We start from the raw sequence: 55306 nt of genomic DNA on the forward strand, positions 1-55306 counted from the left end.
TCGCGCCTTCGCCCACCACCTGCGCGCGCACCTGCTCGGCATTGATGCGGATGCGGTCGTTGGCGGGGTCGCCCACCTCGCCGTTGCTCTCGCTCGCCGCCTTCAGATAGGTGCCGATGCCGCCGAACCACAGCAGCCCGACGCGCGCCTTGAGGATCGCGATCATCAGGCCGTTGGGATCGATGCTGTCGACATCAAGGTCGAGCAGCGCCTTTACCTGCGGGCTGAGCGGGATCGACTTTTCGGTGCGCGGGAACACGCCGCCGCCCTCGGAGATGAGGTCGGGGTTGTAATCCGCCCAGCTCGAGCGCGGCAGCGCGAACATGCGCGCCCGCTCCTCCCAGCTCTTCGCCGCATCCGGATTGGGATCGAGGAAGATGTGGCGATGGTCGAACGCGGCAACCAGCTTGATCGCCTTGGACAGCAGCATGCCGTTGCCGAACACGTCGCCCGACATGTCGCCCACGCCCGCCACGGTCACTGGTTCGGACTGGATGTCGGTGCCCATCTCCAGGAAGTGGCGGCGAACCGAGACCCACGCGCCCTTGGCGGTGATGCCCATCGCCTTGTGGTCGTAACCGACGCTACCGCCGGAGGCGAACGCGTCGCCCAGCCAGAAATTGCGCTCGATCGCCAGCGAGTTGGCGACGTCCGAGAAGGTCGCCGTGCCCTTGTCCGCCGCGACGACGAAATAGGGGTCGTTGCCGTCGAGGACGGTCACGCCTTCAGGATGGACGACATCGCCGGCGACGATGTTGTCGGTGATCGACAGCAGCGCGCGGATGAAGATGCGGTAGCTCTCGGTCCCTTCCGCCAGCCAGGCGTCGCGGTCGATGGCAGGCGAGGGGAGATGCTTCGGATAGAAGCCGCCCTTGGCGCCGGTCGGCACGATGACGGCATTCTTCACGCGCTGCGCCTTCATCAGGCCCAGGATCTCGGTGCGGAAGTCGTCGCGGCGATCGGACCAGCGCAGGCCGCCACGGGCGACCGGGCCGGCGCGCAGGTGGATGCCCTCGACGCGCGGGCTGTACACCCAGATTTCGCGCCAGGGGAGCGGAGCGGGGAGGCCCGGCACCTTGGCCGAATCGAGCTTGAAGGCCAGCGCCTCGGTTCCGGCGGGCGCGAACGCGTTGGTACGCAGCGTGGCCAGCACCACGCCCTTGAACAGGCGCAGGATGCGATCATCGTCGATCGCGCTGACCTGGGCGAGGCCGAGGTCGATCGCGCGCTCGGCATCTGCGATCGCTTCAGCATCGCCGCCGCGGGCGGGGTCGTGCGCGGCTTCGAACCGCTCGACTAGCGCGGTGGCGACCAGCGGCGCGCGGCGCAGCGCGTCGACCACGGTGCCCAGCCCGTAGAGCATGCCGGTCTGGCGCAGATAGCGGAACCAGGCGCGCAGCAGCACCACCGCCGCCGGGCTGAGGCCCGCCTCGACGATGAGCCGGTTGAACAGGTCGTTCTCCGCCTGCCCCTGCAGCACTGCAGCCACCGCGGCCTCGACGATCGCCGGGTCCTGGTCCAGCATGTCGCTGTGCGTCGCCGGCTCGACCTTGAAGTCGTGGATGAAAGCGCCGTTGGTCAGCTCGGTCGGCACTTCCTCGAGCACGCGGAAGCCGAAATTCTCGAACGCGGGGACCGCGTCGGACAGCGCCAGTGCCCCGCCCAGGCGGTACAGCTTGATCCGGTATTTGCCGGGCTCTCCCTGCAGCGGCACGATCCGCACCGAACGGGCATGCTCGTCCTCGAGCCCCCCGATCCGCACCATGTCCTGTGCGGCTTCCTCGGGCGTGTGGGTGAGGCGGTAGACATCGGGGAAGGCGTTGGCGAGGCGCAGCGACAGGCGCGCGGCGCCGCTGCCGGCGATCTCGCTCAAGCAGGCTTCCACCGCCGGTGCCCAACCGCGCACCATGCGGGCGATGCGCGCGTCGAGCTCGTCCTCGTCCGGCATCGTCGTGTCGCCGCGCAGATCGAGCGTGTAGCGCAGCTGCGCCAGCACGCCGTCCTCCAGCGCGATCGACCAGTTGATCATCTTGGCATGTGCGGCCTCGACCAGCATGTTGCCGATCGTCTCGCGGTGGCCGGCGGCAACCTGCTCGCGCGGCAGCCAGACAAAGGCGAACAGGTGACGGCCCAGCGTGCTGCGCACCAGCACCAGCTTCGAGCGCGGCCGATCCGCGACCGACATCGCGGTGAGCACCAGGCTCTCCAGCGCTTCCAGATCGAAGGCGGTGGTCAGATCGTGCGGCAGGCCGGTGAGGGCATGCGTCATCGCCTTGCCGGTATGGCCCGAGGGATCGAAGCCGAACTTCGATTCGAGCATCTCCAGCCGGCCGCGCAGCATCGGCACCATTGCGGGAGGCGTATTGAGCGCCTGGCTGGTCCACAGCCCGTAATGGATCGACAGGCCGGTGACTTCCTGCCCGGTCATCAGCGGCGTGACGACGATGTCGAGCGGCACGCGGCGATGGACGGAGGAGGTGGCGTTGGACTTGAGGAGCAGCGGGATCTCGCCGCCCATTTCGAAATAGTCGACGGCGAGCTTGCGCGAGGTGTCGGCGAGCAGCGGCACTTCATGGGTGTAGCGGGCAAGGCCGATCTGGTCGCTGCTCTCGCCGCCGACCGACCATTTCTCATGCCCGAGCAGCGTCATCGCGTCGTCGGCGAACCAGCGGAGCAGCGCCTCGCCCTCGCGCGAAGGAACCCGCGCGCCGTCGATCGACAGCGCCTGCTGGAGCGGTCGCCAGTCCGAGACGACGTCGCGGACATGCTCGAGCACGCGCTCGATCTCGCTGGTCAGCGCGCGGCGGGTACGGGCGTCGGCGCGCTCCATCTCGATGTAGATCATCGATTCGGGCTGCGAATCCTTCGCCTTCTCGCCGATATCGGTCACCACGCCCTTGGCGTCGCGCTCGACCGGCAGAATCGGGTGAATGATGCGGAAGATGCTCAGGTCGAACGAAGCGATCGCCGCCGCGATCGAGTCGACCAGGAACGGCATGTCGTCGTTGATCACGGCGAGCCGCATCTTGCGGCTGGCATCGTCCTGATAGGTTTCGAGATTGAGCCTTACGGTCTGCGGCGGGCGTTCCGCTGCCGTTTCCGCGACGAACCGCGCTACTTCCGTGCGCTCGGTATCGTCCAGTCCTTCCAGCTCTCCGGGTAGCGCGCCTTCGAAGATACGTTCCTCAAAGGCCTGCATGATCTTTTTTTCGAGGTTCTTCATGGATCCGGCTATGCTCCCGGTAAAAGGTCACCTCAAGTCTGGAAAATCCGGTAGGAAAGGCGCAGAAGCGCCCTCCGCCGCGCTGTGACTCCCGCATGACTCGGGCGGCGCGGCCTCAGGCGGCCGCGCGCCGAACGGCCCGGTCGGTCAACTGGGCGTCGTCTTCCAGCTTGGCGATGATGTCGAGGCCCTGGTCGCTTGCGCGGGCCAGGAGCAGCACGAATTCCGCATCGCCGGCCTGCATCGCCACACGTGCCAGCGGCGCGCGCGTACGCAGCGTCTCCGTGGCTCTGGCGAGCGCGGCTGGGCGACGATCGCCTGCCTGCGCGGCGCGCAGTTCGCGCTCGGCATTCACCACGCCCTTGATGCCGCCCGGGGTGATTTCAAGAAACGCGTCGAGCCCGCCGCTCGGCACCGCAAGGCGTTTGGCATGGGTGAGCACTGTCGCGAACTCGGCGAGCCGCGTCTTGTCGTAATCGGCGCCGAAGACCAGCTTGACCACCGGCGTCATCGGCGCGCGCGCCTGGGCGGCGATCCCTGCCTCGGCCAGCAGGGCGGCATAGCTTTCGCCGTCGCGCTCCGCCGCCAGCGCGAAGCCATAAGCGCGATCCAGCGCGCGGTAGAGTGCGGCGCGGCCCCGAAGGTCGGAGGCGCGCGCGGCTGCCGCCGATTCGCGGGCGAGCATCAGCTGGTCGGCGAGCGGCGACGCCATTTCGGTGTGCGGCAGGTCGCCGGTGGCGGGCGCTTCCAGCCCCGCGCTCGGGCCATCGGCCCAGATCGACTGAGTCGGCGCAGCAGGCGGCGCGGCCCGGCGCGATGCTTCGACCTCGGCATCCAGTCGGGCCTGCATCTCGGCGTCGACGACTTCCTTCCAGTTGATCACGCCGTAGATGAAGTCGATCTTCTCGGGGTCTGATGCGAACGGCATCAGGATGCCGCGGTAGAACATCTGGTGCCCGCGCTGGCCGACGAACTCGGCCTCGAAGCCGATCGGGGCGCGATTGGCGATGATCTGGAGATAATGGTCGGTAAGCCGCGACAGCAGCGAACGGCTCGGCACTTCGCCCACATGGGCGATCGGCCCTTCGATGCCGCATTCTTCCCGGAGCGCGGTGCCCAGATAGCGGATCGCCGGATTCTCGATGCCGGCCGTGAAATCGAGCAGCACGCTGTTGGGGCCGAAATCGGCGATGTTTTCGGGGTCGAGATCCTGGATGGCGGGATAGGGGCGCCCGCGCAGCAGCGCGACCCAGTGATTATAGGCGCGCACATGCATGCGACGCTCGTCGCCGCCGATCGCAACGGGGCGCTCGTCGATCGCCTCGTCCTGCGCGGGCTCGGGGTCGGTCGGACGATTGATGCCGCGAGCCATGTTCATGCGGATGCTCCACTGCGGGCGAGGCCCGAAAACGCTGATCCGGCGCCTTGTGCAGGGTCCATGGTAAATGCTGCGTAAAAGGGCGCTACGGAAAAGCCGCGGGATGCTGGAGGCCGGAAGAAAGTTCGCGGTCGCGCAAGGAGGTGCTTGCCAGCGCCGATAACGACTGGTAAGCGCGCCCTCCTCCGGGCAGACCAGCGCCCGGCAGCACCGTGTGCCGCTTTAGCTCAGCTGGTAGAGCATCGCATTCGTAATGCGGGGGTCACAGGTTCGAGTCCTGTAAGCGGCACCAGTACATCTAGAGAACATCGCTAGAAAACCCCAGAAAACTGCGATAAAATGGGCCTGACGCGGTCCCATATTTTCTCATTATGTTCCGCTGTGGCCCACTCAAAAGGGGCCACGAATCATGGGGCCACGAACGCTTCAGGAGCCGTGGCCCCATGCTTACCGTGGTCCAGATTCGAGCGCTTCAGCCGGCACCCCGGCCCTTCAAGGTTTTCGACTCCGACGGGCTCTATCTGCTCGTTCAACCCAGCGGCGCCCTGCTCTGGCGGTTCCGCTATCGCTGCTGCGGGATCGAGCGGAAGCTGTCGCTCGGCAGCTTCCCCGACGTATCGCTCCAGCAGGCGCGGCGGGCGCGGGACTTGGCGAAGGCCGAGCTCGACGACGGGATCGATCCGGTTGAGGAGAAGCGGCAGAAGCGCCTCCAAGCGGAATTGGCGGCGAAGACCACCTTCGAGGTCGTCGCGAAGGAGTATATCGAAAAGATGGAGCGGGAGGGGAAGTCGGCGGCCACCCTCAAGAAGGCGCACTGGTTTCTGGAACTGCTAGCGGGCATCGCCCGGCGGCCTATCGCGGCGATAACCCCGCACGAAATGCTCGACGTGCTGAAGCGGGTCGAGCGCCGAGGGCATCATGAAACGGCGGTGCGGCTGCGCTCCTTCGCAGGCCGCGTGTTCCGCTATGGCTTCGCAACGCTACGCACCGAAAAGAACCCGGCGGACATTCTCCGGGGGGCGCTGACCGTACCTCGTGTGAAGCACCACGCCGCGATCGTTGAACCGAAGAAGGTCGGGGAACTGCTTCGCGCGATCGAAGACTATCAGGGGCGCCCCGAAACGCTCTACGCGCTGCGGATCGCACCGCACGTGTTCCTCCGGCCGGGTGAGCTCCGGCAGGCGAAATGGAGCGAGATCGACTTCGCCGAGAAGGTGTGGCGCGTGCCCGCAGAGCGCATGAAGATGAAGCAGCCGCACGCTGTGCCGCTATCCCGGCAGGTGCTGTATCTGCTTCAGGATCTGCGGTCGCTTGCCCGCTCAAGCGAATTCCTGTTTCCCGCGCTGCACACGACGTTGCGTCCGATCTCCGACAACACGTTGAATGTCGCACTTCGGCGCCTGGGCTTTGAGCATGACGAAATGACCAGCCACGGCTTCCGGGCCATGGCGAGCACGCTGCTCAATGAATCCGGCCTTTGGCACCCCGATGCGATCGAGCGTGCGTTGGCCCATGGCGAACGGGATCGCGTCCGAGCAGCCTATCATCGTGGCGCGCATTGGGAGGAACGCGTTCGCATGGCGCAGTGGTGGTCGGACTATCTCGACCAACTGCGGGTAGGGGGCACGGTAATCAAGGCTAAATTCAAGAAGCGCGGTTGAAGTCGGCCTAATCGGTTGCAGGAATCGAACGGATCACAATGCGCTCATCAACACAAGTACTTACCGCGCTGCAGCAAAAACGGGGCCCCAGGGGTCAGGCCCCACTCCCCTTTTCGTAAATCGGGTTCGAAGCACAAACGTGATCGGGTTGGGCAACTACGAACGTCGGAGATGTGCCATGATCGCTCGGCAGCCTCGACCAGAATGCGTCGTTTGGCGATAGGCCTGGCAACGGCAGCGTCTCTATCGCGGCCTGAGTCAACAGGAACACGCCACTCTCCGCCGTCGCGAGTGCGCCAGTCATGACGGATAGGCAAGCGACGAAGCCCGACGCGCTTCGGTCAACGTGCGCGCGTGCATCGAGGCAGCGCGCGTGCATTTTGGTGGGCTGGATCTGACCGATGATACGGCGAAGTTTAGGTTTTTATCCATCGCGTCAGCGGATCTTAAGTATTTTTTTGCTTTGTGCCTGGGAAGTATTTTTCCTATATGCATGGTAAATTATTTGCGGGACACTGCTTCTGTATTAGACTGGGAAGCGAATTTTATAACGCAGAGGCGATGACGTAGCCGCCAACACTGATCACGACGGCAGCGAATCCACGTTCTAACAGTCCCTTCCTGGCGCCGAGCATTTTGCCCAGCGATATTCCTGCCAGCGTCCCGCCAACCCCGCCCATGATCAGCACCGCCGTTACGCTCCAGTCGACCAGACCGGACAGGGCGTAGGAGGTCGCCGTCGTGAGACCGAGCGCGCTCACCACGACCAGCGATGTGCCGATCGCGAAGGGGAGGGGCATGGCCGTCGCGAGGATCAGCCCGGGCACGATCAGAAATCCGCCGCCGATCCCGAAGAAGCCAGCCGCCAGCCCGACGGCGAGGCCAATCGGTACAAGCCGGGGCAGCAGCGTCGCGGCGCTGCTGCGGGTGAGGCGGACGTCGGGAGCCTCGGTTGCGCGGCGCTTGCGTAGCATGGACAGGCCGACGCCGATCATCAGCAGCCCGAACAGGACAAGCAGCCGCTTGCCGTCGAACGCCTTGCCGAGTTCTGCGCCCAATGCCGCGCCGATCATGCCCGAGACTGCGAAGACGCCGGCGCATCGCCATTTCACGCGTCCGGCCCGGGCATGGCCGAGAAGGCTAGCGAGCGCGTTGACCGTGACGGCAACCGCAGCGGTGCCGATCGCGGCGTGCGGCGATCCGACGCCGACGACGTAGACCAGCAGGGGTACGGCGAGGATCGATCCTCCCCCGCCGACCAGGCCGAGGACCAGACCGATCACGCCTCCGGAGGCGAGCGTGGCGAGAAGCGTGGCGGTGTCCATTCTCGCCTCAAGCGCCTGCGCGCCGATTCCAAGGCATCAACCGCAACAGGTTTGCCATCCCGCACCAGCCGGTACTGCCGGCGAACATCAGCCCTGCGCCGATAAAGGCCGACAGGCCGATAAATCCCGGGGCGACGAAGAGGCTGAGCAGCACTCCGGCCAGCACCAGCGCGCCTGCCGTGATTTGCACCTGGCGCATGATCTCGATCGGTTGCGAAGGGTCGGCGATCACGGGATGGCCTGCCGTCCGCCATGCATCGATGCCGCCTGCGAGGACATAGGACGGGGCGTCTCCTGCCGCCGCGCGGAGCTGTGCCACATTCGTTGCGGTGCGCATGCCGGACCGGCAGTGGAAGATGACCTGGCGCCCGTCGCGGGGCAGCTCGCCGATCCGCTCGAGCGGAAGGTGCAACGCACCGGGGATGCGCGCGCGGGCATGCTCGTCGGCGCCGCGAATGTCGACCAGTCGCGCGCCGGCCTCGATCGCGGCGCGGGTGTCGGCGGGGGAAAGGGGTGCAAGCGTCATCGCATCAATCCTTGCAGTAGAGCTGGTACAGGGTGGCGAGCAGCGTTTCGACGCGCGGGTCGGCGATGGCGTACCAGAGCGTCTGGCTTTCGCGCCGATAGGCAACGAGGCCCTCGTCGCGCATCTTGGCAAGGTGCTGCGAACAGGCAGATTGCGACAGCCCCACCTCGCGGGCGAGATCGCCGACCGTCCTCTCGCCCTGCTCGACGAGCTTGCACAGCAGCATCAGTCGCCGTGCGTTGCCGATCGCCTTCAGCGTGTCGGCAACCAGGCCGGCCTTTGTCTCGAAGGTTGCCAGGTCCATCGGCGGTTTGAGCATCATGTGAACTCCATTAGCGCTTGCTTATGTAGCATCCTCTAATATATTAGCAAGTGCTAACGGAGGAAATCATGGCGCAGCCCTGCATCGAAGCGTTCTTCGACGATGCCACCAACACGATCAGCTACCTCGCCGGCGATCCCGCCACGCGCGTTGCCGCGGTGATCGATCCCGTGCTCGACTTCGATCCGGCGAGCGGCATCGCCGATACGCGTTCGGCCGAGGCGATCCTTGCCTTCGCACGTGATCATGGCTGGCGGATCGCCATGGTGCTGGAGACGCATGCCCATGCCGATCATCTGTCGGCCGCGCCATTTCTCGCAGCGCAGACCGGGGCCTGGGTCGGGATCGGCGTGCATATTCGCGACGTGCAGAAGATCTTCCGTCCGGTTTTTGCGATGGACGATCTGAAGACCGACGGGTCGGATTTCGACCGGCTGTTCGAGGACGGTGATCGTTTCGCAATCGGCACGCTGGCGGTGGAGGTGCTACACGTGCCCGGCCATACGCCCGCCGATCTGGCCTACCGGATCGGCGATGCCGTCTTCGTCGGCGACACGCTGTTCATGCCGGATTATGGCACCGCGCGCGCCGACTTCCCTGGCGGCGATGCGCGCACGCTGTACCGCTCGATCCGTCGCCTGCTCGCGCTTCCCGACGCCACGCGGCTGTTTCTGTGCCACGACTACAAGGCGCCCGGGCGCGACGACTATCGCTGGGAGACGACGGTTGGCGAACAGCGCCAATCGAGCGTCCATATCCATGACGGTGTAAGCGAAGACGCGTTCGTGGCGATGCGCGAGCAGCGCGATGCCGGGCTGCCGGTGCCCAAGCTGTTGCTGCCCTCGATCCAGGTCAACATCCGCGCCGGGCATTTCCACCAGGCCGAGGCAAATGGCGTCACCTATCTGCGCATCCCGGTGAAGTGGAGGACGAAGGAAGGCCCGCCTGCTTAAGTATCGTCTGAGGGGACGACCTCGATGATCGTGTCACCGGGCTGGAGCGACCGTGCCTCGGCTTGCCAGAAGCCGTAACGCTGGCCGCCGCGATACAGGCGCAGGCCTGCGCCGGTGGTGATGGCGGACAGCGGCGACCCGATCTCGCTCGCGGCCACCGCGCGTTCACGGAGCGAGACGGCGCCGTGGAGCCCGGCCAGGTCCATCATATACTCGGCTAGGTGCGGGCCGGTGGTCGATCCCGCCAGCAAGAGGCCGGCGAAGCTCGCCGGATTGATTACGGTGGTGGCGCCGGCCTGCACGGCCAAAGCTTCATTGTCTTCCGATCGGATGACGACGCTGATCGGAAGCGCGGGGGCCAGGCGTCGCGCGGTCAGCACGATCAGGATGGACGTGTCGTCGCGCCCCGCCGCGACGATCATGGCGCTGGCCTTGGCAACCTTCACGGCGTCCAGCGTGGCGTTGCGGCTGGCATCGCCTTCCAACACCATCACGCCTTCGGCCTCGGCGCGGGCCACCGCGTCGGCATGCGGATCGATCACCACGATGGCATCGTGCGGCTTGCCCCGGCGGAGCAGTTCGGCCACCGCCTCCGTGCCGCTCGTTCCATGGCCCGCGACGATGACGTGGCCATTCAGATCGCGCTGCAGGTTTCGCATTCGCCACTTCTCCCAGACCCCGCGCAGCACGAAATCATAGGCCGTGCCGAGAAAAATCAGCCAGACGAACAGCCGCACCGGGGTGACGACGAACGTATCGAACATCCGCGCGCGGTCCGTTACCGGCACGATGTCGCCATAGCCCACCGTCGTCACGGTGATCATCGTGAAATAGACGACGTCGACGAAACTGACCTTGCCGTCGGTGTTGTCGCGCAGCCCGTCCCGATCCAACCAGTGGCCGGCAAGTGCGACCCCGATCAGCGCAAGTGCCAGTGCCATCCGCCAGCCCAGCGACACCCAGGCGGGCGTACGCCCACGATGGCGCAGGACGGGCGCTTCTCCGATCCATCGACGAGGATTGCGCCGGGCCATCGGTCGGGGGTTTAGCGTGATGCCGGACGCGGAAGCAACCGCAGCGCTGCGGTGCTTTTTCGACTGTTACGGAACATTGCTGCCGAGGAATCGCTTGGGGTCTGAACCTGTTGCCTTCGCAGGCCGAACGGTTGTGCCGCTGCCGTTCCGCGCTCTCGGGAGAGCCCTTGATGTCCGACGCCCGCACCATCACTCGCGCCATTTTCAGCGATCCGTCGCATCTGAGTTGGACCGGACGGGTAGTGGGTGCGGTGGTGGCGTTGATCGGGCTGGTGCTAGCGATCGGCGGCGCCTGGCTGGCGGTGCTCGGCGGCTCGCTCTATTACCTCGTCACCGGCGTCGCGATGGTGGGAGCGGGGGTGCTGCTGGTGCGCGGGCGGACGCTTGGCGGCTGGCTCTATCTCGCGATCGTCGTCCTCACTTTCCTCTGGGCCTGGTGGGAAGTCGGCGCCAATGCCTGGGCGCAGGTGCCGCGGATCATCGCGCCGGTCGTGCTGCTGGTGGCGGTGCTCGCGGCGATGGCGACGATGAGCGTCCGACGTGAGCGGTGGCGGTTCGCGTTGGCCGGCGTGCTGGCCGCGGTGGCGATCACCGGCGTGGACCTTGCTGTGGCCGCGGCCGGTCAGCCCGACTGGGTGCAGGGTGCGCTGCCCGCGCCGGGTACCCAGGGCATGGCCGATCCGTCGGCCCAGCAGACCGGCGCCGACTGGCCGAGCTATGGCGGTACGGGTAGCGCCCGGCGCTATTCCCCGCTCGCGCAAATCAACGCGTCCAACGTCGGCAGCCTCAAGCGCGCTTGGCTGATCCACACCGGCGACATGCCGAGCTCGCCCAGGATCGCCAAGACCTATGGTGCCGAGAACACGCCGCTGAAGATCGGCGACAGCCTGTACCTCTGCACGCCGAAGAACATCCTGATTGCGCTCAATGCCGCCACGGGTGAGCAGCGCTGGCACTACGACCCCAACGTGCCCGACAAGGCCATCCCATACACGGCCGCGTGCCGGGGCGTGGTCTATTATGCCGTGCCCGGCATGGCGGCGGACCAGCCCTGCGCGACGCGCGTGATCGAAGGCACGCTCGATGCGCGGCTGGTCGCGGTGGATGCGCGCAGCGGCCGGCCCTGTGCCGATTTCGGCAGCAACGGCCAGGCGGATATCAAGCAGGGCATGGGGCAGGTACCGGCGGGCTATGTCTCGATCAATTCGCCGCCGACGCTGGTGCGCGGCGTGCTCGTCGTTGGCCATCAGGTGCTCGACGGGCAGGACCGCTGGGCGCCCTCGGGCGTGATCCAGGGCTTCGACGCGCGCACCGGCAAGCTGCGCTGGGCGTGGGACATGATGCACCCGGAGTGGAACGGCTATCCGCCCGCGGGGCAGGAATGGGCACGCGGCACGCCGAACATGTGGACCATGGCCAGCGGTGACGAGCAGCTCGGCCTCGTCTATCTGCCCATGGGTAACGCGGCGGCCGATTATTATTCCAGCCTGCGCCGCCCTCAGGAGAACCAGTTTGCCACTTCGCTGGTCGCGCTCGACGTGACCACCGGCAAGCCGCGCTGGCGCTTCCAGGCGGTGCGCAAGGATGTTTGGGATTACGACTTTGGCGCCCAGGCGACGCTGATCGATTACAAGGGTGTCCCGGCGATGGTGCTGCCGTCAAAACAGGGCGACATCTACATCTTGGATCGCCGTACGGGCCGCCCGCTGACCCCGGTCGGCGAGATCAAAGCACCGCAGATCGGCGTCGAGCCGCAACAGCGCGCCGCAACCCAGCCGGTGTCGCTCTGGCATACGCTGCGCAAGCCCGACCTGACCGAGCGCGACATGTGGGGCATGTCGCCGATCGACCAGATGGTGTGCCGCATCCAGTTCCGCCGGGCGAGCTACAAGGGCTTCTTTACGCCCCCCGAGGCGGACCGACACTCGATCGAATATCCTGGGTACAATGGCGGCACCGACTGGGGCGGCATCGCGGTCGACCCGCAGCGCGGCGTGATCGTAGCCAACTACAACGACATGCCCAATTATGTCCGGCTGGTGCCGCGCGCCGAGGCGAACAAGCGTGGGTGGCAACCGCGCGACCAGGCCCGCGGCAAGATCGGCGGGGCGGAAGGCGCGGGGGATCCCCAGGCGCACACCCCCTATGCCATCGACGTCAATGCGGGGTGGCAGCTGCCCTTCACCGGTATGCTCTGCAAGCAGCCCCCCTATGGCGGCATTCGTGCGATCGACATGGCGACGGGCAAGACGATCTGGGACCGCCCGCTAGGCGAGGCGCGCACCAACGGGCCGTTTGGCATCCCCTCGATGCTGCCAATCACCATCGGTACGCCCAACAATGGGGGATCGGTAGTGACCGCGGGCGGGCTCATCTTCGTCGCGGCCGCCACCGACAACCTGATCCGCGCGATCGATCTGCGCACCGGCAAGACGCTGTGGAAGGACGTGCTGCCGGCCGGCGGCCAGGCGACGCCGATCACCTACGAGATCGGCGGCAGGCAGTATCTGGTGATCTATGCGGGCGGCCATCATTTCATGAAGACGCCGATCGGCGATGAAGTGGTGGCCTATGCGCTGCCGTCCTAGGGCGTTGATGGAGACCTGTACCGCCTTCCGGGAAGCGCACCCGCGATTGTTCTTACTGCAATGGTACCAAGGGGTTGCTGGGCGTATCCTTTGTTTAGCCCGACTAGAGAAGAGCGTGCCTTTCGCGGGCGACGGGCTACACGATCATTCACGGCTTAGAACCGGGAAGACTTATGGCAGAGGAATCAAGGACCGAATTACACCATTCGCTCAATCTGGCGGGCTTCCGCGCGCTGGCGACCGCCGCCGGCCTGTTGCAGCTTTGCCGGGAGCTCGAAGCGGCGAAGCTTCTATCTCCCGATGCGATCGATCGCGTGCGCGACTCCATGTTCAACGAGTTGATGGAGCAGGCCGCCCCTGCGCGCCGGTACGACGCGGCCTTCGCAGCGCATCTCCGGCGCAGGCTCGAAGGCCTGTTTTCGGGCGCGGAGCGGCTCGGCGACACGCCCATTTTGCCGTCCTGACGCTGCGCGCCCCAAGCGGAGGATCGCTACGCTACCCCATTGGCGGCAGGCCGTATGGGAAGGCTGCGGCATGACAACGGGTCCCTCCGCCTCCGGCGCCGGTTCCCATCATCCGGAGGGGATGGGGATGCTCACCGTCGCCGTCAGCGGCTCGCCGCATTCCGAATGGCTTGTACAGCAGGCACGATCGCTTGCGGCGCGGCTCGGCGTTCCCTGGGAAGCGCTGCATGTCGAGACGCCTGCCGCCGACCGCGATTCGCCTCGCGGGCTTCGGGCCGCGGCGGCGCTTGCCACGGCGGCAAAGCTGGGAGCCACCATCGCGCGGGTGCCCGCCGCATCGGCCGCAGACGGAATCCAGGCGCATCTTCGAACCACGCCGATCCGGCATCTCGTATTGGGCCACACCGCGGAAGGTCGCCGCAGCTGGTTTCGCAGCCCCGGCATCGCCGACCGCCTTCTCGCGGACGAACAGCGCCTGGCGGTCCATCGCTTCCCCCATGCCCGCGAGGAGGATCGCGGCCGGTGGAACAGCGCCGGCCGGCCGGCCGCTTCGATACCCTTCCACCATTATCTGCTTTCGGCTGGCGCTGTAGCGCTAACCCTGGTGGTAGCGGGTCTGTTGCAGGCCCTTGTCGGGCTTCGCACGCTCGATCTGCTGTTCCTTTTCCCGGTGATCGCTGTCGCTGCGCGACTGGGGCTTGGCCCGGCCCTGCTCGCCGTGGCGCTCGCGGTGCTAGGCTATAACTATTTCCTCATGCGCCCGCTCAACGCGTTCAACCTGCACGCCCCGCTCAACCTGGTGATGGGCGGCGTCCTCGGGGCAGTGGCGGTCTATACGAGCACGATTACCGCACGGCTGCGCGGCCGGCTGGTGCTCAGCGACCGCAGCGCGCAGGAGAATGCGAGCATCGCCGCGCTCGCGCAGAAGCTGACGCGGGACGCCGATTGGGAGACGACTGCGCGGACGGTTTGCGAGCACGTCCATCGCCTGTTCGACGTGCAGGCGACGATGTACCGCGAAGTCGACGGTGCGATTTGCCACGTGGCGTCGATCCCCAGCCAGATCCGGCTCGGCCCGGTCAACCAGGCCGCGCTCGACTGGGCCTGGGCGAATGGGGAGGCGGCCGGTGTCGGAACCGCCGTGTTGGGCGCAGCGGACTGGCAGTTCCATCCATTGAAAACCTCACTTGGCATGCTCGCCGTGCTCGGCATCGCGCGCGACGACGGACGGGATCCGGTGAATGCGGTGCAGAAACTGCTGTTGCACACGCTGATCGCGCAGGCGGCCCTGGCGCATGAGCGGCTGCGGCTCGAAGACAGGATGCGCGAAGCGTCACGGGCATAAGCGAGTAGCCACGGCGCCTTCCAGGTGGTCGATGCGTTGGAATGCGGAAGGAGAAACAGGCATGGTGTTCGCCACGACGGCGCTTGCTCGAGAGCTGGCATGAAAGCTGTGATGGTCCGCCTCGCCGATCAGCTCCGCCAGAGCTACTGGTTCATCCCGACGGTGATGACGCTGGCGGCGGTACTGCTGGCCGGCGGCATGGTGTGGCTGGACGGGCAGGACGGATCGGGCTGGATGGACCGCTTCGCCTGGCTGCATGCTTCACGACCCAGCGGCGCGCGGCAACTGCTCTCCGCGATCGGCGGATCGATGATCACCGTGGCCGGCACCGTTTTCTCGGTGACGATCGCCGCGGTCGTCTATGCCTCGGGCGAATATGGGCCGCGACTGCTCAGCAATTTCATGCGCGATCGGGGCAACCAGATCACGCTTGGCACCTTTATCGCCACCTTCCTCTATTGCATCATCGTGCTGCGGACGGTGCGGTCCCCGGAGGAGTCCGGTGCCGCCGCGTTCGTGCCGAATCTCGCGGTGCTGGTGGCGTTGCTGCTTGCGGTCTGTTCCGTGGGCGTGCTGATCTTTTTCATCCACCACGTGCCGCAGCGCATCCACATCAACAGCGTGATCGAAGATATCGGCCGCCGCTTGCTGCACGAAGTGGACCGCCGCTTCCCGAGCGTGATCGGTACCGCCGACCCCAATACCGCCGAGACGGAAGCGAAAGATCGCCTGGAGCCGGACGGCAGCCCGCGCGCGGTCGGGGCGCGGGGCACCGGCTATATCCAGCTGATCGACGAGGATCTGCTGATGCGGACCGCTACGGATTCCGATCTGGTGTGCCGCATCCGCTACCGGCCGGGAGATTTCGTGCATGAAGGTCGAACGCTGCTGGAAATGTGGCCGGCCGAGCGGTGCGACGATGCGTGCATAGGCCAACTGCAAGGCGCCTTCGCGCTCGGCGCCCAGCGTACCGCGTTACAGGACCTGCGCTTTCTGATCGACGAACTTGTCGAGATTGCCGACCGGGCGCTCTCTCCCGGCATCAATGATCCCTTCACTGCGGTCACTTGCATGGACTGGCTCGGGGCGGCGCTCTCGGATCTCGGTCGCAGAAAGCTGCCGGAGCCGCTGCGTCGGGACGAGGCGGGCATGGTTCGGGTGATCGCGCATCCGCTCGATTTCCCGGCGCTGCTGGAACGTTCGTTCGGCGCACTGCTGCAGCATGCGGGGACCAGCACGATCGCAGCGCTCCATTACCTGCACATGCTGGGGGAGATTGCCGCGGACTGCGACAATGCCGATCGCCGCGCGCTTCTCGCGCGGTGGGTGGACCGGATCGAGTTCAAGGCGAACGAGGCTCTCCTGGACCATGATGCGCGACGTGTCGTCGCGGCAGCGCGCGCGGTGCGGGCAACGATCCTCGTTGGCGACGAATGACCACTGTTGGGCGACGAACCGAGGCAGCGCGCCCTGCATTCCTGAGCTTCCGACGGTAAGCCGTTTGGAAAGGAGGGCTATTTGCCACGTATCGATACTGTCGTCCGCTTCGGCGCGCACGTTGCGCCGGCTATCCTGCTCGCCGCCTGTGTACCCGCTGCTCCCCCTGTCGCTGTAAAGGCACCACCGCCGCCGCCCGTTGCACGGCCGACGCTGGTCGCGCCGCCGATCGACGCGACCTCCGCGAAGCCAAGGCCCAGGCGGTCCGACGAGCCGCCGGCAGCCTTGCTCAACGCGGTGCAGGCACTCGGCGCCGGGTTCCAGGGGCAGGTTGCGATCTCGGTGCGGGATGTCGATCGTGGCTGGATGGTCGCATGGAACGGTGACCGACCGCATCCGCAGCAGAGCGTCAGCAAGCTGTGGGTGGCGATCGCCGTGTTCGATGCGATCGATCACCAGCGCCTCTCGCTTGCCACCCCGGTGACGGTTACCCGTGCCGATCTCACGGTCTTCCACCAGCCAATCCGCCCGCTGGTTGGTTCGAGCGGCTATCGCACCACGGTAGGCGCACTGCTCGAATGCGCGCTGACCCGCAGCGACAATACCTGCAACGACGTACTGCTGTGGAAGGTCGGCGGTCCTGCCGCAATCCGCCGCATGCTGAAGGAGAAGGGCATCGATGGCGTCGGCTTCGGCCCCGGCGAGCGTGAGCTTCAGGCGAAGACCGCCGGTCTGGTCTGGCGCAAGGAATGGGCAGGCGGCTGGGGCTTTCTCCAGGCGCGCGCGGCCATGCCTGCGGCAGAGCGCCGCAAGGCGCTCGATCGCTATCTGGCTGCGCCCTATGACGGCGCGACCGCCAACGGCGTGACGCTGGGCCTGTCGCTGCTAGCGCAGGGCAAGCTGCTCAGCCATGGCTCTACCGATCGACTTTTCCGGATCATGCTCGCGAGCAAGACCGGCCCTTTGCGCCTGAAGTCCGGCCTGCAGCCCGGCTGGAAGATGGCGCACAAGACCGGCACCGGCCAGGAACTCGGCAATCTCGCCACCGGCTATAACGATGTCGGCCTGCTCACGGCACCCGACGGGCACCGCTATGCGGTGGCGGTGATGATCGCAAGCACGCGCCAGTCGATCCCGGTGCGGATGCGGCTGATGGGTGACGTCACCCGCGCGGTGATCCGCACGGCGGAATGAGGCGCGTCTTCGCTTTCCGGGTGGAAATCGCCTAACCTGCGTTCAACGAAAAGAAAAAGGGACGAGGATCGCCTTGGACGACGCCATCGAAGCAACGGATCGTCGTGCCCGCATTCGCGAGCGCCTGTTGCATCTGGCCCTGTACCGCTGGTGGCGCCAGTCGGTGGTAGCGCCGATCGACCACGAGGCGGTGGTCGCCCGGATCGTGGAGGACAGCGGCTGGTCCGGCCGCTTCGCCTTCATGACGATGATGTCCGCCGGGATCGCGGTGCTAGGGCTGCTGCTGTCCTCGCCGGCGGTGGTGATCGGCGCGATGCTGATCTCGCCGTTGATGAACCCCATTCTCGGCTTCGGCTTCAGCCTCGCGCTGTTCGACTTCGTCGAGCTGCGAAGGTCGCTCAAGGCGCTGGCGATCGGCGCCTTTGCAGCCGTCGCCTTCACGGCGTTGATCGTTACCATCTCCCCGCTCCAAGCGCCGACCTCGGAGATCGTTGCGCGCACCCGGCCCAATCTGTTCGACCTAGCCGTTGCGCTGTTCGCGGCGCTGGCGGGTACCTATGCGATCATTCGCGGGCGGGGCGAAACCATCGTCGGCGTTGCCATCGCCACCGCATTGATGCCGCCGCTGGCGGTGGTCGGCTATGGCATCGCCACCTGGAACGCGCCGGTGGGGATGGGTGCGCTGGCGTTGTTTGTCACCAACTTCATCACCATTGCGCTCTCCGCCACCGCGATGGCGCGCTTCTACGGCTTCGGCCATCATCTCTCGAGCCGCCAGACCTGGACCCAGACGGCGATCCTGATCCTCGTCTTCGTCGCGATGTCGTTCCCGCTCGGCATCGCGCTCAACCGCATCGGTCGCGAGGCGGTGGCGGTCACCCAGGCGCGATCGCTGCTGGCGGAGCGGTTCGGCGCCAAGGCGCGGGTCACCCAGCTCGACCTCGACTTCACCCGCGAGCCGCTCGTCGTCCGCGCCGTGGTGATCACACCGCAGGACGCGATGCAGAAGACCGCGACCATCCAGAAGGCGATGGCGGCGCAGCTCGGCCGTCCGGTCCGCCTCAATCTCGACCAGGTGCTGCTCGGCGCAGGCGCCGACGCGCTGGCGGCACAGCGCGAGGAACTGCGGCGGGCAGGGGATGCGTCGAACCAGGAGACGCAGCGCGCGACCGAAATCGCGCAGATGGTGGCGCTGATCGCCGGCCTGAAGCCCGACGACGTGACCGTCGACCGCGACCATCACCGCGCCACCGCTGCCGCGACGCCGCTGCCGGGGGCGGGGATCGAAGCCTATCGCATGCTCGAGACGCGGGCGGCGCAGCGCGCAGGCGACTGGACGGTGGCGATCGTCCCGCCCCAGGGTCCGCTGCCGGAGATCAGCTTCGCGGACAATGTCGATAGCCTCGACGCGCGGGCGGCCGAGGCTGTCGCTGCGTCGATCTGGGCGGCGAGGCGCTGGAACATCGGTGCGCTCGGCGTGCCGGGTCTGCCCAAGGGCACCGCGCCAGCGAAACCCAACCTCACGCAGCGACGTGCGCTCGCCATTGCCGAGCAATTGCGCCGTGCCGGTCTCGCCCCAAGCGCAGCCCCGCCTGCCGGGCAGCGCTTTGCGCTCGTCCCGGCGCCGGTTCTGCCCTAGGGATTTTCACCCGCCCAGTCGCTTCAGGAGTGCCCGCGTTGAACGAAATCGGCCTTCCCGAACTCGGCACGTTGCTGATTGTCGCGTCGCTGGTGGCGATGATCTCGCGGCGGATCGGGCTGCCCTATACGGCCGGGCTGGTGCTGGCCGGGATCGCGCTCGCGTTCCTGCCGGTGGGCGCCAACCTGCCGCTGTCGCGCGAGCTGATCTTCAATGTCTTCCTGCCGCCGCTGATCTTCGAGGCGGCGTTGCAGCTGCGCTGGCAGCGGTTCCGCGAGGAATTGCCGCTCACCGTCGTGCTGGCGTTCCTCGGCGTCGCCATCTCCGCGCTGCTGGTTACCGCCGGCATGCATTGGCTGCTGGGCTGGAGCTGGCTGGGCGCGGCCTTCTTCGGCGTGCTGATCGCCGCGACTGACCCCGTCTCGGTCATTGCCGCCTTCAAGGAGATGAAGGCCGAAGCGCGACTGAGCATGGTGGTGGAGTCGGAAAGCCTGCTGAACGACGGCGTTGCCGCGGTGGGCTTCGCGATCCTCATTGCGGTCGCCGAGGGCGGCGGGCTCAGCGTCGGTAGCGTCGCGACATCGCTGCTCTGGACGGTGCTCGGCGGCGTGGCGATCGGCGGCGCGATCGCCTTCGTGGTGCTGACCGTCGCGGGGCGGACCGAGGACCATCTTGTCGAGGTGACGCTGACCACCGTGATCGCCTGGGCAAGCTTCCTGCTGGCGGAGCATGTCCATGCCTCAGGCGTGTTCGCCGCGCTCGCTGCCGGGATCATCGTCGGCGCGATCGGCCCGCGCGGCTCGATCTCGGTTGCCGGGCGCCAGCATGTCCAGGATTTCTGGGCCTATGCTGCCTTCCTCGCCAATTCCTGCCTGTTCCTGCTGATCGGCAGCCATGAGGCGCATCAGCCGATCGCACTGGTCAGCGGCGCGCTGGTCGCGGGCATCCTGCTGACGCTGCTCGGTCGGGCGGCGGCGGTCTATCCGCTGGCGGCGCTGTTCGCGCATACGAGGCTGCGGCTGCCGGCAACCTATCAGCACGTGCTCGTCTGGGGCGGGCTGCGCGGGGCGGTGGGGCTCGCACTAGCGCTGGCGGTGCCGGCGAACGTGGTAGAGCGCGGCGCCATCGTCGTGGTCACCTTCGGCGTCGTCGCCTTCTCGATCTTCGCCCAGGGCCTTACGATGCCGCCGCTGCTCCGTCGTTGGAAGCTGACCGGCGCGGCGGACGCCGAGCATTAAGTCAGGGGCCGATGTCGATGGCGTCGGCCTGCGTTCTGGTGTGCGCACCGTTTACGAAGCCGAGCGCCCGCGCCACCGGGCCGTTCCAGTCATAGGGATCGGTGCGGACCGTTACCCGGCCGATCTCGTCGACAAAGGCATTCTGGTAGAGCAGCCGAACCGGGATGCGTACCGGGAGGGCCACGAAGGTCTGCGCGCCGCTGGCGCTCGCCACCTGCCAGCGATCGGCCACGCCTTCGTCCTCGGCGATGCGTTGCGCGAAGCCCAGCGCATCCTCCACCCGCACGCAGCCATGGCTGAGATGCCGCTGGCTGCGCTCGAACAGGCCCGGCGCGCTGGTATCGTGAAGGTAGATCGCCTGGTCGTTGATCATGTCAAACTTGACCATTCCCAGCGCATTGTCCGGTCCCGGCTGCTGGACGATATAGCCGCCCCGGCGCACCATGTTGTGGCTGGCGAGATAGTCGGGGCCGACATGCGCCAGTTCGGTATTCTCGATCGACTTGGGGATTGTCCAGGTCGGGTTGGCGACCAGGCGATAGATGGGGGACGACAGGAGCGGCGTTTCCCGGCCCGGCTTTCCGACGATGACCTTGCGGGTGTCGACCGGCACGCCGTCGCGATAGTAAGTGAGGCGCGCGGCGGCGATGTTGACGTCGATGCGCGTCGCCAGTGGATTGCGGGCCAGCCACCGCAGCCGCTCGAGCGCTACGGCGAGCGCCCGGGCGCGGTCGGCGGGGCTCAGGGTGAGCACTTCGATCGTGCGCGGACCGACGACCCCGTCCTCGGCAAGGCCATAGTCGCGCTGCAGCGCCCGCACCGCATCGGCGATGTCGCTGGTATATAGGTGCGACGGGGCGGGGGCAGGGGCCGAAGTCGTACCGAAGTCCAGCAGATAGCCTTCCGCCGCGAGCTGCTTGGCGATCGCCGGAACGCGATCGTCGCGGTCGCCGGGGCGGATCAGGCCGTTCGCTGCGATTGGGGGGGCGGAGCCGTTGCCGAGGCGCTGCTCGGCCACCGCGGCGCGATAGGCCTCGGAAAGGCGGCGATAGTCTGCGTCCTGCGGGGCGAGGCCGGCAAGCCAGGCGGGCAGGTCGCCGCGGTCGAGTGCGGTACCGAGCCCTGCGACGATGTCGACGTCGGGGCGGGGCAGCGTATAGACGGCGTGCAGCGTTGCCGGATCCACCACGCCCATGGCCAGCGCGCGGGCATAGCGGAGCGCGGCGCGCGTGCGCGCGACATCTAGCGCCTCGGGACTTGCGGCAGGCTCGACGGAGAACGGAAAGGACAGCCGATCCAGCCCATGATCGACACGGTGCGCGATCGCATCTTCGAGGGCGCGCGCGGCCGCGTCGGTCCAGACGAGGCGCCACTGTGCCCGATCATAGAAGCGCTGAAGCTCGGGCTCGGTTGCGAGCGACCGGAGCGCAGCCTGCGCCTGCCCCGCGGACTTGAGAACAGCGGCACCCTGGCGAACGGCAGCTGCGGCGGCGGGAGGTGCAACGGACAGGAGAAGCGGGGCTGCAACCATGCAGCGAAACCGAAGGTTTGAAACAGTCATGTCCTTGCAAACGCCCCCGCGCCGCAGATCGGTCGATCGTGCCTGTGCCCCGCTTGGGCAGGCGGGTCGCGAGTGACCCCGGCGATCCTCAGCGCTGCCGTCTTGCTGGGCGCGCTCGTATTGTTCGTATCCGAGCGCGTCCGGCACGATCTGGTGGCGCTGCTGGCGTTGCTGGCCTGCGTGCTGCTCGGCCTTACACCACCGGCAGAGGCCTTTGCCGGCTTCGCCGATCCGGCCGTGATCGCGGTCGCGGCGGTGCTGGTGATCGGTCGCGCGATCGAGCTGTCCGGCGTCGCTGCCAGCGTATCGCGTGTGCTGATGCCGGCGCGCGCAGGCTTTACCGTCCGGCTCGCGGTGTTGCTGGTGTTGGGCGCGTTCCTTTCCGCCTTCATGAACAACATCGCCGCGCTGGTCGTCACCATGCCGATCGCCGCGCAGGTGGCGAGGGAGGCGAAGCGGCCGCCTGCCGCGACGCTGATGCCGCTTGCCTTCGCCACCATCCTGGGCGGCATGACGACGCTGATCGGGACGCCCGCCAACCTCATCCTGTCCTCGGTGCGCGCCAAGGAGCTGGGCACGGGCTTCGGCTTCTTCCAGATGGCGCCGGTAGGGGTGGCGGTGTCGGCGGTGGGGCTGCTGTACCTCGTGCTGGTCGGTTGGCGGCTGCTGCCGGTGCGGCAGGGGATGGACCGACCGGTGCGGCCGCCCTGGCGGGTCTATGAGCTGACCGTACCGGCTGCCGTGTCGCTCGCCGGTCTGCTTCCGCGCCTACGGACGGCAGCGGTACGGCTGCTTGCCGCCTTCCGGGAGGGGCATCGGATCCGGCTGGAAACCGGTCTGGAGGCCGGAGACCGCCTGCTGGTGGTGTCGCGCCGCCAGCAATGGATCGCTGCGGAGGCCACCGGGCTACGGTCCGACATCGAGGAAGCGGAGGGCGACAGCGTTACAGCGCGTGTCGTCGTCGCCCATGGTTCGTTCCTCATCGGCCTCAGTCACGAGGCGATCCGGATCCGCAGCAACGACACGCTTACCGTTGTCGCCGTGGGGCCGCGCGCTGCGCGGCGGCGCGCGCCGCTCGCTTCGCTCCGTATAGAGGCGGGCGATCAACTGTTCGTGCGCGGCCGCCCGGCGGATCTCGCGCGCTTCGTCGGCACTGCGCGACTGCTCGAGGTCGACCGGGTCGATCGCCTGCCCGTCGCCCGTAGGCAGGCGGCGCCGATCCTGATGATTTTCATCGCCGCGATCGTCTCGATTGTTGGGTTCGGAGCGCCACCGGCGCTCGCCTTCCTGGCTGCTGCCGTTGCATTGGTCGCGACACGGCTGATGGGAGCGGACGAAGTGTACCAGGCGATCGACTGGAGCGTGATCGTACTGCTCGCGGCAATGATACCCGTCGGCCACAGCTTCGAGACGAGCGGCGCCGCCGCCATCGCCGCCGAATGGCTGGGTGCTACGCTCGCCGGCCTACCACCCGTAGTGGTAATCGCCGCGCTCTGCAGCATGACGCTCTTGTTGTCGATCTTCCTCAACAACGTTGCGACCGCGATCATCATGGGTCCGCTCGCGATCGATGCCGCGCGGGTGCTGGGCATCGGACCGGACGCGGCGCTACTGGCGGTGCTGATTGGCACCTCAGCCGATTTCCTCACACCCATCGGCCACCAGAATAACCTGCTCGTGATGGGGCCCGGCGGTTACCGCTTCACCGATTATGCGCGCATGGGTGCCGTCCTCGTCGTGCTCGTCGTCGGGACGGCGGCGATGGTCCTTGCCCTCCCATAGCGTGGCGAAACCCGGCGGGGAGGGGCAATCCGTTTCCTATGGCCATGAATTTCCGTTCCCTCGACGGCGCACGCTATCATGTCCTGGGTTTCATTCCGGTCGAGCATGTCGTTGTCTGCCAGGGAATGATCTCCGGTGTCGACGATCCTTGTGCGATCAGCGAGCCTTCCATCGTTCCAGCGCGCTGAGCACCTCCCCGGTAATCTGCCGCCTGGAGAATCCGGTGAGGTCGCGCGACTTGGCGGGGGGAAGCCTTTCGACGGCAAGTGACCAGCCGATGCTGCGGCGCGCTTCGGACGCCTCCAGCGCCGTATAGGCGGCCAGGGGCCGAGCGCGCGGCAACAAGCGGTAGGTGAATGGTCGTTCGCTCTGGCTGCCGACGATAAGCGCCACCTGCCCTTCTTCGATCTCGAGCAGCAGATCGGTCCAACCCTCAGCCTGCATCGCTGTGTAGACGGCGCGCAGCGCCGGCTCGCCGTTGCGATGGATCTGTTCGAGAATGTCGGACCTTCGCGCAGGGAGTACCAGCCGCTTCAATCGTTCGCTGATCGCAGGTGCCTCGTCGGGGATCGCCACGCCGGCCAAGTCGGCGTTGGTTTGTCTCACCAGTCCATAGGCGAGCAGCAGCATGATGAAGCAGAAGGGCAGGGCGGCCAGCAGGGTCGCCGCTTGCAGCGCGCCGAGCCCGCCCGCCACCAGCAGCAGCGTCGCCGTCGCGCCCAGCAGCACGCACCAGTACATCCGCTGCCAGCGCGGCGTGTCTTCCTTGCCGCCGGAGGCGAGCGTGTCGATCACCAACGCGCCGGAGTCGGCGGAGGTGACGAAGAACACGGCCACGAGCAGAATGGCCAGGGTGGAGGTGACGCTCGCGGCGGGCAGATACTCCAGGAACTTGAACAGCGCGGTGGAGAGATTGGCCTGCACCGCCTGCGCGATTCCGCCCGATGCCGCGCCCAGGTCGAGCGAGATCGCGGTGTTGCCGAACACCGTCATCCACAGGAAGGTGAATGCGGTGGGCACGAACAGCACGCCGATGACGAACTCGCGGATCGTCCGCCCGCGCGAGATGCGGGCGATGAACATGCCGACAAAGGGCGACCAGGCGATCCACCACGCCCAGTAGAACAGCGTCCAATCCGCCATCCAGGCGCGCGGCTCATAGGCGTAGAGCGTGAACGTGCGCATCACGAAGTGATCGAGATACAGGCCGAAATTCTGCACCAGCGCGCGGAGCAGGAACAGGGTCGGGCCAAGCACCAGTACGAACAGCATCAGCAGCACGGCCATGATCAGGTTCAGCTCAGACAGACGCCGGACGCCGCGGTCCGCGCCGCTCAGCACCGACAGCGTCGCCGCCCCCATCACCAGCACGATCACGACGATCTTGGCGGTCAGCGTGTCGGGGAGCGCGTAGATATAGGCCAGGCCCGCCGTCATCTGCGAGACGCCGAAGCCCAGCGACGTGGCGACGCCGAACACCGTGCCGCACACCGCGAAGATATCGATGGCGTCGCCGAGCGGTCCGTTGATGCGCTTGCCGAGGATCGGTGCCAGCCCCGAGCGCAGGGTGAGCGGCAGATCCTTGCGATAGGTGAAATAGGCGAGGCTCAGCCCGACCAGCGCGTAAATCGCCCAGGCATGGACGCCGTAATGGTGGAAGGTGATCGCCATCGACTCCCGCGCCGCGTCGATCGTGCCGCTCTTGGCCTCGGGGGGCGAGATATAGTGCTGGATCGGCTCCGCGACGGCAAAATACATCAGCCCGATGCCCATGCCGGCGGCAAACAGCATCGCCAGCCAGGAAAGATAGGGGAAGTCAGGTTCGGCATCGTCCGGCCCGAGCTTGAGCTTGCCCGCCGGCCCGAAGGCGAGCGTGAGGACGACGACCAGGAACACCGCGACGGCGGCGATGTAGAACCAGCCGAACGTGTCGATGGTCCAGGCCTGCGCCGCCTTGAAGACCAGGTCGGCGCTGCCGGGCATCGCGATGGTGACGCCGAGCAACGCCAGGATGAGCGCCGAGGCGCCCCAGAACACACGGGGGGTGATTGCACTTTTCAGCATATGTGCACGCTGAACGCTGGTCGGGCGAAAAGGTGGCGGCAACTGCCGTCGCGCGCCACCGGAGTGTTCAGTGCGGCGCCAGGCCCAGTTCGACACCGGTCTTGTCGTGGAGCGCGAAACGATCGACAATGTCCGCGCTCGCACGGTTATAGCCGATTACCTCGACGTCCCGGTCGTCGCGACGTAGCCGGGCGACGATCTTGTCGAGCGCGCCGACGCCGGAGATGTCCCAGAAATGGGCCGCCGTCACATCGATCACCACCCGCTCCGCGCGATCCTCCGCCTGGAAGGCGCGCGTGAAGCGGTTGACCGAGGCGAAGAAGATTTCGCCCGACACCCGGTAGACGGCGCCCGTGCCGTCTGCGGAAAGCTCCCGCTCCACCGAGAACATGCGCTGCACCTTGCCCGCGAAGAAGATCCCGGAAAGCAGGACGCCCGCAAGGACGCCCAGCGACAGATCGTGCGTCGCGACCACCACCGCGACCGTGGTCAGCATCACGATGGAGGAGGTCGGCGGGTGACGGCGAAGGTTCGCAATCGAGTTCCAGCTGAAGGTGCCGATCGAGACCATGATCATCACCGCCACCAGCGCCGGCATCGGCACCCGCCCGACATAGGGACCCAGCACGGCGAGGAGGAAGAGCAGGAAGGCGCCTGCGACGAAGGTGGAGAGGCGGCCTCGGCCACCGGAGGTGACGTTGATGACGGACTGGCCAATCATCGCGCAGCCGCCCATGCCGCCGAACAGGGCCGCAACGATGTTCGCGCCGCCTTGTCCGCCACATTCCCGGCGCTTGTTGCTGTCGGTGTCGGTCATGTCGTCCACGATCTGCGCGGTGAGCAGCGATTCGAGCAGCCCCACCGCTGCCATGGTGAGTGCATAGGGCAGGATGATCTGCAGCGTCTCCAGGGTGAGCGGGACGCGCGGCAGGGCGAAGCTCGGCAAACCCTGCGGCAGCTTGCCCATGTCGCCCACCGTGTGAACCGGCAGCGACCACGCGATGCTGACCGCACTCAGCACGAGGATGGCGACCAGCGGCGAGGGCACCGCCTTGGTGATGCGGGGAAAGCCGTAGAGGATCGCCAGGCCGGCGGCGACCATCGCGTAGGTCTGCCAGCCGACATTCGTCAGCTGCGGCAGCTGCGCCAGGAAGATCAGGATGGCGAGGGCGTTGACGAAGCCGGTGATGACCGAACGCGAGACGAACTGCATGACCAGATCGAGCCGCAGCATGCCGGCCGCGATCTGGATCAGGCCCATCAGGATCGTTGCCGCGAAGAGGTATTCGACGCCGTGTTCGCGCACGAGCGGCCCGACGAGGACGGCGACTGCCGCCGTCGCGGCCGAGATCATCCCGGGGCGCCCCCCGACCAGGGATATGGTCATCGCGATCGCGACGGAAGCGTAGAGCCCCACGCGCGGGTCGACCCCGGCGATGATCGAAAAGCCGATCGCCTCGGGGATCAGCGCCAGAGCGACGACGATGCCGGCCAGCAGGTCCTGGCGAGCGGCGATGCCGCCCGTGAACCACTGGCGGCGGTACGCAGTAAAATCGAAGGTCATTGAAAATCCACAACAGGGCACAGGGCGCCAAGCAGCGCCGACAGAATTGGTGCGTGTTGTTGTCCGGCGGATCGGCGGCCGGAATAGCCACCCGGAATTTCACCGGGTCCTTGCGAATGTGCGGCGCATAGATGCTTAGCGGGATCGACGCAACATCTCTGCGCCACGAAGACTTCTGCGAAGGTGGCGCGGGGCATTTGTAGGGCTCGGGCGAGCAGGTCTCGGCAGCCACATCAAGCGGTCGAAGAAGCCCGCGATCAAGCACGCGCTGCTAATCGGGCGCAGCCACGCGGATCGTGTCGATCACCGCGCGCAGCGCCGGCGCCATCTGCCGCTGCTGGGGGTAGCACAGATAATAGCCGGGGAAGGGGATCGACCATTCGGTCAGGAGCGGAACGAGTTCGCCCCGGGCGAAGGCTGCGACCACGGACTCCTCCTTGAGGAAGGCGATGCCGACGCCGGCCAGCGCCGCGTCGACCATCACCGCGCGGCTGCTGGTAATCAGCGGGCCTTCCACGGCGACCGAGAACCAGTGCCCCTTCTCGAAGAACTCCCACGCATAGGGGCCCGGCTGCCCCGGCCAGCGCCAGCGGATGCAGCGATGCTGCAGCAGGTCCTTCGGCGTTTGCGGAACCCCGTGCTCGGCAAGATAGGCAGGCGCAGCGACCGCCAGCTGCCGAATATCGCCGCCAAGCCGGAGTGCGACCATATCGCGCTCGATCAGTTCGCCGATGCGGATCCCGGCGTCATAGCCGCTGCCGACGAGATCGACGACCGTGTCGTCGATGGTGAGATCCAGCGTGATGTCGGGGAAGGCGCACGCCAGTTTCGGCAGGATCGGCACGACGAACCGGTCGGCGGCGGCATGGAAGCAGTGCAGGCGCACGGTACCGGTCGGCTGCCGCGCGGCGCTGCGGGCCTGTTCCAGCGCGCCGGCCAGGCTGTCGATCGCCGGCGCGACCTCGGCAAGCAGGGCGGCGCCAGCTTCGGTGAGCGAGACGCTGCGGGTGGTGCGATGGAGCAGCCGGATTCCCAGCCGCTCCTCCAGCCCGCGGATCAGCTGGCTTAGCGCTGAGGAGGATACTCCCAGCTGCTCGGCCGCCCTGCTGAAACTCCGCTGCTCGGCCACGGCCGCAAAGGCGCGCAGGGCACCGAACTCGCTGGGATGGATCATGCGGCGCATCTCAGCATTGTGAAGCTGGTCTTACAAGCCCGGGTAGCAGCCGGCTGATTATCCCGCTCGAATTAAAGGCTATCTCCGGGATCGAAGGAGAACAGCTATGAAGACTTGGTTCATCACCGGCATTTCCCGCGGGCTTGGCAAGGCCCTTGCGCAGGCCGCGCTGGCGCGGGGCGACACCGTTGTTGGCACGGTGCGCGAGGGGGCACCGGACCTCGATGCGGGCAGCGGGACGCTGCATGTCATCCCCGTCGACCTGACCGACGCGGCGGCGATCGCGCCCGCCGTGGGCGCGGCCTTCGACAAGGCTGGCCAAATCGATGTTCTGGTCAACAACGCCGGCTACGGCCTGCTGGGCGCGTTGGAGGAAGCGACCGACGCGGAATTCCAGCGGCTGTTCGCGGTCAACGTCTTCGCACCCTTCGCGGTGATCCGGGCGGCGCTCCCGGCGTTGCGGCGGCAGGGCAGCGGTCACATCCTCAACATCACCTCGATTGCGGGGCGTGCCCCGGCGGGGTCCTCCGGCCTCTATTCCGCGACCAAGTCGGCGCTCGAAGGGCTGACGCAGAGCCTGGCGCAGGAAATCGCGCCCTTCGGTCTTAAGGCCACGGCGATCGCGCCCGGTGCCTTCCGTACCGACTTTCTCAGCGACCATTCGATCCGGCGCAGCCAGGGCGGCGGCGCGCACTATGCGGATAGCGTCGGCACGGGGATCGCAAGGCTCGACGCGATGGCCGGGCGGCAGCTCGGCGATCCGGACAAGGCGGCCGCGGCGATCCTCGAACTGGTCGACGCGCCCAACCCGCCGCTGCACCTGCTGCTCGGGAGCGACGCGTTGCGGCGCGCTCGCGAGAAACTCGACACGGTGATCGACGAGATCGATCGCTGGGAAACGGTGACGCGCTCGACCGATTATCAGCAAGGCGCCTGATCGATCGAAGCTGGGCGGCCTTCACTCTGGATCAGAGGGAGGGCCGTCTCCCCGACGAGGTCCGTTTGCGAATATGCGAGAGGGCGCGCTACAGCAGCACCACCAAGGTCGGCGGGACGGTGTACCCGCGACCCGGCAAGCATGGCGAGTAGCGTAACGACATGAGCGACCAGAAAAACGGAGTACTGGTGCAAGCCCGGCGGATCCCGTTCCCCTCGTCGATAAGCGAGGCGGCGCGCGACCGTCTCGGGCGGCAGGTAAACGAGGACGGCGTTCCGCTGAATGCGCGCTACACCATGCCCTCGCCGGATGACCATGCCGGCTGGATGCAGCTCAAGGCCGCCGCGGACGGGCACTATGCAGCGGCGGTAAAGGTGCTGGCCGGTACCTTGCGCGCCACCGTCGAGACCGTTCGAACCGGTACGGCCACGATCCATGTCGCGACGCCCGAGACCCTGGGTGTGCCAGATCGTGCCTATGTGGATTTCCATGGCGGAGCATTTGTGTTGGGCGGCGGCGAGGCCTGTCGGATGCAAGCGCAGATGCAGGCGGATCAGCACCAGGCGATCTGCTACGGCGTCGACTATCGGATGCCGCCCGAGCATCCCTATCCTGCAGGGCTCGATGACGCGATGGCGGCGTACCGCTATGTGCTGGAGCGGCACGCGTCGTCGCGCATCGTCGTCGGAGGAAGATCGGCGGGCGGCAATCTGGCCGCCGCGATGCTCCTTCGGGCGAAGCGGGAAAGGCTACCCATGCCTGCCGGGCTGATCCTGCTTTCCCCGCAGGTGGATCTGACCGAGTCCGGCGACAGCTTCCAGATCAACCAGATGGTCGACGTAGTGTTGCCCACGTCGCTGATGCGGAACAATGAACTCTATGCCGGTGCGGCCGATCTGTCGCACCCTTATCTCTCGCCCCTGTTCGGAGACTTGACGGACTTTCCGCCGACCTTCGTCCAATCCGGCACCCGCGACCTGTTCCTGTCCAATGCGGTACGAATGCACCGGGCGCTGCGTCAGGTAAACGTGGCCGCCGAACTGCACGTGTTCGAGGCGATGCCGCACGGAGGGTTCCAGGGGAACACGCCGGAGGACAATGAACTGGCGGCTGAGCTATCCCGGTTCGTAGAGGCTCGGTGGGGATGAGGCAGTTTCACTGCTACGGCAATCTTCAGGCGACGTAACGCTGTTGACTAAGGGGCTCCCGACCGTCTGAGAACGCATTTGCGATCAGTGGGGCCTGCGGATCACGTGAAGCAGACACTAGCTCGAGCCAATTGATCTGCCGCCGCTTCATCGGTCTGGATGCACGGTGGTCCGATAGGTGGCGGGTTGTCAATCCAGCGCTCGATGGCGGATGCGCGCCACCCCGTGCACCGAGTGCTGATCTGGATGCTCTGGGGGAAGGTGCCTGCTTCCATTTTCCGGTAGAGGGTAGAGCGGGTGAGGCCTGTCAGGGCCAGCACCGCCTTGAGCCGAAGAATGCGATCAGTAGCGGTGGATTGCATCGCGATCACCTTGCGTCGTCAAAAGGGTTGATGATTGTGCTGCTCGCCGCTTTGCACCTCGGTTCGCTTACAGGGGAGAGCTGAGATGGGGCAGCAAATGCCCTGATCGGTGCAGGTCGCCCTTCGCTGCCCGAAGCACTGCGATAACTGCCCGAGCGTTTACCGACGTCGCCTTGGCCTGCTCTCAGGCAACCTCAATGTGAGGTGGCAATCATCGAATGCCAAACTAGACCGGGCCAACGGCCGCTAGCGCGCCTGGACAAACGTCCATGTAACATATTGTCCAAGTGACACCTTGTCTTCATGCCGCTAGGTCATCGGGGTGCAAGCCGTCCGGCACCTTCTCGCGCAACGCAATCTGGCCATGTTGCTCTGCACTGCGGCGCTGCTGCTGAAGCTGCTGGTGCCCAGCGGCTACATGGTGGATACGGACCATGGCCGCCCGTTCATTGGTTTCTGCTCGGGTACCGGCGCGCCCATGGCCGTGCCCGCGGTTCGCGAAAGCATGCCCGACCCGGCCGCGCCGAAGCACCATGGCAAGGCGGAACTGCCGTGCGCGTTCGCCGGGCTCTCGGCCGCTGCTACCGGCGCGATCGATCCGCTGCAGCTCGCAGCGCTGATCGCCTTCGTGATGGCGGTCGGAGTCGCTCGAGCCCGATTGCCCGTCCCCGAACAGCCGACCTTTCTGCGGCCACCCCTGCGGGGACCCCCGATCCGGCGTTGATCCACCGCTGCGTGTCGCCCGTCGCGCTACGCTCGTGATCCGTCGCCGGCGCCTTGGCGCGTCCGGCCGATCAAAGGTTTTCCCATGCAACGACCCCTCCTGCTGGCAGGCGGCGCGCTGCCGTGCCTGCTTGCCCATGTTCCGGCCTTCGGCCAATCCGTGCCTGCGTCTCCTGGCGACATCGTCGTAACCGCCACCCGTTCGGCGCGTGCGCTCGCCGAGGTTCCGGCGAGCGTCTCGGTCGTCACCGGCGACCAGATCGAGCGCACCCCGGCGCGCTCGATCAATGAAGTGCTGCGCCGCATCCCCTCGGTGGATCTGCCGATCGCCGGCACCAACGAGCAGCACCCGACCAATACGATCGTCTCGATGCGCGGATTGAGCGGCATTCGCGCGCTGGTGCTGCTGGACGGAGCGCCGATCAACGATCCGTTCTTCGGCTATGTCCAGTGGAGCGAAGTTCCGCTCGAGACGGTCGACCGGATCGAGGTGGTCCGCGGTGGCGGCGCGCCGCTTTGGGGTAATTACGCGATGGGCGGGGTCATCAACATCCTGACCAAGCCGATCGACCGGACCAGCCTCGTGGCGGAGGCGGCCGGCGGCAGCCGGGGCAGCTATCGCGGCGACGGCCATGCCGCGCTGGCGGGGAAGGGCTTCGGCCTTGGGCTCGATGCCGGCATCAGCCATAGCGACGGCTATGTCGAGCAGGTCGAGAGCGCGCGGGGCGCGGCGACGGTCCCGACGTCGTTCACCGCCCGCACCGCCGCGCTGTCCGGCAATGTCGACCTGGCACCCGAGCTCACCGCACGCGGCCGGGTCAGCTATTACGACAATGACCAGACCTTCCTCACGCGGGCCAACACCAACGAGCAGCGGACGTGGCGCTACACCGGCGCGTTGCGCTGGGCCCCGCGCGCGGGCGCGGCGCTGGACCTTACCGTCTTCCACAATGACGAGCATTTCGTCACCAACAACCCGGGCGCGCCGACCGGCGCCAATCCCAACGACGTCGAGTTCGTCCAGAACAGCCATCGCACGCGCGCGACCGACTGGGGGGCGTCGCTGCTGTGGACGCAAAGCTTCTCGGGCGTCGTTCGCTCGGTATCGGCAGGTACCGATTATCACGGCATTCGGGGCAGCGACCATGCTCGGATATTCGACGAGACGGGCGCGCTGGTGCGGATCGACACCGGCTCAGGCAACCAGCGGTTCCTGGGCGGCTTTGTGCAGGTGGAGGTGCGTCCCGTCGATCGGCTGCAGATGCTGCTGAGCGTCCGCTACCAGGATTTCTACAGTTTTCACGGCGTGGACGACACGCCCGGCGGGCTGGGCAGGGTGGCCAGCCGTCACGACAGCGACGTCGATCCGCGTCTCTCCCTTCGATACGCGCTGCCCGCCGGCTTTGCGCTCCGCGGTGCCGTCTACCGTGCCTTCCGCGCGCCGACGCTCGACAATCTGTATCGCGGTGCCTCGGTGCCGGGCTACATCCTCTACGCCAATGCCGCGCTCAAGCCCGAAACGCTGGAGGGCGCGGAGGCCGGGTTCGACATGGATCGCGGTGCGCTGCGCGTGCAGGTGACCGCCTATGCCAGCCGCATCTCGGACTTCCTGACCTATCGCTACCTCGATCCTGCCATGCTGCCGCCGGGATTCGATATCGGCGCGCGGCTGATCAACGCAGGCCGCGCCCGCAGTCGCGGCGTGGAGGCGGAACTAACCTGGCGGCCGAGTGCCAGTCTCGCCGGCACCATCGCCTATACCTATGCGGATTCGATCGTCACCCGGAACCCCGAGGATCCGGCCAGCGTCGGCGTGCAGCAGCCCGGCGTCCCCAGGCACCGGGCGAGCGCGAGCCTGGACTGGACCGGCCCGCGCGGCATCCGGGTCAGCCCGCGCGTCCGCTACCTGGCGCGAACCAATGGCGACCCCGACGCGATCTACCGGACCGACGCGCATTTCATCGCCGACCTCGGGGCGAGCATGGCGGTGCGGCGCGATCTCGAGGTTTTCGGGCAAATCGAGAACCTGTTCGATCACCGCTATATCGGCACCAACGACGGCTTCACCGCAGCGCTCTACGGCAAACCGTTCACGGCGATGGCCGGCGTTCGCGTCAAGCTCGGAACGCCGTGATGCGAGCGTCCGCAGGCGCATGGCCGCGCCACCCTCATTTCCCAGCCACGATGGCCGCCCTGCGGCGTGCCCGTCATGGCCTTTCGAAAGTATCGTTCATGCAAAACGCCTTCCTCGCGAAGTCCGCTATATCCGTATCCGCCTTCATGACCGCCGCAAGCGCCTGGGCGCAGTCCACCACGCCTGCGCAGCCGCCCGAGCGCGGGCAGGAGGGCTGGACCGGCGACATCCTCGTGATCGGTGTTCGGGGTGGCTATGGGGTGCCCGCGACCGATGCGGGCACGCGGACCGACACGCCGCTCATCCAGGTTCCCCAGTCGATCCAGGTGCTGACCCGCACCCTGATCGAGGAACAGGACCGGCGCACGCTCGGCGAGGCGCTGGTCAACGTCTCGGGCGTCACGCCGACGCGATCCGATGAAGTGCTGTTCATCCCGCCGATCATCCGCGGCTTCCCGGCAGAGGTGTATCTCGATGGGCTGCCGGTTTTTGCGGGCAACCAGCAGGCCTATGATCCGAACGGCCTGGTCGGCGTCGCCCGGATCGATGTGCTCAAGGGCCCGAGCGCCACGCTGTACGGGGGCGGCCTCGGCACGCCGCTCGGCGGCATCATCAACCTCGAAAGCGAGCGCCCAGGGGACAGGCTGGGCGGCACGCTTGCGCTGCGGGCGGGCAGCTTCTCGACGTGGAATCCCTATGGCGAGCTGAACGTGCCGCTCGCGGATGGCCTGGCAACGCGTATCGCGGGCGAGTACCAGCGCAACGACAGCTGGATCGACAAGGTCGATGGGCGTCGCTGGTCGATCCAGCCCAGTCTTTCTTACCAGATCGACGCAGCAACCGATCTGCTGGTCCAAGGGCAGTTCAGCCACTGCAGCACCTTGGAATATTCGGGCCTGCCGGCCGATGCAGCGCTCGCAGGCACGATCCGGCGCAACGCCTTTCCGGGGACGGAGTCGAACTAGCTGAAATACAGAATTTAAATCAAAGATTTATGCAATATACCGTCAGCCTGGATACCGTGCGATATACCGTCACTTGCAAATGTGGGGTGGGTTCGATTCCAAAATAGCCGATGATTCCAGCTCTGTGTCAGTCGAACGCACAACGAGACATTGCCATTCGGCGCCCAGAATGCAAATTTTAGAAAGAAGCGGAGGGTGTTCGACTTCCGCGGTGCTGGCGGTTGCGAAGTCAATGAAACCCCCGTGCTTGGACCCGGCGAGGCGCCCGAATAAGACGCGCGCACGTCCAGGATTCGCCCGCTGGCGATGGCGAATAACGGGACTTTGCTGATGGGGTGGACGCCCCCCGACGGCATCGATGTGCCAAAGTGGAGGTGTTGAAGCACCACTGAGGTAGGCGTCCGTGTCGCAAGCTATCACAATCGGGCTGGATATCGCCAAGACCGTTTTCCATGCGCACGGCGCTGACGAGCGTGGCGTCATGGTGTTCAGCCGCAAGCTCAGCCGGGCGGAGCTGCTCGACTTCTTCGCGAAGCAGCCGGCGTGCCTGGTCGCGATGGAGGCGTGCAGCGGTGCGCATCACTGGGCGCGTGAGTTGCGGGCGATGGGGCATGAGGTTCGGCTCATCCCGCCGGCCTACGTCAAGCCGTTCGTGAGCGGCATAAGAACGATGTGGTCGATGCCGAGGCGATCTGCGAGGCTGTGCAGCGGCCGGGCATGCGCTTCGTGGCGGTCAAGAGCGAGGAGCAGCAGGCGGCCGGCATGGTGTTCCGCACCCGCGATCTCGTCGTTCGGCAGCGAACGCAGTTGGTCAACGCATTGCGTGGCCACAACGGCAGGATGAAGTGGCCGATCAGCACGAACCGCAGGATGCCGAGCAGCAGCTGGCTGACCGGCCCCGCGCGCGCCAGTGCGAACCAAAGCAGTGGCGTGAGGACCAGCGTGCCCAGCAGAGCGACGAGCATCGCTGCGTAACCACATCCCCCTTCGACACAGGAGCCGAAGACGGTCGGGTCGATCGCCTCTGCGACGGCCGTGCCCGCCCGCACGATGACGAAGCCGAGCAGCAGGGACGCTAGGATTCTCATGTCCTCGATGGCTGACGACGATGTCAAAACCGGTCAAGTTCGGTCCATTGTTGCCCGGACGGGCCCGTAATGGCAGGATCGGGGGTAATGATCCGCTCCATGCCCCTCCTGGTGCTCATCATCTTGGCGCTGGCCGTGCCGCCCGCCGACAGCCTGTTTGTCGGCTGCAATTATGTGATCGCGTCGGAAGCGGACTTCCTCGACGCTGCACGCGGCGCATCCGGTATGGTGGCGGACGCCGGCCGCGACATCGCCGGCCTGACTGCCGTGATCGTGCCGCCGCAATAGGCTCACGTGCAGGATAATCGCATGACCGATGGCCATTTTGACCTCGCTAACCATTATGCCGACCGCGTCTTGGCTCTAGTCGGCCATTGTCCCGTCGGCCAATCGCTGAAGGCGCGTGATAACAACCGGATCGCGGAGTGCACGCGCACGCGCAATGGAGCGGAGCTGAGCCTGAAGATAGCATTACGCTGCGACGTGCTGGGCCATGCGCTGCTCCATGCCCGCTTTCGGCTGCGCCTGCCGCCGAAGGGCGAGGCGAGCATCACGCTCCACCATCAGGCGGGGCGGCGCGAAACCGAGGATCTGACCGCCCGGCAGGAGAAGTATCTTTCCGCGCTGATGCTCTGGGCCGAGCAGGTGCTGCCCGCGGCAGAGCCGGTGGCGAAGGCCGCACGGATACCAGCGTGGCAGAAGCAGTTCGCCGAGCTCCACCATCTCCTGTCAGGCCTATCGGTCGCGGCCGCGCGCAGGCGGCTGCGCGACGGGTTCTTCGTGGATCAGGGAGACTCGCCGGAAACGGCGCGGATGGGGGCGTTTCTCGAAGTCCTGCGCGACGAAGGTTGGGTCGCTCTGGTCGACTGGAACGAAGACACGGTCGACGACATGATCCTCGATCTCGCCGCATGTCGCATGCGCCCGTCGGGGCCGATCGATCGCGCTGCGGTCGCAGCCGCCGGTTATGACGTCGTCAAGATGGGTGACGGCAGCGACGGTTTGATATTCGCGATCGTCGCTCGCGACGACGTGTCGGCGGTCGAGCACCTAGTCGCGAATCTCGCCCCAGACATCACCATCATACGCTGACCGACCGCCGCGGGAGGGATTTCCAGTCGTCAGCCGTACGGTTGCTCGGCGGATGCGCGAGATGGGCGGAGCAGCCCAAGGTTCTGGCAATGCGCTGCATCGTTGGAATGGCTGCGAAGGGCTGGCGGGGGTGATCCGGGGTAAGCCGGTGCGCACCACCGTCAGCGACAAAGCGGCGCCGTGACCGCTTCGATCACGTCAATCGGAGATTCTACGCGCCGGCACCGAACATGCTGTGGGTGTCGAGCTTCATTTTCGTTTAACGGCGGCCTCTTGCCGTGCTGGACTTATCCCCTTGTCATTGGGGAATGGACTACGGCCGCTGGCGACTGCCACGGAATTACGCAGCGTGATGATGTCACCACGTTCACCCATCCTTGTGGCGACCGGATCGGCCGTTCGGAAGACCGGGTGGATGGAGCGTTAGGAGTGCCTCAGGGACGTTGATATCGGCCGCTACGCTGGGCCGCGATACCCACCCCATGCGATTCGCCGCGCCTTTCGGGGATCGTTTTCGTCTCGGTCGCGGGCATCGAAGACATGCGTAACCCGGTTTGCCGCATCGTATCGCCGCCATGCGGGAGAATTGCCCTGTGCAAAATCCAGGAAGGCCCGCTGGAAGCGTTGGCTCACCATTCTGGAGCGCCGCCAGCGGAAGAGATCGAGGCGACCCAGTTCCCCCTCGCCGGTGGTGCCGAACACCATCGGAAGATCGAGGCCGTGCGTGGCTTCCCCGAACAACAAGCGCGTCAGGGGCGTGGCGTAATCGAATCGATAGACCCAGCAATCGGCAAACCGCGCATGTCCCTCCGCGATCAGGATGGCTGGCAGCCAGAAATTGAGGTCTCCGGCGATATCGATAGCGGTACGCGGCGACGGATACCCGGGATAGGCCGCCGCGATGCGGGTGCGCAGCGCAGGCGCTTCGCATGCAAACATTGCCTCCAGCCGGTTCACCCGGCTGCAGAGCACGGGCAGGGCCTTGTCCAGCATGGCGCCTTCGCGCGACATGGTACCGATCACCAAAGGGACAGGATGGGCGGTGCCGTCCCGAAAGGCGTCGATAGGATGCTGCGGTAGGAATTCACCGTCGATCACCGGGGAACTCGGCAGAAAACCAGGGTACCGGTCTGGCGCGACGTCGTAGAAGAAGCGCGCGGCCACCGCGTTCAAGTCTTCCGCCGGCAGGTGCCGGAGTGCACGCGCCGCCGCGTCCTTGTCCTCCGGATCGATGCCCAGCATCGTCAGAAGCTTGCGGGCGAACTGCTGGTGTCGCTCCGGCCCATAGACGCTGATGCCGGCAGCGCTCATCGCGAATGCGCGGTGGAACAGGCCCCGTGCTGCGGGAACACACATCAGCGTAACCACCGACATCGCCCCCGCAGACTGCCCTACGATCGTGACGTTGCCGGGATCGCCGCCAAAGGCGTGGATATTCTCCCGCACCCAGGTGAGCGCAGTCACTTGGTCGCGCAGTCCGGGATTGCTGTCGATCGGGTAAGCGTCGGTCGACCAGCCACTGAAATCTGAAAAGCCGAAAATGCCGACACGGTAGTTGAAGCTGACGAAGACGACATCCCCGTGGTCGACGAGATGCTGGCCGCGATAGAGCGGCGCGCGGCTCCCACCCAACGAGAAGCCGCCGCCATAAATCCAGACCACGACCGGCCGCGGACTTTTACGGGCGTCGAGCGGCGCCGAGACGTTGATGCTCAGGCAGTCCTCGTCCATCGGTGTCGCTGCTCCCGCGCCGCCGATCGCTTCGAAACCGCGCTTCTGCATGGGGAGCGGTCCGAATACCCGCGCATCGCGGATACCCTGCCAAGGCGCTGGTGGGCGCGGCCCCCGGAACCGCAGATCGCCGATCGGTGGCGCGGCAAAGGGGATACCGCGCCAGGTGCGGACGCCGTCTTCAACGACGCCGCGTACCACGCCGGATCGGGTCTCGACGAGAAGATCGGAGGAATTCGTCGGGTCAATCGACATCTCGGGCACCTTGAATCGGTCGATCTGCGCATTCGGGGCGGGCGAGGCTGTGCAGGGCAGCCTCGCCGCTTCGGTCAGGCCGGCAACCGAAGGATCGGTTTGATCGTCTTCCCGCTCTCGCTGTCGGCGACCGCCTGATTGATGTCTGCAAAGTCGTAGAATTTGACCAGCCGGTCGAACGGGAACCGCCCCTGGGCGTGGAGCGCGATGAGTTCCGGGATGAAGACCTGCGGCACCGCGTCCCCCTCCACGATGCCCATGATCCGCTTGCCCGGCACCATCACCATATTCACGTCGAAGTTGGCTTCGGTGCCGAGCTTTGGGGCACCGACGATCCCGCAGGTCCCCAGGATGGCGAGAGCATCGATTGCCTGGCGCAGAACATCCGGCCGGCCGCTGCTCTCGAGCGTGAAATCGGCGCCGCCGCCGGTGATATCCTGGATCGCAGCCACCGGGTCTGTTTCCCGGCTGTTGACGATGTGGGTAGCGCCGAGTTCTCTCGCCAGTTCCAGCCGGCTCGGCGTCACGTCGACCGCGATGATCTGCGTCGCCCCGGCGACACGCGCGGCCATGATCGCGCTGAGGCCCACCGCGCCCGAGCCGAAAGCGGCAAAACTGGCACCGGCCGGCACCTTCATCGCGCGGAGCACGGCTCCCGCGCCGGTCTGGATGCCGCAGCCCAGCGGACCTAGCAGTTCCAGCGGCGCGTCCTTCGCGACTTTGACGACGTTGCGTTCCTGCGCGATCGCAAAGCTGCCGAACGACGACTGACCGAAGAAATGATCATGCAGCACATGCCCATGGGCATCGCAGGTGGCCGTTGAGCCGTCCTTCCGCCCGCCGCCGAAGTTCAACCCGAAGAACTCGGCGCAATGCGCGGGGTGCCCGGAGAGGCACGGATGGCAGACACCGCACGAAGCGAAGCTGAGGACGACATGGTCCCCCGGTGCGACCGCGGTCACGCCGGCACCAATCGCTTCGACCACGCCCGATCCCTCATGACCGAGCACTGCGGGGAGCGGCACCGGATAATATTGGTCGCGCACGATGATATCGGTGTGGCAGACGCCCACCGCGACGATCCGGACCAGCACTTCGCCTGGGCGAGGCGCGGCGATCTTCGCGGTCTCGATCGCGAAGGGAGCGCCCTGCGCGCGGGTTACGGCGGCGGTGATTTCACGCAATTCGGTCATCGTCATCTCCTGGAAGTTTTGTCCCGTTTTCGGGGCGATCAGAACGGATAGGCGGGGGCGGCGCCCTTCACGGTCAGCCACTGCCAATGCGTGAATTCCTCCCAATTGGCCGGGCCGCCGATCGACGAACCGTTGCCGGAGGCGCCGACGCCGCCAAAGGGGTTGACCACCTCGTCGTTCACGGTCTGATCGTTGATGTGGACCAGCCCGGCGCGGAGCCGCTCGCCGATCGCCATGGCGCGACCGACGTCGTTCGAGATCACCGCTGCGGACAGGCCATAGTCGGTGTCGTTGGCCATCGCGATCGCCTGTTCGTCGGTATCGAAGGGAACCAGCACGGCGACCGGCCCGAAAATCTCCTCGTCGAACGCCGCCATGCCGGGCAGCACGCCCTCCAGCACGGTAGGCGCCATGCAAAGCCCGTCGACCGTGCCGCCCGCCGCCACCCGCGCTCCCGACGCGACGCTGCGCTCGAGGATCTCGCGGGCATGGTCGAGCTGCGACCGGTTGATGAGGGGACCGACCGCGACCGCGTCGGACATCGGGTCGCCCGCCGGGAGTGCCCGCGCCTTCTCGACCAGCCTGGCCGCGAAGGCATCGAAGATCGCGCGATGGACGAGGATCCGCCCGGTCGTCATGCAGATCTGCCCCTGGTGCAGCCAGGCCCCCCATGCGGCGTTGCGCGCGGCCAGATCGAGGTCGGCATCGTCGAGGACGATGAGGGCGTTCTTTCCGCCGAGTTCCAGCGAAACCTTCTTGAGATGCCGGCTCGCTACCTCACCCACCTTGCGCCCGGCGCCGGTCGATCCGGTGAACTGGATCATCGCAACATTGGGATCCTCGCACAGCGCTGCCCCCGCTGGTCCGCCACCTGGGAGTACCGCGAGCAGGCCGGCCGGCAGCCCGGCCAGCTCGAACAGGCGCGCGATCACATAGCCTCCGCACACCGCCGTGCGCGGGTCGGGCTTGAGCACCACCGCATTGCCGACGGCGAGGGCCGGCGCCACCGCCCGCATCGCAAGGTAGAGCGGGAAATTGAACGGTGCGATCACGCCGACCACGCCAAGCGGACGACGCCGGGCGAGGCTCAGACGCCCCGCTTCGCTGGGCAGGACGAGCCCCTGCGCCTGATGGGGCATCGCACCGGCCAGTTCGATCGCCTTGACCGTGATCGACAGCTCGAATTCGGCCTTGGCGCGCACGGAGCCGCTTTCGCGCATGATCCAGGTAACGATCGCGTCCCAGTGTGCGCGGGCGAGCGCGGCGGCCTTCGGGAAGATGCTCGCGCGCGCATCCGGGGCGGCGGCGGCCCAACCCGCCTGCGCGGCGCGTGCCGTCGCCGTCGTGCGAGCGACGATGGCCGCATCCGCCGAGCCGGCGCGTGCCAGCACTGCGCCGGTCGCAGGTTCGATCACATCGTAGATTTCGTCCGCCTTCACCCAGCCACCGTCGAACAGGCGGCCGTCAAGATGTCCATCGTCGAACAGGGACGTCATATCACTCTCCACTGGTATCTTTGAGATGATCGAGCAGCGCGGCCGTGAAGGCTTCGGGCCGCTCGAGATTGGACAGATGTGCCGCATCGAGCATCACGCAGGTCGCGCGCGGGATGCCTTCGAGCAGCGCAGTCGTTTGCACCGGAGGCGTCGCCGGATCGCGCGTGCCGCCGATCACCAGCGTGGGCGTGCGGATCAGCCCCAGCAGCGGGCGCATGTCCATGTCGCGGATTGCCGCGCAGCAGCCGGCATACCCCTCCGGATCGGTGGCGTGCAGCGTCGCCAGGATGGCCGCGATATTGGCCGGATCGGCGCGGAAGTCCGGGGTGAACCAGCGTTCGACCACGGCGTCCGCGATCGCCGCCATGCCTTGGCTGCGCACGGCCGCGATCCGTGCATCCCACGCCGTGGCCGGGCCCATGCACGGCGCGCTGTTGGCGATGACGAGTCGGCTGAGCCTGCCCGCCGCCTGAACCCCCAGCCACTGCGCCGTCATGCCGCCGAGCGAGAGGCCGCAAAAGGCGAACCGGTCGAGCCCCAGGGCGTCGGCGAGTTCGAGCACGTCGCGACCCAGCCGGTCGAGCCCATAGCCACCCTTCGGTGCGTCCGACGCACCATGTCCGCGCGTATCGTAGCGGATCACATGGAAACGCTGCACCAGCGCCTCCATCTGCGGCGCCCACATCGTGCGATCGGTGCCGAGCGAGTTGGACAGGATCAGCGCCGGCTTGGCCGGATTGCCATCGCTGGTCCACGCGAGGCGACAGCCGTCGCCCAGCCCGAGGTGCTGCGCGCTCACAACCGCTCGACCGCCAGCGCCAGGCCTTGGCCGACGCCAACGCACAGCGTCGCCAGCCCCAACTTGCCGCCCGAGGCTTCGAGCTGGTGCACCAGCGTCATGGCAAGGCGCGCGCCCGACATGCCGAGCGGATGCCCCAGCGCGATGGCGCCCCCGTTCGGATTGACGCGAGGGTCGTCGTCCGCCAGCCCCAATCCGCGCAGCACCGCAAGCCCTTGCGCGGCGAAGGCTTCGTTCAACTCGATCGCGTCGATCGCCGCCAGGGACAGTCCGAGCCTGGCCAGGAGCTTCTGCGTCGCGGGCACGGGGCCGATGCCCATGATCCGCGGCGGGACGCCTGCGCTCGCCATGCCCAGGATGCGCGCACGCGGCGTAAGGCCATGGTCCCGTACCGCCATCTCGCTGGCGATGATCATCGCCGCCGCACCGTCGTTCACGCCCGAAGCATTGCCTGCCGTCACCGTTCCGTCGGCACGGACCACGGGGCGGAGCCTAGACAGCGTGTCGATCGTGGTGTCCGCGCGGGGATGCTCGTCGGTGTCGACCCGGGTCTCGCGGCCCTTGCGGTCGGTGACCGTCACTGCCACGATTTCGTCCGCGAAGAAGCCGGCGGCCTGTGCCGCTGCGGCCCGCTGCTGGCTGCGCAGCGCGAACAGATCCTGATCCGCCCGCGAGACGGCGAAGTCGGTGGCGACATTCTCGCCGGTCTCGGGCATCGAATCGACGCCATATCGCGCCTGCATCCGCCGGTTGACGAACCGCCAGCCGATGGTCGTGTCGTGGATCTCCGCCTGTCGCGAGAAGCCGCTTTCAGCCTTGGCCAGGACGAACGGCGCGCGGCTCATGCTCTCCACGCCGCCCGCGATCAGCAGGTCGGCCTCACCCGCCCGGATCGCACGCGCGGCGGTGCCGATCGCGTCCAGGCCGGAGGCGCACAGGCGATTGATCGTTGCGCCGCCCACCGTTTCGGGCAGCCCGGCAAGCAGCGCCGCCATGCGCGCGACGTTCCTATTGTCTTCCCCGGACTGGTTTGCACAGCCCAGGATCACGTCGTCGAACGCTGCGGGATCGATGGCGGCGTGCTCGATCAGCGCGGTGATCGGCATCGCGGCGAGATCGTCGGCCCGGATGGACGATAGCGCACCCGCATAACGTCCGATCGGCGTCCGGCGCGCATCGCATAGGAACGCCGCCCTCACAGCGCGGGCTCCGGCGTGAGCCCGACCCATAGCGGTGCCGCGGTCTTCGCGGAAATCTCCTCGACCGTGATGCCCGGCGCCACCTCGGTCAGGGTCAGTCTACCCTGTCGCCGATCCACCTCCAGGACGCCCAGGTCGGTGATGATCAGGTCGACGCAGGCGCGGCCGGTCAACGGCAGGGTGCAGCGTTCGAGGATCTTCGGCGTGCCGTCTTTCGCGACATGGTCCATCACCACCACAACGCGGCGAACACCGGCGACCAGGTCCATCGCGCCGCCCATGCCCTTCACCATCTTGCCCGGGATCGTCCAGTTGGCGAGATCGCCGTTGGCCGCTACTTCCATCGCGCCGAGCACTGCCATGTCGATATGGCCGCCGCGGATCATCGCGAAACTGTCCGCCGAGGAAAAGAAGCTGGAGGTCGGCAGTGCTGTTACGGTCTGCTTGCCGGCATTGATCAGGTCAGGATCCTGTTCGCCGGCATAGGGGAAGGGGCCGATGCCCAGCATCCCGTTCTCGCTCTGCAGCGTCACGGTGATCCCGGCAGGCACATGATTGGCCACCAGCGTCGGGATGCCGATACCGAGATTGACGTAGTAGCCGTCCTTCAGTTCGCGCGCGGCCCGCGCCGCCATCGCATCGCGGGTCCAGCCGTTCGTGTCGCCGGGCATCAGGCATCCTCCCTTTCGCGCGTGGTCAGCTTCTCGATCCGCTTCTCGTTGATCGTCGCGCGGACGATGCGATCGACGTAAATTCCGGGCGTGTGGATGCAATCGGGATCAAAGCTGCCCTCGGGCACGATCTCCTCCACCTCGGCGACGGTCACGCGGCCAGCCGTCGCCATGTTCGGATTGAAGTTGCGCGCGGTTTTTCGGAACATCAGATTGCCTGCCGGATCGGCGCGCCACGCCTTGACGATCGAAAGGTCGGCCCGGAGCCAGGTCTCCCGCACATACTCCTCGCCCTCGAACGTCTCGACGGGCTTGCCTTCGGCGACGACGGTGCCGACGCCCGTGCGCGTATAGAAGGCAGGAATGCCCGCGCCGCCGGCGCGGATGCGTTCGGCCAGCGTGCCCTGCGGGGTCAGCTCCAGCTCCAGGTCGCCGGAGAGATATTGCTGCTCGAACAGCTTGTTCTCGCCCACATAGGACGAGATCATCTTGCGGATCTGCCGGCTTTCCAGCAGCATCCACAGCCCGAACCCGTCGGCGCCGGCATTGTTGGAGATGACCGTCAGCTGCCGGACCCCCGATGCACGGATGACGGGAATCAGGCTCTCGGGATTGCCCGAAAGGCCGAAGCCGCCGGACATGATCGTCATGCCGTCGAACAGCAGCCCCTCCAACGCGGCGGCCGGGCTGTCATAGATTTTGCTGGTCATAATTCGATCCGTTAGCCGAGATCGCCGCCCGCGACGGGCAGCACCGTTCCGGTGATGTACGAAGCCTCGTCCGAGGCGAGGAACAGGATTGGCGCGACCTGCTCCGCGATGGTGCCGTAGCGCTTGAGCAGCGCCGACTGCGTAACCTGCTCGACAACCTGTTCCATCCAGGCCTGTTCCAGCGCGGTATCCCCTTCGGGATTGCGCGGTACCCGGCGCGGCGGCGCCTCGGTCCCGCCCGGGGCGGTGGCGACGACGCGGATGTTGCGCGCGGCATATTCCATCGCGAGGCTTTGGGTCAGCGCGTTCACCCCGCCCTTGGCCGCCGAATAGGGCCCGCGGTGAATGCCGCGCGTCGCGTTGGACGAAATGTTGACGATCGTACCTCGGCCGCGCGCCAGCAGATGCGGCAGCGCTGCGTGGCAGCACCACAAGGTGGGCATTAGCGAACGGCGGATCTCCGCCTCGATCTGTTCGGGCTCGAACGCATCGAAGGGCCGCATCCGGATCGCCCCGCCGACGCCGTTGATGAGAATGTCGAGCTGGCCGAAACGGGCGACCGCCTCCGCGATCGCCGCCGATGCGCCGTGATGGGTCTCGAGATCGGCGACGAAGCCGGCCGCGTCGCCCGGGGCGCCGGCTGCGACCTCGTCGATGAAGGGCGCGCGGTCGACGAACAGCACGCGCCCCCCTTCCGCTGCCGCTCGCTCGGCGACGGAGCGGCCGATGCCCTGCGCGGCGCCGGTCACCACAAGCACCTTGCCGACGAAGCGTCCCGGTTCGCTCATGCCGGTACCGCTTCGCTGGGGGCGAATTTCTCGTAGCGGAAATGGGCAGGGGTCACGCCCCGGTCGCGGAGCGCTGCGCGGACCACCTCCACCATCGCCGGGGGACCACAGAGATAGACGTCGCACGCCGCGATATCGAAGGGCACGTCATCGAGATGGTCCGTGACATAGCCGCTGCGCGGATAGGTGGCACCGGGGCCGCTCACGCAGGCGGTCCAGCGGAAACTCTGCAGCCGCGTCGCCAGCCTGTCGAGCCGATCGGTTTCGACGAGATCCTGGTCCTGGGTAACCCCATAGACCAGGTGGACGGGCCAGTCGCAGCCGCGATCCACCAGCACCTCCAGCATCGACAGGATCGGCGCCAGGCCCGTGCCGCCGGCGAGCATCAGTACTGGACGCTCGGCCTTGCGCAGGAAGAAGCTGCCAAGCGGACCCGTCATCGACACCCGATCGCCGGCACGCGCCTGTTCGACGAGCCAGCGGCTCATCCGGCCACCGGGCACGTTGCGGATCAGGAACTGCGCCTCGGTGGCGCCTGGCTTCGAACTGAACGAATAGGACCGCGTCTCCGCGGTGCCGGGGATCTGGAGATTGACATACTGGCCCGGCAGGAAGTCGAGCGTCGCCGGGGTATCGAGTGCGACCGTGAGCAGGATCGTGCTGTCGGATACGCGTTCAACTGCGCCGACCGTCCCGGCATGTGTCGCGGGCGTCAGCTTGCATGCCCCCGACGGCACCGGCACCGCGACGATGCAGTCGGATTCCGGCACCATCTGGCAGGTCAGCACGATCCCTTGATCGGCTTCTTCGGCGCTCAGCGCTTCCTCGATATACTCGTCGCCGAGATCGTAGCGCCCCTGCTCGCAGTGGCATTTGCAGGTACCGCAAACCCCGTCCGAACAGTCCATCGGCAAGTTCACTTTCTGCCGATAGGCGGCGTCCAGCACGGTCTCGCCCGGGTTGCAGTCGATGATGCGGGTGGCGCCATCCTCGAAGGTGAGCGCGATGCGATAGGTCATTCCAGCCTCTCCGGGCCAGCGTCGCGGATCACAGGTGATAAATGTCCACGACCTGGTGAATATAATCGTTTTTCAGCACCACCTTCTTGGCGGTGATGACCGGTACCTCGCCCGTCACGTCCAGCGTGTAGAAAGAGGTTCCGAAGAACTGGCTCGTCGTCGCGTAGCGATGACTGAGCGTGTGCCAGTTGAAGCGAAGATCGATCGCGCCGTCCCGCTGGTCCAGCAATTCGACATTGGCGATCATATGGCAGGTCCGCGGTTCCGGCGTGCTCGCGCCCGATCGTTCGGTCTTGATGCGGAAGACGCGGTCCTCCAGCCCCTGGCGATTGGGGTAGTAGATCAGCGAAATGTGCTGCTGCGGGTCCTCGACCAGTTGGTCGTCGTCGTCCCAGGCAGGCATCCAGAAGGTCGCGTCCGGGGCATAGCAGTCGAGCCATGCGTCCCAGTCGCGATCGTCCAGCAGCCGGGCCTCCCGGTGGAGGAAGGCGAGCACGTCTTCGCGGGCGATCGGGCGGGCGAGCAGCGCGCTCATGCCACGGCCCTCAGGCTGGCGGCAGGCGACACCGCTGCGCCATCGCCGCCGCCGCCGCCTTCGGCTTCGATCGCGGCGAGGAGCGTCTTCGCCCAATATTCGTGTTGCCGCACGAACAGGCCCTCGTCCTCGCTGCGTTCGCCGCTGAGGATCGGTTCCAGACCCATGGCCCGGGCATTGTCATCCGGACCGTCGATCCAGCGTGTTGCACCGCGGCTCAGGTCGTTCCACAAGTCCCCAGCGCCGGTATAGGCGGTCTGGCAGGCGCGGAACTCCTCCAGATCATCCGGCGTGCCCATGCCGCTGACGTTGAAGAAATCCTCATACTGGCGCAGCCGCAGGGCGCGCTCGGCGGCACTTTCGCCCTTGGGCGCGAAGCAGTAGATCGTCACTTCGGTGCGATCGACGCTGATGGGCCGCACCACCCGGATCTGGGTGGAGAATTGATCCATCAGGTAGACATTCGGATAAAGGCACAGATTCCGCGTTTGCTCGACGACGAACGCGGCACGGGCTTCGCCCAGCCGCGCGGCGAGCGATTCGCGATGGGCATGGATCGGCCGCACTTCCGGATTGAGCAGCCGCGTCCAGAGCAGGATATGGCCATTCTCGAAGCCATAGACTCCGCCCACGCTCTTCGACCATCCGTTGGCGTCCACCGTGCGGGTGCCTGCAGCGTCGTAGTCGCGATGCGCCATGGTGGCCGCATAGTTCCAGTGGACCGTGCTGACGTGATATCCGTCAGCGCCGTTCTCGATCTGGAGCTTCCAGTTGCCGTCATAGACATAGGTCGAGTTGCCGCGGAGCACTTCGATCCCGTCCGGTGCCTGGTCGACGATCTGATCGATGATGGTCCGCGTAGCGCCGAGATATTCGGCGAGCGGCTGCACCTCGGTGCGCAGGCTGCCGAACAGAAAGCCGCGATAACTTTCGAAGCGCGCGACCCGTGTCAGGTCGTGCAGCCCGCCGGTATCGAAGGCATCGGGATAGCCGCCGCTCTTGCCGTCCTTCACCTTGAGCAACCGGCCGGTATTGCTGAAGGTCCAGCCGTGGAAGGGGCAGGTGAAGCTGCCCTTGTTGCCGTGCTTGCGACGACACAGCGTCGCGCCGCGATGGGCACAGGCATTGACGAACGCGTGTAGTTCCCCGCCCTTGTCGCGGGTTACGATGATCGGCGTACGCCCGATCCAGGTCGTGAAATAGTCGTTCGGTTCGGGGATCTGGCTTTCATGGGCCAGATATACCCAGTTGCCCTCGAAGATGTGCTTCATCTCCAGATCGAAGAGGGCCGGGTCCGTGAAGACGTCGCGGCGACAGCGAAACAGCCCGGCCTCGGGGTCGTCGATGACGGCGCCCGCAATGCGTTCGGCAAGGGTGGAAGTCACGATCATGCTCCTCTCAGGCCAGCACGGGTTCGGCATCGGCGCGACGGCGGGCCGAAAGCTGCTCGTCCGCGGCCGCAACGGCACGCTGGAGGTGGAAATCGAAGGCGATGTACGCGCTGTCGCCCTGGCGCTGCGGGACGGGCAGCAGCCCCTCGCGGGTACCGAAGGCGAAGTCGTCCTTGGCGAACGGATCGTCGCCGAAGTTGATCTGCGTCGTCAGCGTGCGATAGCCCGGCGCTTCGATGAAGAAATGGACGTGGGCAGGGCGGTTGCCGTGGCGGCCCAGTGCCCGCATCAGCACGTCGGTCGCGCCGCCAGGCGGGACGCTGTAGCCGTTCGGCATCCGCGAATGGAAGCTGTAGCGCCCGTCCGGCCCCAATTGGATGCGGGCGCGGTTGTTGAACGGCGTCTGCTCGCCGGTCGGGTCGAAATGCGAATACCACCCCTTGGAATTCGCGTGCCAGACATGCAGGATCGCCCCGGGTACCGGCTCGCCGTCCGGTCCGACGACACGGCCGCTCATGTAGAGTGCGCCGGTATCGTCCGGATCCTTGCTCAGGTTGACATCGCCTTCCACCAGCGGCGCCCCTGCGACATAGAGCGGCCCTTCGATCGTGCGCGGCGTGCCGCCAGTCAGCCCAGCCTCGGCATCCTTGGCGTCCATGACGAGGTCGAGAAAATGCTCCAGCCCGGTGCCCGCGACGAGCAGACCGAATTCGTCCGCGCCCTGCTGAAGAAAGGTGACCGCCCGCCAGAATTCGCTTTCGCTCACATCGTGCCGGGTGATGATCGCACCGGCAGCTTCGAGGATGTCGCGCATGATTGCCTTCACCCGCGGCGACCCGCCGGGGCTGGCGGTGCCCGCCGCCGTTTCGAACAGGGCCTGGACCTCCGGGGTCTTGACGAAACTTGCGTCCATTTCTCTCTCTCCTTGTCTTCCGGTGCCTGGGGCGCCCGTCGTTCCTTCGCGGATCAGCGATCGTCGTCGTGCATCAAGGACGGATGGCGGCAGAGCGCCGTCACGCGGATCGTCATGAAGGGGTAGAGCGGCAGCCCGATCAGCAGATCGTGCAGGTGCGCATTGCTCTCGACGTCAAAGATGCTGATGTTCGCGTAGCGACCGACCACGCGCCAGATATGGCGCCAAGTTCCGGCGCGCTGCAGTTCCTGGAACCGCGCCTTCTCCGCCTCCTTCAGCCGCTGCGCCTCGGCGGGGTCGAACCCGAGCGGGATCGCGACGTCCATTTCGACTTGGAACAGCATCAGCGCGACCCTCCAACGACGTGGAGCGAAGAGGTTCGATCGCGGCGGAAGCGGGCGAGCCTGTCCGCATCGATCGCGACGCCGAGACCCGGTCCGTCGGGAATGCGCAGCGCGAAATCGGCATAGGTCAACGGCACTTCCAGGATTTCCTCGGTAAGCAGCAGCGGCCCGAATAGCTCCGTCCCCCAGGACAGGCGTGGCAGCGTGGCGAACAGCTGCGCGGAGGCGGCCGTGCCCACGCCGGCCTCCAGCATCGTGCCGCCGTACAGGCCGACGCCCGCAGCATCGGCGATCGCCGCCACTTCCCGCGCCGGAAGCAACCCGCCGGATTGCGCGATCTTGAGCGCAAAGACGCGGGCGCCGGCGTGGGTGGCAATCGCGAAGGCCGAGCGCGGCCCGTGCAATGCCTCGTCCGCCATCAACGGAACCGAATGGCGTGCGGAAAGGCGTGCCATCGCCGCCAGCGCATCCCGCGCGATCGGTTGCTCGACGAGATCGCATCCCGCTTCGGCGAGCAGCGCCATGCCCAAGTCGGCCTGCGTCTCGTCCCAACCCTGGTTGACGTCGACACGCACGCTGCCGCGATCGCCGATCGCGCGCTTGATGGCGGCCACATGCGCCACGTCCGCGCGCACGTCGCGCTTGCCGATCTTGAGCTTGAAGATGTTGTGGCGCCGCGCGGCGATCATCGCTTCGGCTTCCTCGATGTCGCGCCCCGTGTCGCCGCTGGCCAGCGTCCAGGCGACGGGCAGGCTGTCGCGCAGGCGGCCGCCGCTGATCAACGCCGAAACCGGAATGCCTAGCCGCTTGCCTGCCGCATCGAGCAGCGCGCTTTCCACCGCGCTCTTGGCAATGCGGTTGCCGACGACATGCCGCCCGATCGCGGCCATGGTTTCCGCCACGCGAGACAGATCGCAGCTGGCCAGCACGGGCGCGATATAGGTATCGATGGCAAGCTTGATGCCCTCTGCGCTTTCGTCGCCATAGCTGAGGCCGCCGATCGTCGTGCCTTCGCCGATGCCCTCGATCCCATCCGCCGTCCGGATGCGGACCAGCACGATCGTCTGGCTGTGCATCGTCGCCATCGCCAGCACATGCGGGCGGATCGTCGGCAGATCGACGAGAATGGCTTCGATCGACTCAAGAGCAAGCTTCACATGCGTTTCCCGTACCGCGCGTTCGATGTGGACGAGGTAGGTGGTGAAAGAGGCGGAGCCAAAGACTATTGCAGTCTTCACATGATACCTATTAGGTATGATCGGATGATGGACCTTCGCCAGCTCCGCTACTTCGTTGCTGTCGCCGAAGAGCGGAACTTCACCCGCGCGGCAGAGCGGCTGCACATCGCGCAGCCACCGCTAAGCCGGCAGATCCAGCAGCTTGAGGCCGAAATCGGCGCCCCGCTATTCGACCGCGCGGCGCGGCCCTTGCGGCTTACCGCGGTCGGGCGGCTGGTCTTCGAACAGGCCACGCAACTGCTGGGAAGAATGGGCGAAATGCGCGATATGGTGGCGCGCGCGGTGAAGGCCGAGCAACGTCGCTTCGCGATCGGCTTCGTAGCGTCCACCATCTATGCGCGACTGCCCCCGCTGATCCGCGAGTTCCGCCGGAGAGCGCCGCACGTGGACCTGTCGCTCGGAGAACTGGTCAGCCTCGATCAAATCGCTGCTCTCAAGGAGGGGCGGATCGACGTCGGCTTCGGCCGGATCCGGTTCGAGGATGACGCCGTGCGGCGGATCGTACTGCGCGAGGAGCGGCTGGTCGTGGCGGTTCCATCCGGGCACCCGCTAGCAACCGCGACCTCGCCCTTGTCTTTCGAAGTGCTGTCTGGTGAACCCCTCATTGTCTATCCGCGCCAACCCCGACCCAGTTACGCGGACCAGGTGCTGAGCCTGTTCCGGGACCACGGCATTTCGCCGCGCGTGACCCATGAAGCGCGCGAGTTGCAGATCGCGATCGGATTGGTCGCTGCCGAGGAAGGCCTGTGCATCGTGCCGGAATCGGTGCGGAAGTCGCTGATCGACGGCGTTACCTTCCACGATCTTGCTGAACCCGCGACCTCGCCGATCATCATGAGCCATCGCGCGGAGGACCATACGCCAGAACTCGCGCTCATGGCCGAGATCGTCGCGCGCATGTACAACCGGTGGGACTATCCGGTGCCGGACAAGGTTATGAAACTAGCCGGCTTGAGCGCTGACGCGCTCGCCATGCCGGCTACTCCCACACCTTGAAGGTATCGCAAGGATATCGATACAGTCTTGGACCCGTCAAACCCAGATCCGCAAACTTCACTCCAGGAGCCGACCCATCGGCCGGCCGAAGTGATGCCCGTATGGGCACAAGGGAGAGGAAGATATGAGAATGCCGATCTTGGCGGGCGTAGCGCTTGTCGTCACTTCCCTGCCGACCAGCGCGCAGGCGCAGGAAGCGATCGTTGCGTCGCCAAGCTGGTATGCCCGCGTTGCCCTAGGCAGGATAACGTTCGATGAAAAGGCGAGGGTGCAGGTTGCCGGGCAGCCCCTGGTGGGTGCCGACGGCACGCTTTCGAACAACACGACGATCACCGCGGAATTCGGCTATCATATTGCGCCGCATCTGTCCGTTGCGGCGACGCTAGGCATGCCGCCCGAGACGACTCTCAGTGCAGCAGGCTCCCTGGCCGGCGCCGGGGTGCTGGGAAAGGTTCGCTACGCCCCAGGCAGCTACACGCTGCGCTACCATATCGGCGCGTCCGAAGGGCGGGTGCGCCCCTATGTGGGCGCGGGGGTGAACTGGACGATCATTCTCGAAAACCGCGACGGCCTGCTCCGCAATGTCCGCGCCTCGAATACTGTGGGCCCGGTCGCCATCGGCGGTGTCGACGTGGCGCTCAATCGCCGCTTCGGCGCCTTTCTCAGCGTGATGAAGGTCTACACGAGCACCAACGCACGCTTCGACATGCCCACGCAGGCCGGCCTCGTGCCAGGCGGCGCCCGGCTGCGGATGAACCCCACGCTGTTCCAAGGCGGGTTACAGGTGTCTTTCTAGTCGCCTCGCCCTCCTTCGCCGGGCACCCAGTCAGTGCCCTTGTTGCCCAAGCGCTGCTGAAGGGCGCATCGGATCATCAATCCAGCAGGTAACAGCAGACTCGCGCCAGCCGATACAGCGGGTGCTGATCTGCGTGCTAGCGGGGCAGGTGCCTGCTTCCATCTTCCGGTACAGGGTGGAACGCGTGAGGCCTGTTAGAGCGAGGACAGCCTTGAGCCGGAGGATGCGGTCCGTTGCGTTGGAGTGCATTGCTATTACCTTGCATCGTTCGGGGGTCGGTGGAGGGTTTCGGCGCAAGATGGACCCGAACGGCTTGCCGGCAGAAGGATTTCCTCTGGGGCTGAAATGGCACTGTTCGGTGCAGGCTGGCATATACATCGACTGGGATCGACGGTTGAGCGAACGGTCCGTCTGCCGTCGGGTGTCGCCGACGAGTTTGCAGCGCACCTGAGCCTGCATGGCACAAGTCAGAGACTTTGCGTTCTTGCCCTTCGTTCCCATTATGTTCTAGCTGGCAGCTCGCTGCCGATGCAGCGATTCGACATTATTGGGAGCTTCGGCATGGAGCACGACCTCCAGTTGCGCGCTGCTGCGCGTGCGATCTACGACGCCTGCTATCCGAGCGAGGAATGGGCGCCGTTCGGCTTCGACGAGGCCGAGCGCTTCAGGACCATCCACTATCGCCAGGCGGTCGGCGCGGCGCTGCAGGCGCGCCGGGCTCTGTACGATCGCGCAGTGCAACAGAGCCTGTTCGCCGAGCAGGTGCACGCCTGACGCCCGCGCGATGGATGCGATCGAACAGACCAACTGGCTGGCGCATCGCTGGCCGATCCAACTCGAAACCTTCTCCTATGGCGGATGGCTGATCCATGTGGGCAGGGTCGAGGGGCATCGCCTGGGGCAGGTCAACTCCGCTGCGGAGTTCGAGACCTGGAAGGCGGCGCAGCGGCCGCTGTGCCTGGCGCGCTTCATTGCGGGGCGGCGCGAGCTTCATCCTCCCGCGGTGCTGGTGGTCGCCGGCAAGTACCGCCTGGGCCGTATCCCGCCGGAATTGTGGTGTGGCTATGACGCGACGCTGCTGATGGATGCACCGTCAGCGACGCTCCTGTCCGCCAAGGTGCGCGCGATGTTCCCGGAATGGCCGGCTGCCCTCATCCGGGTGGTGCCGCAGGCGCAGGTGCGGGCGCTCGGCCTGCACCCTGCGCCTGCTGCGGCTGGGCCGCGCCTGCGCTTGGTCGGCTGATATGGCACGTTATGACGATGACGGTGGGCAGGTGCCCCGGACACTGTTCGAGGCTGCGGCGTTCCACCGTTCGGTCCGGGCAGCCTGTGGGGGGTGCGGGCACATCGGCGTCTTTCATGCCGCGGCGCTCTGGCGGCTGTTCGAGCGCAGGCAATGGCCGGGGCGGCTCGCCGAAGTTGGTGCCCGCCTCCGATGTTCGCGATGTGGGCGGCGTGGCACGGCGATCAGCCTGACCCGCGATGCGCCGACGATCACCAGCCTGCCGCTCCCAAGCGATGTCGAATGGCGGCGGGCGGTCAGCCGGTTTCGCGCCTAGAACAGGGCCGCCTGTTCGACAGCGCCCTTGCGCTTCACCCAGGGCTCGTCGGTACGCTCCATGACGATCAGGTCATCGGGGAAGCAGCGCGCCTGGAACCCGAGAATGTCGTCGAAGCTGCCGTGCAGCCAGCGATCATGGTCGTCACGATGGAGCAGCACCGGCATGCGGTCATGCACCGGGCGGATCGCCTCGTTGCAGTCGGTCATCACGCCGGAATAGACCGGACCCCATTCGGCGCTATCCCGCCACAGTCCCGCCCAGGCGAAAAGCGGCGCGTCCTTGACACTGAACCAGGTCCGCGTCTTCGCTCCCTTGGCGCCCTCCGCTTCGGCAAAGCCGGTCAGCGGGATGAGACAGCGCCACTCGGGCTTACGTGCCAGCCCGACCCACATCGGCTTGGTGAGATCCGCGATATTGTTGACCGGCTTCGGCTTGGCACTCGGGCTCATCCCCTTGAGCCGGAGCGGAAAGCCCCAGACCATCGACTGCAGGATGCGCGCGCCCGCTTCCTCGCGCACCACCATGCCGGGATAGCCGGGATAGACTTCCTCACCCGCGTTGGACTGCACCGGGGTATCGACGCCGAAATGCGCGGCGACTTCGGCCGCGCTCTTCCGAAGGTGGTAAAGGTTGCAGATGTGGACGGCCCCTCGCTTGTAGGACACTAGCAGATTTCTGACCCGATTGCTTGCTATCAGATGTCCGGCCTGTTTACGCGAGTTAACCCCGCTGGCCCAGATGGTGTTCGC

Annotated in this window: 49 protein-coding genes, 1 tRNA gene, 2 pseudogenes and 1 other annotated feature (1 of these 53 cut by a window edge); of the genes and pseudogenes, 25 read left to right on the plus strand and 27 right to left on the minus strand. The window is 66.5% G+C overall.

The features are described from left to right. Both A7X12_RS07340 and A7X12_RS07345 read right to left on the minus strand, forming a co-directional pair. Positions 1–3223 carry the 5' portion of an NAD-glutamate dehydrogenase gene (locus tag A7X12_RS07340; protein WP_064311006.1) on the minus strand. Its footprint begins 1400 nt before the window's first position, so 3223 of the gene's 4623 nt are visible here — the first part of the coding sequence; it begins with the start codon at positions 3221–3223; its stop codon lies off the left edge, out of view. Between the two features lie 115 nt (positions 3224–3338). Continuing rightward, complete coding sequence (locus A7X12_RS07345) at positions 3339–4601, minus strand: PAS domain-containing protein (RefSeq protein ID WP_064311007.1); 1263 nt, start codon at positions 4599–4601, stop codon at positions 3339–3341. A 216-nt stretch (positions 4602–4817) separates the two neighbouring features. On the opposite strand from A7X12_RS07345, the gene A7X12_RS07350 reads away from it, so the two are divergent. Both A7X12_RS07350 and A7X12_RS07355 read left to right on the plus strand, forming a co-directional pair. Next, positions 4818–4893 (plus strand) — tRNA-Thr (locus A7X12_RS07350). Positions 4894–5044: 151 nt separating this feature from the next. Next, a complete protein-coding gene (locus tag A7X12_RS07355) occupies positions 5045–6262 on the plus strand; it encodes a tyrosine-type recombinase/integrase (RefSeq protein WP_064311008.1) in 1218 nt (405 codons plus the stop codon). A 545-nt stretch (positions 6263–6807) separates the two neighbouring features. Here A7X12_RS07355 and A7X12_RS07360 read toward each other — a convergent pair. The 3 genes from A7X12_RS07360 to A7X12_RS07370 are packed head-to-tail and all read right to left on the minus strand — an operon-like array spanning position 6808 to position 8435. After that, a complete protein-coding gene (locus tag A7X12_RS07360; RefSeq protein WP_064311009.1) occupies positions 6808–7587 on the minus strand; it encodes a sulfite exporter TauE/SafE family protein in 780 nt (259 codons plus the stop codon). A 7-nt stretch (positions 7588–7594) separates the two neighbouring features. Next, on the minus strand, positions 7595–8113 hold the full coding sequence (locus tag A7X12_RS07365; RefSeq protein WP_064311010.1) for a rhodanese family protein: 519 nt from the start codon (positions 8111–8113) through the stop codon (positions 7595–7597). A 4-nt stretch (positions 8114–8117) separates the two neighbouring features. Beyond that, positions 8118–8435: an ArsR/SmtB family transcription factor gene (locus A7X12_RS07370; protein ID WP_064311011.1), complete on the minus strand. Its 318-nt coding sequence runs from the start codon at positions 8433–8435 to the stop codon at positions 8118–8120. 68 nt (positions 8436–8503) lie between these two features. On the opposite strand from A7X12_RS07370, the gene A7X12_RS07375 reads away from it, so the two are divergent. Next, entirely contained in the window at positions 8504–9388 is an 885-nt protein-coding gene (locus tag A7X12_RS07375; protein WP_064311012.1) for an MBL fold metallo-hydrolase, read from the plus strand. On the opposite strand, the gene A7X12_RS07380 is transcribed toward A7X12_RS07375, so the two are convergent. Beyond that, positions 9385–10422: a potassium channel family protein gene (locus A7X12_RS07380; RefSeq protein ID WP_064311013.1), complete on the minus strand. Its 1038-nt coding sequence runs from the start codon at positions 10420–10422 to the stop codon at positions 9385–9387. The genes A7X12_RS07375 and A7X12_RS07380 overlap by 4 nt on opposite strands. A gap of 170 nt (positions 10423–10592) precedes the next feature. On the opposite strand from A7X12_RS07380, the gene A7X12_RS07385 reads away from it, so the two are divergent. From A7X12_RS07385 to A7X12_RS07415, 7 genes are all read left to right on the plus strand, one after another. After that, complete coding sequence (locus tag A7X12_RS07385; protein WP_084445184.1) at positions 10593–13010, plus strand: membrane-bound PQQ-dependent dehydrogenase, glucose/quinate/shikimate family; 2418 nt, start codon at positions 10593–10595, stop codon at positions 13008–13010. A 173-nt stretch (positions 13011–13183) separates the two neighbouring features. Then, positions 13184–13474: a hypothetical protein gene (locus A7X12_RS07390; protein WP_064311014.1), complete on the plus strand. Its 291-nt coding sequence runs from the start codon at positions 13184–13186 to the stop codon at positions 13472–13474. A gap of 127 nt (positions 13475–13601) precedes the next feature. Further along, positions 13602–14819: a DUF4118 domain-containing protein gene (locus tag A7X12_RS07395; protein WP_198161949.1), complete on the plus strand. Its 1218-nt coding sequence runs from the start codon at positions 13602–13604 to the stop codon at positions 14817–14819. Positions 14820–14918: 99 nt separating this feature from the next. Beyond that, positions 14919–16256: a DUF2254 domain-containing protein gene (locus tag A7X12_RS07400; RefSeq protein ID WP_064311016.1), complete on the plus strand. Its 1338-nt coding sequence runs from the start codon at positions 14919–14921 to the stop codon at positions 16254–16256. Positions 16257–16469: 213 nt separating this feature from the next. Then, the gene (locus A7X12_RS07405) at positions 16470–17450 is read left to right on the plus strand and encodes a serine hydrolase (protein ID WP_084445200.1); all 981 of its coding nucleotides are present in this window, start codon (positions 16470–16472) and stop codon (positions 17448–17450) included. 73 nt (positions 17451–17523) lie between these two features. Next, positions 17524–19089 carry a DUF389 domain-containing protein gene (locus A7X12_RS07410; protein WP_064311018.1) on the plus strand — a complete coding sequence of 522 codons (1566 nt, stop codon included), beginning with the start codon at positions 17524–17526 and terminating at the stop codon, positions 19087–19089. A 29-nt stretch (positions 19090–19118) separates the two neighbouring features. Further along, positions 19119–20327 (plus strand): cation:proton antiporter, encoded by a 1209-nt coding sequence (locus A7X12_RS07415; protein WP_232318397.1) that lies wholly within the window; start codon positions 19119–19121, stop codon positions 20325–20327. Position 20328: 1 nt separating this feature from the next. Here the strand turns inward: A7X12_RS07415 and A7X12_RS07420 are convergent, their stop codons facing one another. Next, entirely contained in the window at positions 20329–21858 is a 1530-nt protein-coding gene (locus A7X12_RS07420; protein WP_232318398.1) for a L,D-transpeptidase family protein, read from the minus strand. A 102-nt stretch (positions 21859–21960) separates the two neighbouring features. On the opposite strand from A7X12_RS07420, the gene A7X12_RS07425 reads away from it, so the two are divergent. Continuing rightward, positions 21961–23670 (plus strand): SLC13 family permease, encoded by a 1710-nt coding sequence (locus A7X12_RS07425; RefSeq protein ID WP_064311020.1) that lies wholly within the window; start codon positions 21961–21963, stop codon positions 23668–23670. Between the two features lie 156 nt (positions 23671–23826). On the opposite strand, the gene A7X12_RS07430 is transcribed toward A7X12_RS07425, so the two are convergent. From A7X12_RS07430 to A7X12_RS07440, 3 genes are all read right to left on the minus strand, one after another. Further along, the gene (locus A7X12_RS07430; RefSeq protein ID WP_064311021.1) at positions 23827–25734 is read right to left on the minus strand and encodes a BCCT family transporter; all 1908 of its coding nucleotides are present in this window, start codon (positions 25732–25734) and stop codon (positions 23827–23829) included. A gap of 67 nt (positions 25735–25801) precedes the next feature. Continuing rightward, the gene (locus A7X12_RS07435; protein ID WP_064311022.1) at positions 25802–27298 is read right to left on the minus strand and encodes a SulP family inorganic anion transporter; all 1497 of its coding nucleotides are present in this window, start codon (positions 27296–27298) and stop codon (positions 25802–25804) included. Positions 27299–27355: 57 nt separating this feature from the next. Continuing rightward, positions 27356–27411, minus strand: a sequence feature (sul1 is cis-regulatory element that is thought to sense ions involved in sulfur or methionine metabolism; They are found in Alphaproteobacteria). 158 nt (positions 27412–27569) lie between these two features. Then, positions 27570–28472 carry a LysR family transcriptional regulator gene (locus A7X12_RS07440; protein ID WP_198161951.1) on the minus strand — a complete coding sequence of 301 codons (903 nt, stop codon included), beginning with the start codon at positions 28470–28472 and terminating at the stop codon, positions 27570–27572. 106 nt (positions 28473–28578) lie between these two features. On the opposite strand from A7X12_RS07440, the gene A7X12_RS07445 reads away from it, so the two are divergent. Both A7X12_RS07445 and A7X12_RS07450 read left to right on the plus strand, forming a co-directional pair. Continuing rightward, the gene (locus tag A7X12_RS07445) at positions 28579–29409 is read left to right on the plus strand and encodes an oxidoreductase (protein WP_064311024.1); all 831 of its coding nucleotides are present in this window, start codon (positions 28579–28581) and stop codon (positions 29407–29409) included. Between the two features lie 161 nt (positions 29410–29570). After that, the gene (locus tag A7X12_RS07450) at positions 29571–30557 is read left to right on the plus strand and encodes an alpha/beta hydrolase (protein ID WP_064311025.1); all 987 of its coding nucleotides are present in this window, start codon (positions 29571–29573) and stop codon (positions 30555–30557) included. A 101-nt stretch (positions 30558–30658) separates the two neighbouring features. Here A7X12_RS07450 and A7X12_RS07455 read toward each other — a convergent pair whose 3' ends face one another. Continuing rightward, the gene (locus A7X12_RS07455) at positions 30659–30919 is read right to left on the minus strand and encodes a helix-turn-helix transcriptional regulator (RefSeq protein ID WP_084445202.1); all 261 of its coding nucleotides are present in this window, start codon (positions 30917–30919) and stop codon (positions 30659–30661) included. 364 nt (positions 30920–31283) lie between these two features. On the opposite strand from A7X12_RS07455, the gene A7X12_RS07460 reads away from it, so the two are divergent. The 7 genes and pseudogenes from A7X12_RS07460 to A7X12_RS26750 all read left to right on the plus strand — a co-directional run. Further along, complete coding sequence (locus A7X12_RS07460; RefSeq protein ID WP_064311027.1) at positions 31284–31643, plus strand: DUF2946 family protein; 360 nt, start codon at positions 31284–31286, stop codon at positions 31641–31643. Positions 31644–31727: 84 nt separating this feature from the next. Beyond that, positions 31728–33776, plus strand: a complete 2049-nt coding sequence (locus tag A7X12_RS07465) for a TonB-dependent receptor plug domain-containing protein (RefSeq protein ID WP_064311028.1) — start codon at positions 31728–31730, stop codon at positions 33774–33776. Positions 33777–33874: 98 nt separating this feature from the next. Then, positions 33875–34741 carry a TonB-dependent siderophore receptor gene (locus tag A7X12_RS07470; RefSeq protein WP_064311029.1) on the plus strand — a complete coding sequence of 289 codons (867 nt, stop codon included), beginning with the start codon at positions 33875–33877 and terminating at the stop codon, positions 34739–34741. A 403-nt stretch (positions 34742–35144) separates the two neighbouring features. Beyond that, positions 35145–35572: pseudogene (locus tag A7X12_RS24990) on the plus strand (IS110 family transposase); the annotation flags it as partial. Positions 35573–35916: 344 nt separating this feature from the next. Continuing rightward, positions 35917–36117, plus strand: a complete 201-nt coding sequence (locus tag A7X12_RS07480) for a hypothetical protein (RefSeq protein ID WP_064311031.1) — start codon at positions 35917–35919, stop codon at positions 36115–36117. A 21-nt stretch (positions 36118–36138) separates the two neighbouring features. Then, positions 36139–36921, plus strand: coding sequence for a hypothetical protein (locus tag A7X12_RS07485; RefSeq protein WP_064311032.1), 783 nt, complete (start codon positions 36139–36141; stop codon positions 36919–36921). Positions 36922–36931: 10 nt separating this feature from the next. After that, positions 36932–37181: pseudogene (locus A7X12_RS26750) on the plus strand (hypothetical protein); the annotation flags it as partial. 196 nt (positions 37182–37377) lie between these two features. Here the strand turns inward: A7X12_RS26750 and A7X12_RS07490 are convergent. From A7X12_RS07490 to A7X12_RS07555, 14 genes are all read right to left on the minus strand, one after another. After that, positions 37378–38907 carry a carboxylesterase/lipase family protein gene (locus A7X12_RS07490; protein WP_064311033.1) on the minus strand — a complete coding sequence of 510 codons (1530 nt, stop codon included), beginning with the start codon at positions 38905–38907 and terminating at the stop codon, positions 37378–37380. Positions 38908–38981: 74 nt separating this feature from the next. After that, positions 38982–40100, minus strand: coding sequence for an NAD(P)-dependent alcohol dehydrogenase (locus tag A7X12_RS07495; RefSeq protein WP_198161955.1), 1119 nt, complete (start codon positions 40098–40100; stop codon positions 38982–38984). 38 nt (positions 40101–40138) lie between these two features. Further along, the gene (locus A7X12_RS07500) at positions 40139–41596 is read right to left on the minus strand and encodes a benzaldehyde dehydrogenase (RefSeq protein ID WP_084445190.1); all 1458 of its coding nucleotides are present in this window, start codon (positions 41594–41596) and stop codon (positions 40139–40141) included. A 1-nt stretch (position 41597) separates the two neighbouring features. Next, entirely contained in the window at positions 41598–42395 is a 798-nt protein-coding gene (gene pcaD / locus A7X12_RS07505; RefSeq protein ID WP_064311036.1) for a 3-oxoadipate enol-lactonase, read from the minus strand. Then, entirely contained in the window at positions 42392–43594 is a 1203-nt protein-coding gene (pcaF, locus tag A7X12_RS07510) for a 3-oxoadipyl-CoA thiolase (protein ID WP_157105527.1), read from the minus strand. The genes pcaD and pcaF overlap by 4 nt, the downstream gene beginning before the upstream one ends. Next, the gene (locus A7X12_RS07515; protein WP_064311038.1) at positions 43591–44265 is read right to left on the minus strand and encodes a 3-oxoacid CoA-transferase subunit B; all 675 of its coding nucleotides are present in this window, start codon (positions 44263–44265) and stop codon (positions 43591–43593) included. The genes pcaF and A7X12_RS07515 overlap by 4 nt, the downstream gene beginning before the upstream one ends. Further along, positions 44265–44975: a CoA transferase subunit A gene (locus tag A7X12_RS07520; protein ID WP_064311039.1), complete on the minus strand. Its 711-nt coding sequence runs from the start codon at positions 44973–44975 to the stop codon at positions 44265–44267. The genes A7X12_RS07515 and A7X12_RS07520 overlap by 1 nt, the downstream gene beginning before the upstream one ends. An 11-nt stretch (positions 44976–44986) precedes the next feature. Further along, complete coding sequence (gene benD / locus A7X12_RS07525) at positions 44987–45763, minus strand: benzoate diol dehydrogenase BenD (protein ID WP_064311040.1); 777 nt, start codon at positions 45761–45763, stop codon at positions 44987–44989. Then, entirely contained in the window at positions 45760–46782 is a 1023-nt protein-coding gene (gene benC, locus A7X12_RS07530) for a benzoate 1,2-dioxygenase electron transfer component BenC (RefSeq protein WP_064311041.1), read from the minus strand. The genes benD and benC overlap by 4 nt, the downstream gene beginning before the upstream one ends. A gap of 28 nt (positions 46783–46810) precedes the next feature. Further along, the gene (benB, locus tag A7X12_RS07535; protein ID WP_064311042.1) at positions 46811–47317 is read right to left on the minus strand and encodes a benzoate 1,2-dioxygenase small subunit; all 507 of its coding nucleotides are present in this window, start codon (positions 47315–47317) and stop codon (positions 46811–46813) included. Continuing rightward, entirely contained in the window at positions 47314–48702 is a 1389-nt protein-coding gene (locus A7X12_RS07540; RefSeq protein ID WP_269747807.1) for a Rieske 2Fe-2S domain-containing protein, read from the minus strand. Before A7X12_RS07540 ends, benB begins: the two co-directional genes overlap by 4 nt. 13 nt (positions 48703–48715) lie before the next feature. Next, complete coding sequence (locus A7X12_RS07545) at positions 48716–49621, minus strand: dioxygenase family protein (protein ID WP_064311044.1); 906 nt, start codon at positions 49619–49621, stop codon at positions 48716–48718. A gap of 53 nt (positions 49622–49674) precedes the next feature. After that, on the minus strand, positions 49675–49965 hold the full coding sequence (gene catC / locus A7X12_RS07550) for a muconolactone Delta-isomerase (RefSeq protein ID WP_064311045.1): 291 nt from the start codon (positions 49963–49965) through the stop codon (positions 49675–49677). Next, positions 49965–51122 carry a muconate/chloromuconate family cycloisomerase gene (locus tag A7X12_RS07555; RefSeq protein WP_269747808.1) on the minus strand — a complete coding sequence of 386 codons (1158 nt, stop codon included), beginning with the start codon at positions 51120–51122 and terminating at the stop codon, positions 49965–49967. Before A7X12_RS07555 ends, catC begins: the two co-directional genes overlap by 1 nt. 108 nt (positions 51123–51230) lie before the next feature. Between A7X12_RS07555 and A7X12_RS07560 the strand changes: the two genes are divergently transcribed. Continuing rightward, positions 51231–52199: a LysR family transcriptional regulator gene (locus tag A7X12_RS07560; protein ID WP_064311064.1), complete on the plus strand. Its 969-nt coding sequence runs from the start codon at positions 51231–51233 to the stop codon at positions 52197–52199. Positions 52200–52323: 124 nt separating this feature from the next. Further along, positions 52324–52995, plus strand: coding sequence for an OmpW/AlkL family protein (locus tag A7X12_RS07565; RefSeq protein ID WP_084445192.1), 672 nt, complete (start codon positions 52324–52326; stop codon positions 52993–52995). A gap of 30 nt (positions 52996–53025) precedes the next feature. Here A7X12_RS07565 and A7X12_RS26690 read toward each other — a convergent pair whose 3' ends face one another. Next, on the minus strand, positions 53026–53496 hold the full coding sequence (locus A7X12_RS26690) for a helix-turn-helix transcriptional regulator (protein WP_332308525.1): 471 nt from the start codon (positions 53494–53496) through the stop codon (positions 53026–53028). 60 nt (positions 53497–53556) lie between these two features. Between A7X12_RS26690 and A7X12_RS07570 the strand changes: the two genes are divergently transcribed. Genes A7X12_RS07570 through A7X12_RS07580 form a run of 3 tightly spaced genes read left to right on the plus strand, consistent with a single transcriptional unit; the run spans position 53557 to position 54554 of the window. Further along, positions 53557–53769 (plus strand): hypothetical protein, encoded by a 213-nt coding sequence (locus A7X12_RS07570; protein ID WP_064311065.1) that lies wholly within the window; start codon positions 53557–53559, stop codon positions 53767–53769. 10 nt (positions 53770–53779) lie between these two features. Continuing rightward, positions 53780–54238, plus strand: coding sequence for a hypothetical protein (locus tag A7X12_RS07575; RefSeq protein WP_064311047.1), 459 nt, complete (start codon positions 53780–53782; stop codon positions 54236–54238). Between the two features lies 1 nt (position 54239). Next, positions 54240–54554 (plus strand): hypothetical protein, encoded by a 315-nt coding sequence (locus tag A7X12_RS07580; RefSeq protein WP_064311048.1) that lies wholly within the window; start codon positions 54240–54242, stop codon positions 54552–54554. Here the strand turns inward: A7X12_RS07580 and A7X12_RS07585 are convergent. Beyond that, positions 54551–55195, minus strand: coding sequence for an SOS response-associated peptidase (locus tag A7X12_RS07585; RefSeq protein WP_064311066.1), 645 nt, complete (start codon positions 55193–55195; stop codon positions 54551–54553). The two genes, A7X12_RS07580 and A7X12_RS07585, sit on opposite strands and share 4 nt — an antisense overlap. Between the last annotated feature and the right edge of the window lie 111 nt (positions 55196–55306).

Source organism: Sphingomonas sp. TDK1 (assembly GCF_001650735.1).
GTDB lineage: Bacteria > Pseudomonadota > Alphaproteobacteria > Sphingomonadales > Sphingomonadaceae > Sphingomonas.

Coding starts and splice junctions, on each gene's coding strand:
- A7X12_RS07520 (WP_064311039.1), bottom strand. CDS start 44,975: ATGACCAGCAAAATCTATGACAGCCCGGCCGCCGCGTTGGAGGGGCTG.
- A7X12_RS07545 (WP_064311044.1), bottom strand. CDS start 49,621: ATGGACGCAAGTTTCGTCAAGACCCCGGAGGTCCAGGCCCTGTTCGAA.
- A7X12_RS07465 (WP_064311028.1), top strand. CDS start 31,728: ATGCAACGACCCCTCCTGCTGGCAGGCGGCGCGCTGCCGTGCCTGCTT.
- benD (WP_064311040.1), bottom strand. CDS start 45,763: ATGAGCGAACCGGGACGCTTCGTCGGCAAGGTGCTTGTGGTGACCGGC.
- A7X12_RS07490 (WP_064311033.1), bottom strand. CDS start 38,907: ATGTCGATTGACCCGACGAATTCCTCCGATCTTCTCGTCGAGACCCGA.
- A7X12_RS07390 (WP_064311014.1), top strand. CDS start 13,184: ATGGCAGAGGAATCAAGGACCGAATTACACCATTCGCTCAATCTGGCG.
- A7X12_RS07495 (WP_198161955.1), bottom strand. CDS start 40,100: ATGACCGAATTGCGTGAAATCACCGCCGCCGTAACCCGCGCGCAGGGC.
- A7X12_RS07500 (WP_084445190.1), bottom strand. CDS start 41,596: ATGACGTCCCTGTTCGACGATGGACATCTTGACGGCCGCCTGTTCGAC.
- A7X12_RS07380 (WP_064311013.1), bottom strand. CDS start 10,422: ATGGCCCGGCGCAATCCTCGTCGATGGATCGGAGAAGCGCCCGTCCTG.
- A7X12_RS07360 (WP_064311009.1), bottom strand. CDS start 7,587: ATGGACACCGCCACGCTTCTCGCCACGCTCGCCTCCGGAGGCGTGATC.
- A7X12_RS07470 (WP_064311029.1), top strand. CDS start 33,875: ATGCAAAACGCCTTCCTCGCGAAGTCCGCTATATCCGTATCCGCCTTC.
- A7X12_RS07345 (WP_064311007.1), bottom strand. CDS start 4,601: ATGAACATGGCTCGCGGCATCAATCGTCCGACCGACCCCGAGCCCGCG.
- A7X12_RS07435 (WP_064311022.1), bottom strand. CDS start 27,298: ATGACCTTCGATTTTACTGCGTACCGCCGCCAGTGGTTCACGGGCGGC.
- A7X12_RS07445 (WP_064311024.1), top strand. CDS start 28,579: ATGAAGACTTGGTTCATCACCGGCATTTCCCGCGGGCTTGGCAAGGCC.
- A7X12_RS07450 (WP_064311025.1), top strand. CDS start 29,571: ATGAGCGACCAGAAAAACGGAGTACTGGTGCAAGCCCGGCGGATCCCG.
- benB (WP_064311042.1), bottom strand. CDS start 47,317: ATGAGCGCGCTGCTCGCCCGCCCGATCGCCCGCGAAGACGTGCTCGCC.
- A7X12_RS07460 (WP_064311027.1), top strand. CDS start 31,284: ATGTTGCTCTGCACTGCGGCGCTGCTGCTGAAGCTGCTGGTGCCCAGC.
- benC (WP_064311041.1), bottom strand. CDS start 46,782: ATGACCTATCGCATCGCGCTCACCTTCGAGGATGGCGCCACCCGCATC.
- A7X12_RS07455 (WP_084445202.1), bottom strand. CDS start 30,919: ATGCAATCCACCGCTACTGATCGCATTCTTCGGCTCAAGGCGGTGCTG.
- A7X12_RS26690 (WP_332308525.1), bottom strand. CDS start 53,496: ATGGGAACGAAGGGCAAGAACGCAAAGTCTCTGACTTGTGCCATGCAG.
- A7X12_RS07580 (WP_064311048.1), top strand. CDS start 54,240: ATGGCACGTTATGACGATGACGGTGGGCAGGTGCCCCGGACACTGTTC.
- A7X12_RS07365 (WP_064311010.1), bottom strand. CDS start 8,113: ATGACGCTTGCACCCCTTTCCCCCGCCGACACCCGCGCCGCGATCGAG.
- A7X12_RS07355 (WP_064311008.1), top strand. CDS start 5,045: ATGCTTACCGTGGTCCAGATTCGAGCGCTTCAGCCGGCACCCCGGCCC.
- A7X12_RS07565 (WP_084445192.1), top strand. CDS start 52,324: ATGAGAATGCCGATCTTGGCGGGCGTAGCGCTTGTCGTCACTTCCCTG.
- A7X12_RS07370 (WP_064311011.1), bottom strand. CDS start 8,435: ATGATGCTCAAACCGCCGATGGACCTGGCAACCTTCGAGACAAAGGCC.
- A7X12_RS07375 (WP_064311012.1), top strand. CDS start 8,504: ATGGCGCAGCCCTGCATCGAAGCGTTCTTCGACGATGCCACCAACACG.
- catC (WP_064311045.1), bottom strand. CDS start 49,965: ATGCTGTTCCAAGTCGAAATGGACGTCGCGATCCCGCTCGGGTTCGAC.
- A7X12_RS07420 (WP_232318398.1), bottom strand. CDS start 21,858: ATGGTTGCAGCCCCGCTTCTCCTGTCCGTTGCACCTCCCGCCGCCGCA.
- A7X12_RS07575 (WP_064311047.1), top strand. CDS start 53,780: ATGGATGCGATCGAACAGACCAACTGGCTGGCGCATCGCTGGCCGATC.
- A7X12_RS07480 (WP_064311031.1), top strand. CDS start 35,917: ATGATCCGCTCCATGCCCCTCCTGGTGCTCATCATCTTGGCGCTGGCC.
- A7X12_RS07485 (WP_064311032.1), top strand. CDS start 36,139: ATGACCGATGGCCATTTTGACCTCGCTAACCATTATGCCGACCGCGTC.
- A7X12_RS07560 (WP_064311064.1), top strand. CDS start 51,231: ATGGACCTTCGCCAGCTCCGCTACTTCGTTGCTGTCGCCGAAGAGCGG.
- A7X12_RS07570 (WP_064311065.1), top strand. CDS start 53,557: ATGGAGCACGACCTCCAGTTGCGCGCTGCTGCGCGTGCGATCTACGAC.
- A7X12_RS07430 (WP_064311021.1), bottom strand. CDS start 25,734: ATGCTGAAAAGTGCAATCACCCCCCGTGTGTTCTGGGGCGCCTCGGCG.
- A7X12_RS07440 (WP_198161951.1), bottom strand. CDS start 28,472: ATGATCCATCCCAGCGAGTTCGGTGCCCTGCGCGCCTTTGCGGCCGTG.
- A7X12_RS07385 (WP_084445184.1), top strand. CDS start 10,593: ATGTCCGACGCCCGCACCATCACTCGCGCCATTTTCAGCGATCCGTCG.
- A7X12_RS07400 (WP_064311016.1), top strand. CDS start 14,919: ATGAAAGCTGTGATGGTCCGCCTCGCCGATCAGCTCCGCCAGAGCTAC.
- A7X12_RS07515 (WP_064311038.1), bottom strand. CDS start 44,265: ATGCCCGGCGACACGAACGGCTGGACCCGCGATGCGATGGCGGCGCGG.
- A7X12_RS07395 (WP_198161949.1), top strand. CDS start 13,602: ATGCTCACCGTCGCCGTCAGCGGCTCGCCGCATTCCGAATGGCTTGTA.